The following is a 57,671-nucleotide window of genomic DNA, read 5'->3' on the forward strand; positions in this document are numbered from 1 at the left end:
CCGGAACCTTAATATAAGTATCTTTTCCCAGTTTATTGGTAATGGCCTCAGCCTCTTTCAGCATCTCTTCACAGGTACTTCCTGTCACCTGTACGTGAAGCTGTTTGTCGCCAATGATATTGCGGATCTCAAGCAGAAGGGGGAAAAACTCCGCCTTTTCCCTGGATAGGATCGTTGGGTTTGATGTTACACCTGTAATGTCATAAATTTCGTTGTACTTGCGTATGTCCTCTAAATTCGCAGTGTCTAATAAGATTTCCATAATAGTTTTCTCCTTTTCTTTTTAAATATTAAACTTTTGTCACATGAATACCATATCCCGCCAGTTCCTTTTCAATCCCCTCCGGAAGTCCGGAATCAGTAATCAGATATTGAACCTCATCCAGGGAAAACTCAGGAACGACGCCCTGCCTTGTAAACTTGCAGGATTCCGTGAGAATCACCACTTCTTCTGCATTTTGGGCAAGATTTCTCAAAGTCTCCACACGCAGATGATTATCTCCTGTAAAACCTATCTGTGGATGATAGCCGTCTGTACCCGCAAAAAAGCGCTTTACATGAAAGGACTGCGCTCCCAGCCGGGTAATAGGTCCCACAACAGCCTGAGAATCCGGCTGGTAATCCCCTCCCAGCAGAACCAGGTGGATATTAGAAGCCCTTCCAATATAATCGGCCATGAAAACAGAGTTGGTAACAATCGTCACATTTCGTTTTGTACGGCTGATCTCATCGGCCAGCAGGATACAGCAGGAGCCGGATTCAATCATAACCGTATCTCCATCCTCTATAAGGGATGCTGCCTCTCTTGCAAGCCGGACCTTCGTAGAATGATTGGCAGCGAGACGGCGCCTCATATCATTTTCTTCATTTAATATCGCATACCCTTGTTCCCGGCGGAGCAGTCCCCGGGTCTCCAGCTCAGTCAGATCCTTTCTGACTGTTACAAGAGATACACCGCACAGTCCCGCAAGCTCTGTAACCTCACTCTTTCCGCTGACACTTAATATCTCCAGAATTCTGGACTGTCTCTCCTCTACTTTTCCCATAAAAGCACTCCAGTCATGACGGATTCTTAATCCATCCTACTTTGTTTATACAGCTTTAAAAAACTATATTACCTCAAATATTACGAACGAAACAAATATAATTTACGTTTGCAAATTAATTATATTACGATATTTTAGATAAGTCAATCCTATATTCGTGTGCACCTTCTTGAACATTAGTAGTTCAAGAAGTATATCTTATTGAATATTAATAATTTAATAAGCATAAGTACATTTATTGGCTCTTAGTCGTTCAATAAGCATAAGCTTTTGCCCGAATAGTAAAAAATTATTTGGATATAATAACAAAAAATGTGTAAAGGAGAGTTATTTATGGGAGATATGTTTTGTTTCCAGTGCCAGCAAACCGCCCACAATACGGGCTGTGAAGGCCGTGCTGGTGTCTGCGGAAAAAAAGCTGATACAGCAAATTTTCAGGATGAGCTGACCAATGCACTTATCGGGCTTGCAAGGGCTGTTAAATCAGCCGGAGCAACAGACGCCTCAAATGAGCTGGTATTAAAAGGATTATTTACGACTATTACAAACGTGAACTTTTATAATGATACAATTATCAGTCTTATGGAGGATGTATATGCAGAAAAGGATAAAATTGATCCCGACGCTGAAGCTTATGATGTCTCAGAAATATGGTCGGCCAACGAGGATATCCGTTCCCTGAAATCTTTGATTTTATTCGGACTCAGAGGCATGGCCGCATATGCTTATCATGCATTTGTGCTGGGCTTTACCAATGATGAAGTGTTTGACTTCTTTTATGAAGGATTATGTGCAATCGGTGAAGATTACGGCATGGACGAGCTGCTTCCCCTGGTTCTCAAAACAGGTGAGGTAAACCTTACATGCATGGGGCTTTTAGATGAGGCCAACACCGAAAGCTACGGCACTCCGGAGCCGACAACAGTACCTCTCACCATTGAAAAGGGACCATTTATCGTAGTCAGCGGGCATGATCTGCACGATATGGAGCTTCTCCTGGAGCAAACAAAAGATAAAGGCATTAATATCTATACCCACAGTGAAATGCTTCCTGCCCACGGATACCCGGGGTTAAAAAAATACCCGCACTTAAAAGGAAACTTTGGAACCGGATGGCAGAGCCAGCAGTCTGAATTCCACAACATCCCCGGACCTATTTTGTTCACTACAAACTGCTTAATGCCGGTCAGAGAAAGCTATTGCGACAGAGTATTTACCACATCTATCGTATCCTACCCCGAACTTGTGCATATTGGTGAAGATAAAGATTTCACACCTGTCATTGAAAAAGCAATTGAATGCGGAGGATATCCGGAAGATCATCCTATGACCGGTATCAATGGAGGTTCTACGGTTACAACAGGATTTGCCCACGGGACTGTACTGTCTCAGGCAGGGAAGATTATCGATCTTGTTAAAAATGGTAAAATACGTCATTTCTTCTTAATCGGCGGATGCGATGGCGCAGCTCCCGGCAGAAGCTATTATACCGAATTTGCCAAAGCCCTCCCTATGGACACTTTCATTCTTACTCTGGCCTGCGGTAAATACCGTATTAACGACCTGGATTTGGGATCTATAGAAGGAATACCAAGAATACTGGACATGGGGCAGTGTAATGATGCATACAGTGCAATTCAGGTTGCCCTCGCCCTGGCTGATGCCTTTGAATGCAGTGTAAATGAATTGCCGCTCTCATTAGTCTTATCCTGGTATGAACAGAAAGCAGTATGTATTCTCCTCACGCTTCTCTCTCTGGGCATCCAGAATATGCTGCTGGGACCGACTCTCCCGGCGTTTATATCCCCGGCTGTGATGGATGTGCTTGCGGAAAATTATAATCTTGCAAAAATTAGTACTGTGGAAGAAGATATCCAAAGAATACTGGGATAGTCTGCAACCACTATCAAAGGTGATGGAAAAAGTGCGTCCCCAAGTCCTATATGACGGTAACATATCAGACTTGGAGACGCACTTTATAATTATATAATAAAACTAAAAGGAAAGCTCTGTAATTTATCTAAACTTGTATACCCAGGCATAATAATTTATGGCACTCCATCCATTTTTTGATACTGTCCCGGACTTATGTTGAATGCCCCTTTGAAATCACGCCCAAAGGATGCCGAGCTGGAAAACCCCAGCACCTCTGCTACTTCATTGGATGGAATTCCCTGGCGCAGCAACTTTTTCGCCTGATTGAATCTGGCCTGCAGTTGGTATTGCCTGGGAGACACCCCCAAGTATTCTCTAAACAAACGTACTAAATGACTCTTGCTATATCCTGCCTGTATTGCAAGCTCTTCGTTACTTAATATCCGGTCTAGATTTTCTTGCAGTAATTTGAGGATATCCTCCAGTCGTGCCGGAAGGACCGGCATAAGATTACAACTCTCACTCATCAAACTGATTACCGCCTCTGCTAACGGTAAAAGAAGTTTCAACTGCCTTTCCTGAATGGTACGTCTTAGCAAAAGCAGCATCTCCTCCATGACAGACCCTTCTTCCAGTTCAATTAATACCGGATGATAGCAAAGCGCCTGGGAAGACTCCAAATGCATCCATGTGACTGTAAACGGATTCTGTGGCTGGTGCCGCACCTGAAAACGGCGGTACATTGGCAATAAATAAAGATTACCAGATCTAAGAGTCAGCTCGCATTCACCGTCAGAATAAAATGCTTCTCCTCCTCTTACGTAATACAGCTTATGGAATAAACCTCCATCATCCACTGATATCCAGCTATCCGAACATACCTGGTCCCCATAGTCAATTACATCTGATATCATAAAAGGCGCTCTCATCTTATATTCTCCTATACGTTATTTTGAGAATGATTTTGCATCTATCTTAATTATATCAATTTTTCACTTTTTAATTTAGCTTCAAAAATCTCCACGATTGTTTTCTCAGTCCCAATCATACCGGGAGAAGCTATCAGTCCCATATTTTTCATTGTCATCTCCGGGGTTTTCCCATTGATGCCGTGGACATTGTCAATATAAATACCATTCATGGCAAATTCTACTGATTTATAAGCCGCATCAACTGCCGCAATGCCCTTCATGGTACATCCCTGATTTCCTCCGTCACAAATCATGCCTGTAATACTGCTGGCCATATTGTTTATGGTGTGGGCCATCATTTCTACATCACCGCCCCGCAAATATACAAGAGCACATGCCATTCCCGTTCCGGCGGCAATGGCACAGCCGCAAAATGCGGACAATTTCCCGGAATACTCTTTGATATACATACAAATCAGATAGCTCAGCGCGGTTGCGCGTAGTAAATTCTCTTCACTGTAACTGTTTACTTTACAGGCAGCATACAAGGGCATTGTAGCAATAATGCCATGTGCTCCTGAACCCGTAATACTCATTGCGGGTTTATCCAGTCCTATTACACGGGCCTCAATTGCAGCATTGCACAGTAATGATGCGGTTGTCTGCTCATTATCTGAAATGATTTTCCCATCGTTCATTTTCAGCAGAAAACGCGAAAAGGTTGTTCTTGGATGGTGCAGCCCCTCCTCAAACAACTCATAATTTACTTCATATGCCGCCCTGATAAATTCCAGTTCCTGAATATCTACTGTTGTGATGTAATCATACAATTGCTGAAGTGTATAATCATGAATCAAAGGCTGCACGTCTGCGTCCCCTTCTTCACTCTCATCAACATCTGCTATGTAAAGCGGAGATTCATAAATCACATTCCCATTCACCGCAATCCTGGTTATATTTGTATGAGAATCCCTGATTGTCACAACCGCTTCATCAGATTCTGCTTTTACTGTTGCTTCCATGAAAATACGGCTGTCTATTCCACTGAGGCGGACTGTTACCTTTCCTTTATTCACCAGGTCTTTTGCCATTTCATTATCCTGAGGTGTCACGTCTGCCAGCGACTCCAGGCCCTTTTGGGCATTACCCGCAACGGCTCCAAGGGCAGCAGCAAAAACAGTTCCCACCTCGCAGCTTCCTGGGATTCCACAGGTAAATGCATTCTTGTACATTCCGCTGTTCATAGATACATCAACACTTTCAATATCGCCTGACGTATAGGAACGGGCTTTTGCAGTAATAAAAGCAACGGCCCCTGGTTCTGTTACTCCTAAGGCCGGCTTCATATCCTTTTTGATTATCTCTGACAATACGTGCACAGTATCCCTCTTCTCCGCATCATTTTATATATCTGACCTATCTCTCATCATAATCATCCAGAAAACTATGTTCTATTTTATCCTTGTGATATCCTATAATTGTATTTAGATTTACATTATGCATACTTCTGAAAATGTTCATTTCGATTAAATCACTGGTTTTTCTAAGGTCTGCAATCAGTTCTTTCATTTCATCCCGCTTTGACCCCTGCTCTCCTCCGCAGATGGAACAGTTTTCTGTAAAACGGCAGGCACATTGTATAAAATGGAGCTGATTGTAGTCTCTCCATGCTTTTATATCACTTTCTTTTACCATATACAGAGGGCGAATCAGTTCCATTCCCTCAAAGTTCTTACTGTGGAGTTTAGGCATCATTGTTTCAAACTTCCCGCTATAGAACATTCCCATAAGAACGGTTTCTATCACATCGTCAAAATGATGGCCCAATGCTATTTTATTACATCCCAGTTCTTTTGCCCGGGAATATAAATACCCCCTGCGCATTCTGGCACAAAGGTAGCAGGGGCTTTTGTCTACTCCTGCTACAATGTCAAAAATATCAGACTCAAATACGGTCAGCGGAATTCCGAGAAGCTTCGCATTGTCTGTTATAATTTTCCAGTTGTCTTCATTGTAGCCCGGGTTCATAATCAGGAATATCACTTCAAATGGAACTTTCCCATGTTTCTTCAGCTCCTGCATGAGCTTTGCAAGCAGCATGGAATCTTTTCCTCCGGAGATACAGACCGCAATTTTATCTCCTTCTTTTATTAACTCATATTCCTGAACTGATTTTGTAAACTTCCTCCAGATACTCTTTCGGAACTTCTTAATGATGCTCCTCTCAATATCCAAGGTCTTCTGTTTTGCAAGGTCCTCCTCTGCTAAAGCCTGGCTGAGCTTATATCTTAAATAAGCTCTGTAGCCATCCTTCACATTAACTGCACAGAATCCCTCTTCTTCTAATGTATCCACTACATCTATGCTCTTATCCCCAGTGTGGCACAGGACATACACAGTAATATCCTTTTCAAGACATTTCATGTAATCCCGGACTTCCGGCAATGGTACATTGACAGCGGTCTCAATAGTACCCCTGCTGAATTCTTCCGGCTCACGAATATCAAGAATTACTGCTTTGTCCTTCTCTATTAGTTCCAGCTCTTCTACTGTAATTGATTTCATAAAAATTCTTTAATTTCCTCTGTTTCCTTATTTTCTACAAATGTATCTGTTCAGGACCATGAACAGATACGCCGCAAGCCCATGAAAATCGCCTTCGGCCATGGGGCTTGCTATCACATATTCAATGTTTTCACACGGACTGTGCAGTTATATACGAATACTTATATAAGACTTTACTGCCTCTATCAGTTTTTCATAGCTCATAGACGACGTGTTCAGACAAAGATCATAGTTCCTGGCATCATTCCAGTCCCGTCCTGTATAATATTTGTAATATTCGGACCGGCCCTTATCTGTCTTTTCAATTTTTTTGATGATTTCTTTCTCTGTCCCGCCGTTTTGTTTCATTACACGGGCAATACAATCTTCCTTTGGTGCATAGAAGAACAGGCGGATCGCAGCTTCATGATCTTTTAGTAAATAATCTGCACAGCGTCCGATAATAACACAGGACTCTGTATCTGCAAGCTCGCGGATTACCTTTGCCTGATAATTGAAAAGGTTATCATCCGATACAAATTCATCGCTGTCCGGGGGGAGTATTTCACCCTTATATTCTCTGCGCGCTATTTTAAACAGCGGCATGCTCTTTAGCGTCTCATCTACTTTTCCAAACAGTGCTTCATTAATCCCGCTCTCGTCAGAAGCCATCCTAAGCAGCTCTCTGTCATAACAGTTAATCCCGAGCTCTTTTGCCAGCAGCTTCCCTAAAGTCCTTCCGCCGCTGCCATAACCTCTTGCAATTGTAATTACAGTATGCTTCATAACTTTATTCCCCCAAATATGCCTTTTTAATAGACTCATTATTCATAAGTTCTTTTGCATCCCCGCTCAGCACAATATTCCCGGTCTCTAATACATATGCCCGGTCTGCAATAGAAAGTGCCTTTTTCGCATTTTGCTCAACTAAGAGTACCGTGGTTCCGGAAGCAGAGATTTCTTTGATAATGTTGAAAATTTCTTCTACAAAAATGGGCGATAATCCCATAGAAGGCTCATCCATCAAAATAATTCTCGGCTTACTCATCAAGGCCCTGCCCATAGCAAGCATCTGTTGTTCTCCACCGCTTAATGTTCCCGCAGCCTGCCTTTTCCGCTCTTCCAGACGTGGAAAACTTTTGTAAACGCGCTGAAGTGATTCTGTTATTTCTTCTTTATCTTTTCTTGTGTATGCCCCCAGCTTTAAATTCTCGTATACAGAAAGCTGTGCAAATACCCGCCTTCCTTCCGGAACATGGGCCATACCCATTGATACAATTTTATGCCCGGGAATCCTGGTAATATCTTGTCCCTCAAAAAGAATATTCCCCGCTTTTGCCGGAAGCATGCCGGTGATTGTCTGCAAGGTCGTTGTCTTTCCTGCACCATTGGCACCAATAAGCGCAATAACCTCACCTTCCTTTACTTCAAAGGAAATACCCTTGATTGCCTGGATTATGCCATAATATACCTCCAGGTCTTTAATTTCAAGCATTGCCATAAGTTATTTCCTCCTACTCTCCAAGGTATGCAGTGATGACTTTAGGGTCATTTAAAACATCGCCAGTCTTCCCTTTGGCCAGTACCTGTCCAAAGTTCAGCACCGTAAGTTCCTCACAGATACCGGATACCAGCTTCATATCATGTTCAATCAAAAGTACTGTCATGTCAAACTCATCCCGGACAAAACGGATTGTTTCCATCAGTTCCTTGGTTTCATTGGGATTCATGCCCGCCGCCGGCTCATCCAGAAGCAGTAACTTAGGATTTGTCGCAAGTGCACGCGCGATCTCCAGCTTCCTCTGGTCCCCATAGGGCAGGTTGGAAGCCAGGTAATCTCTCTTTTCCTCAAGTCCAAATACTTTTAACAGCTCCCTTGCTCTCTCATTCATCTCTGCTTCTACCCTGCGGTATTTAGGCAGGCGCAAAACAGCAGTAAGGGCAGAATATGGATGGTTATTGTGCAGCCCTACTTTTACATTATCCAACACGGACTGGTTTTTAAATAAGCGGATATTCTGGAACGTTCTTGCAATTCCCGCTTTATTAATATCAATTGTCCTCTGTCCTGTAATATCTTTTCCGTCCAGTTCAATTACTCCGTTATCCGGCTTATAAACACCAGTGAGCATATTAAATACCGTCGTCTTACCAGCGCCGTTGGGACCGATGAGACCATATAACTGCCCTTTTTGAATAGAAATCTGAAAATCATCTACGGCACGAAGTCCGCCAAAAGAGATACCCAGGTTCTTCACTTCCAGTAATGCCATATCACTGTACCCCCTTTGTTTTTTTGGTAAACATATCCTTCAAGGAATGTCTCTGCCGCCATTCAATTGCCTTTGGGGCCCAGTTAAAGAGCATCATTGCAATCAGTACGACAGCATAAATCAGCATACGGTAATCGGATAATCCCCGCAGTACTTCCGGCAGCATGGTCAGCAGTACGGCAGCAATTATGGAACCGCGGAAACTTCCCATTCCTCCAAGCACTACAAATACGAGGAGCATAATTGACATATTATATCCAAAGTTTGCAGGCAAAGCAGTCAGTGTAGAAAGATTATGTGCGTAGAGAACTCCACCCATTCCTGCAATTGCTGCTGAAAGAGTAAATGCCATCAATTTGAATTTTGTGATAGGAATCCCCACAGATTCCGCTGCAATCCGGTTATCTCTGATTGCCATGATTGCCCTTCCGCTTCTGGAATTCACAAGATTGTACACCACAAACAGGCTGACCAGGATTAAAATCACACCAATCGTAAAAGTGGACTGATGAGGCGTTCCTATAATTCCCTTAGGACCATTGATAAGAAACGTTCCCTCTTCTGCCATGTTCAAAGAAGCTGCATCTGACATGGAAAAGTGTAAACCATCTTTATCCTTTACAATATACAGTACATTCATTACATTTTTAATGATTTCACCGAATGCCAGTGTTACAATAGCTAAGTAATCCCCCCGCAGGCGCAGTACAGGAATTCCAATCAGAAGACCAAAAAGAGCCGCCATCAGAGTGCCAATTATAAGAGCTATAACGAAACGAAGGATTTCATTCATTCCCGTATCCGCCATATATTTTGTAAAGAAAGCACTGGAGAAGGCTCCCACGCACATAAAACCTGCATGTCCAAGACTCAATTCACCAAGATATCCTACACAAAGGTTCAGGCCAATGGCTGCAATGGAGTAGATACAGAGAGGAACAAGCAGTCCCTGAAGCAGGCTGGACATACTTCCTGTCCCAACCATAATCTGCACAACAAGAAAAACAAGTATAACCATTGCATATGTGATAAAGGAATCCTTTGTTGTTTTTTTCATATTTTTTGTACCAAATAGTTTTTTCATTGCAGTCACCTACACTTTCTCATGAATCGGCTTGCCGAGAATTCCGGTAGGTTTCACCAGCAATACAATAATCAAAACTGCGAAAACGATTGCATCAGATAATTGAGAAGAAATATAAGCTCTTCCCAAAACCTCAATAATACCAAGCAGAATACCACCGATAAATGCTCCCGGAACGGAACCGATACCACCGAATACAGCCGCTGTAAATGCCTTAATACCAGGCATAGAGCCGATATACGGAGTCAGGGTCGGATAGGCGGAGCAAAGCAGTACACCGGCAATTGCCGCAAGACCGGAACCAATTGCAAAGGTTAGCGAAATTGTACCATTTACATTAATACCCATAAGCTGCGCCGCATCCTTATCCTCTGATACGGCAAGCATAGCCCGCCCTGCTTTTGTCTTTTTAATAAACAGCATCAGTCCGGTCATAATTATAAGACAGGTTACAACTGTAACAACAGCAACACTGGAAATCACAAGCTTTCCGTCTGCAAGCTTCAATGCAGGCAGTGTAATGATGGAAGAAAATGATTTCGTGTCTGCCCCAAATACCAAAAGTGCAGCATTTTGAAGCAAGTAACTTACTCCAATGGCAGTAATTAATACTGCAAGGGGAGATGCCTTCCTCAAAGGTTTATATGCCACTTTTTCAATCGTAATACCGAGGACGGTACAAACTACAACTGATATAAGGACACTAAGCAGCGGGTTGAACTGCAATCCGCTCATTGCCGTAAATACTACATAACAGCCAATCATAATAACATCACCATGCGCAAAATTCAACATTTTTGCAATTCCATATACCATAGTATATCCAAGAGCGATAATAGCATAAACGCTCCCGAGGCTGATTCCATTAATCAAATAAGCTATGAAACTCATATCAATACCTCTTGCTTTCTCTTCTTTTTCTTATTTTCCCTTATCATCTGCTCCAAGCATTTAAAAACATGCATATCCGATATTACATACATACTTTTAAATGCCTGTGCTTTCGACAAATATTTTATCACAAAAAAATGTACTCTACAACTAAAAAGCGATTCATGGCACCGGAAATGCCTGGTATCCAAAAACCGTTCTAATACAATAGAGAATCTTGTCCGGAAGATTCTCCGTCTGCGGCGGATTGCGATAGCAACACTTTCTTTGCTGCCGCAGTGTGATCTCCCCAGAGGGTTTCAGTATAATAGAAAACCTGGTTATCTATTATACTGAAAATGGGGCCGCCTTCCGACAGCCCCATGTCCTTCGTATATGTTTCTTGAACAGATAATATTCAAAAACACATACTTACTATAAAAACATATTGGAATTTACATTCCCACATATGCTCCCTTTTCAATGATAACAGCTTTTGGCTGCTTTACTACCTCACCTGTTGGCTCCCAGTTCAGACCTTCTTCCCCACCGGTCAGTCCCTGGATGCTGATATTCGGCATTGCTTCCTTCAAAGCATCACACAAATCAGATACGCTCATATCCGGAGTGGCCCCAGCTTCTTCGATTGCTGCTTTAATGGTATAGATTGCATCATATGCATCTGCCGCAAACTGATTCGGTGTATCACCATAGGCGTCTTTATATTTTTTTACAAAATCCTGTGTAGCTTCATCTTCTGCGTCTGCTGCAAACGGAGTCAGAAGCATAACACCCTCTGCCAGAGAAGTATCAAAGTTTTCAACATCAAGAATTCCGTCTAATCCGTCACATCCAAAGAATTTCGGTGCATATCCCATTGTATCTGCCTGTTTCAGAATGACAGATGCTTCTGTATAGTAAATTGGAAGGAAAACCATTTCAGCCCCTGCATCCTGAGCCTTCTTTAACTGTGTAGAAAAATCTGTTTTAGAATCTTCGGTAAATGCTTCTGTCGCAACAACTTCAAAGTCCTGGCCTTTTGCTTCCTCTAAAAACTTATCTGTTATTCCTGATGAATATACGTCGGAACTGTTGTAAATAACAGCAACCTTTGATGCAAGCTTATTGTCACCAATATACTGTGCAGATGCAGTTCCCTGGTTCGGGTCTGTAAAGCATATCTGGAATACATTTCCATTCACAATTACATCTGTAGAAGACGCAGAAGGTGTAACCTGGAACATATTATCCTGTCCTGTCTTATCAACGACCGCCACACATGGACCTGAAGTTACTGTCCCCATAAGAACCTGCATCCCCCAGTCTTTCAGCGTGTTGTAAGCATTGACAGATTTTTCAGGGTCATGTTGGTCATCCTCAAATTTATATTCAATCTGATGTCCGTCAATTCCTCCAGCCTCGTTGATTTCATCCACAGCAATCTGTGCTGCATTTTTTACTGCTGTTCCATAAATAGCTGCGCCGCCTGTAGTAGGCCCGATTCCTCCGATATAGAACTTATCATCTGCTTTCTTTGAAGATGATCCACATGCCGTCAGACCGGAAACGACCATAGCTGCTATTAATAACATACTGACTGCTTTTTTCATAATATTTTCCTCCTCATTCTTAAATAATCCCACGGAATTTTACTTTGACGGAGCCGTCACAAGAGACTCACCTCTCTATATTGTTTTATGAAGAACACCGTTTTTCACGTTAATTCGGTGAAGCAATTCTCGAGGGTAATGAAAAAAGACGTTCTTTATCTATTCAGAACGCCCTTATTCATGTGTTTAATAATACTACACGAATCTATCAAAATCAATACTAAATTTAATATCTTATCGAACATTAGCAGTTAAATAAGCATATCTTGTTGAATATTAGCAGTTAAATAAGCGCCCCTTATTGAACAGTATACCCAAAAACTGCATAAAATCACCTTGCACTCTTCTTCTGCCTTAGTTTATATGCTCTTTTATATTCGTACATTTTTTCATCTGCGGCGCTTAACAGTTCACTCGCCTGTAACACAGGGCCGGACGCCGAAGGACCTACCGGAATAACGCCATAGCTTATGCTGCGCTCATATGAGATTCCAGGGCTGCCGTTCCAGCCAATCAATGCCCTCCGTAATACTTCCAGACGCTCCCTGGCTTCATCTACATTCCAGTTTTCTGCCAGCAGCATAAATTCATCTCCTCCTATGCGGCATACCACTGCATTAGGAGAGAATTCCCTCATTATGACAGATACACAGAGAATATACTGATCCCCTTCTGCATGTCCAAGTCTGTCATTCACATATTTTAAGTTATCAATATCAACAAAGCTCAAAATGAAACTCTTGCACTGGGCAATCCAATCCTCCAACACTTCCATACCATAGCGGCGATTGTACAGCTGAGTCAATGGGTCTAAATCAGTCATGTTCTGAAGCTTATTCAGCCGTTCTCTTTCATTGCTCACATCTGTGAGGACAAATGCAAGAGCATTGCGCCCATTCCAATTCAGAGGATGAATAGATACAGAATAATACCGGATAATGCCATTATTTTGCATTTCAAGCTCTGTCATAAAAATCTCATCTTTTCCCTCCATCATCTCCGTCTGCGCTTGCAGCCACTGGCTCAGTGCATCCCCGCTATCCTTCTCTTCCAGCACAGCCTCCATCTCACGGCTGACAAATAACCTTTCAGCCGTCTCAGCATCCGTCACGATGATCCACTGCTCTATCTGGCCTACAAGGGTCTCATACAGACTTTTGTTCTGCACAAGTGTATGTATTTCATCCAACAGCGCCAGACGCCGTTGGTTAAGCCGTTCTATCATAGTATTAAAAGCTTCGGAGTATTCTCCCATAAAATCCACACGCTGCTGGTAATCCCCCTTGGCAACCTGCTGGGTCTGCCATGTTAAATGCTTTAATGAGGCATGGAGGGCCTTGAGAGGCGCAGCCACTTTATTGCCCGGCGGCGGCAGATTCACATTCAGGTTCCCTTTTGCCAAGGCTTTCGCCAGTCCGGAGCTTTCCATAACACATTCTGAAAAGTGTATAAGTTCTTTTCCAAAGTTCTGAAATTCTGCCGGCAGTTTATGTAAATCCAAAACCGCATGTTCCGGCTCATGTATTACGTTTTTCAGATAGTCCTGCAAAAGCCCTGCAACAGAGTCCATAATGTTTCACCTCACTTTCCATTATATGATACAGGCTTTCCTTATTCTGCTGCTCCCTGAAACCGGCATACTCTATCTCCGTTTGCCCAGCAGTCAATCTCCCGCACATTGTACACCCTTCCGGTGTAAGCCTCGAGGATACCAGAAATAAAACCTTCATCATAATAACAGACCGTTTCATCTGTAACAGGAATCCCGCTGCAGTCCAAATCTTCTCCTACAGTCAGGATTATATCTCCGTTCAATTCATCAAAGCTCTCCATACGCAAAATGCCAATTTTTAATTCTTTCAATTTTTTCTGCAGATTTGCCACAAAAGTGTTGAACCCAACCTGCAGATCCATTACGTTCCTGGCAAACTCCACACCTGCCAGATATCCTGCCTGCCGGAAATATTCGTTAGCCTTTTCATCTCCATGCTCTTTACTTAGTATATCCAGCATAGTATACTGCATCAGCCGGTATACAAGCACCGGCATATCTTCGCCCAGATATGCGCGGCCTTTTTTAATGTCACCAAGATTCTCCCATGTAAAAATATTATGGCTTGTCCCCTGTTTCAATGTATCTTCCATTTTCGTAAAGCCCCTCCAGCTGGAATTCTTCTTAAAGCAAATAAATAGTTACCATATTTATCCTTATTGTTTTATTCTAACATGCAGTTTCGTATGTTTCAAGAAATACAAAACATATGGTCTGCAAGGATTATACTTTTTAACTATTCCCTTATAGCTTTTTTGATTTTTCAGTGGCTGCTTTTATACAATTCATAACGGAATACCGGAATCCGCCCTGCTCTAAGGCTTCTACACCTTCTATCGTAGTGCCGCCTGGTGAAGTAACCATGTCTTTCAAAGCTCCCGGATGGATTTTTGTATCCAAAATCATTTTTGAAGTTCCCAGACATGTCTGGGCTGCCAACTTATATGCAGTATCCCTCGGCAGACCCTGCTTAACCGCCCCGTCAGCCAGTGCTTCAATGAACATCGCCGCATAAGCCGGACCGCCCCCGCTTAAACCACATGCAACATCCATTAATTTCTCCGGAACCCATTCTACGATTCCAATGGATACAAATAACTTATCCGTAAGAGCAGCTTCTTCTTCATTTAAATTGTTGTCTGAGCAAAGAACAAATGCACCTTCTGAAACCAGCGCCGGTGTATTCGGCATCACTCTTAATACACGCACACCTTCATCAACCATAGCCATAATACGTTCTGTACTAAGACCGGCCACAATAGAAACCAGTGCTTTATTTTCCAAATGGCCTTTACAGCTTGCCAAAGCTTCTGCTGCATTCTGGGGCTTTACCGCTAAAATCATAATATCACATCCATCGCACAGATGAGCACAGCTGTCCACTGTAGGGACGTTCAATTCCTCCGCCCTTTCCATGGCCTCCCCACTAATGTCATAGACACAGAAGTCCTCTTTCTCAAATGCATCTGTTTCCACTGCTCCCCGAAGGATTGCACTTCCCATGTTCCCATATCCGATAACACCAATCTTTTTTCCCAACACAACTTCCTCCTTTTATATGTATGATTTTTCTAGTACTTCTAAATATTCATTCCCAAACTTGTCTGCAAATTCCCGTTTTGCTTTATCAATAGCATCCTGGGCGTTTTCTCCTAATTCCTCCAGTAATGTATTGGAAATACTATGTAACAGGTGTGCCGTATGATAGTTGAAGTCTTTCATACAAGTAGTACCCAGCTCTTTCTTCTTTTCATCCAGCTTCACTACTTCTTCCTCTGTAAGGGGTTCTCCCCAGTCAAAGTCACATCTGTCGCCTCCAAAACTCAGGCTTTCAGTCAGCGGTGTACAGACAAAATCAGAACGGAATCCCTGGAACACAGCATTATCAATATCAACGCAATAATACTTTCCATATTCCAAAAGGTCATGATCTTTCCATGCTTCACACCATGCACATTTACTGATAAAGGTTTGAAGCGTCGGTTCTGTTCTAATTCTTCCAAACACCATCTGTCCATCATAGTCCGGTTTCCATTCTCCATATGCCTGGTTTGCCATAACGGTAAGTTCATCCCCATTATCCAAAGCATTCTGTGCCATTCTGGCACCTCGTTCATTTCCATATTTTGTCACGGCCTTTAAAATGGCCTCTTTGCCGTCCCCGTTAAATTGTTCCATTATATTTTTTGACAGTAATGCAAACATTACGGCATGGTGCTCAATTTTACAAACAGCTTCATTATTAGGCATGTTTTATTTCCTCCTTAAATTTAGAAAAACTTCTATGGGTCTCTTTTATTGGGATTTTTGGGAAACCATCCTTTTTTCACACGTTCCTCTTGCTCAAAAATCTCATGTATGCTCCACAGGGAAGCAAATCCAGTAATACCAATAATCGCAGAAACTGTAATATGGTTAATGTATATGGATAACGCTATCAGCAATAATCCAGCCAGCAGAAAAGCCGGCCATATCTTTTTCCCAATATAATACTCTGCCTTTATGACAATCGGATGAAATACTCCGATAATTACAAAAGCCGCTATCCCTATTATCAATCCTTGAAAATTCATATCCATCCTCCCTGTGATGTTACTGCAATTGTCATTACCTAATTATACCCTCGGAAAACTCCCGGTGCAATAAGATATTAGACCTTTGCCTAACTTTATGCCTATTATACGCAATTATCTGTTTGTCGGATTTTGTCGAATTTTACCAAAATGTTATTGAATATCCTTCCAGTATTTGCTACAATATCCTAAAAATAGTATCTATGACAAGAAGGATGGTAAATCTATATGAAAATGAAACGTTTTCAGTCCATGAGGTTCAAACTAAGTTTTTTACTCGCATTTTTTGCAATCTTACCTTTGATGGGGGTCGGCATATTGTTTTTAAATCAAATGGAAAACACCCTGCTGACAGAACAAAAGCATTCGGTGAATACACAATTGTCTCTTGTAAACGACAATGTGGATTCCATATTTGACAGCATGCTCAGCAATGTAAGATACTATTCCGAAGGTGCACTGCTTAAAACATCTGACAATACAATTACTTCTTATGCTTCAACCACTTCTGACACTAAAATGACACCTGGGCAGAACGGACCGGTTGAACAGGCCATATTCGAAAGTTTTTCCGAATTCGGCAGCTCCCATCCCGACTACCAATACGTATATATGGGAACTGAAGACGGAGGCTACATACAATATCCTGACTCAAATATTTCCGCCGGTTTCGATCCCCGTACCCGTCCCTGGTATCCGAATGCCAAAGATCACCCGGACGGACCCGTTTTGGGGGAACCATATTATTTCGCCACTGATGATGTGACCATTGTGGGAGCGTCCCAGGCAATCAAAGATTCTAACGGCAAAGTTATCGGCGTTATGGCAATGGATATGAGTTTAAATTCCCTTACCACCCTTATGGAAAAAGCAACGGAGAATGCCAAGGGATACTACATGATAATCACCGGAGACGGAACTATTCTCGCCGATCCGAGTAATCCGGATAATAATTTCCTCAACCTTTCCGAGGCATACGGGGAAAAGTTCCTGAACGCAGTCAGCAGCGATGCAGACTTCCTGCAGATAAAACTTGACGGCAAGCCGTATTTTATCAAGAGCTTTTTATCTGAATCAACCAATTGGCGCTATGTTGCCGTTATTTCAGAAGCGGATCTGTTCCAAAGTGTCCGTGAGCTTAAGGCGCTGATCTATACAGTGCTTGCAGTGGTATTAGTCATTGTTCTTATTGCAGGAATTATTGTAAGTAACTCCATAGCAAAACCGATAAAAGCCGTTACCAAATCTGCCCAGGAGGTTTCGAGCGGAAACTTCAATGTAAATCTTCAAATTAAAGCCACGGGAGAGATTGGATTACTGGTAGATGCATTCCAGAAGATTGGTGTCACCTTAAACCTGTATAAAAATTACATAGAAGAAATTTCTTCTGTCCTGAACCAGATTGCACAGGGAAATATGGCTTTTAAACTACAATCCGATTATATCGGTGAATTCAGCGCAGTTAAGACCGCTTTACTCAATATCTCCCGCACACTGACCGAAACACTGGAACAGATAAAAATCTCTTCCAATCAGATTGCTTCCGGTTCCGACCAGGTGGCTGCCGGAGCACAATCCCTCAGCCAGGGTGCTACCGAGCAGGCTGCATCAATTCAAGAGATTTCTGCCACCATCGACGAAGTCACCGATCAGGTCACTTCCAATGCGGAGATGGCACGTAAAGCCAACGACCTTTCCAAGGTAGCAGTTACTGACGTATTATCCGGGAATGAGCAAATGAACACGATGATTGCCGCAATGAACGAAATCAGTGACAAGACCCGTGAAATTAACGGTATTATCAGGACCATTGATGACATTGCATTCCAGACCAATATCCTGGCATTAAATGCATCAATAGAGGCTGCCCGGGCGGGAAATGCAGGAAAAGGGTTTGCGGTTGTAGCGGACGAGGTCCGTAACCTTGCTCAAAAAACAGCAGAGGCTACATCTAATACAGCAAACTTGATTGAAGACTCTATCCGTTCCGTAAAGCGCGGAGCAGATATCGTAGAGAAAACTGCCGATTCACTGTCAGGCATTGTGGGAAATGTTCAGGATGTAGCCGACTTACTTGACCGGATTTCAGAGGCTTCTGTTGTTCAGTCTGACTCAATGCAGCAGATTGCAGAAGGAACCGGCCAGATTTCCTCCGTAGTACAGACTACTGCCGCCACATCAGAGCAGTCCGCTGCTGCCAGCGAGGAGCTCTCCAGCCAGGCCAGCATACTTAACAGCCTTGTAAATCAGTTTACCCTGACTACGGAACATCAGAAGTATCATGATGATCTCCCTAAGGAAAAATCAGAAGACTTTACACAAGGCAGCAATAAATATATGTAATAAGACTTTGATGGTATGATTTCCATACCGGAGTTATGCACCATATTCTTTGGTACAAGGCATTAAATAAAATACATATTAAAACACCTCATTCTCAAGTGGCTTTGGAAATGAGGTGTTTTCCGTATTCAGCCGGCCTTATGGGACAGGGCCACAACTTATCCTTGTGGCTTCCTGCTATCCAATCGTATCAGCCGCCAATTCTTAGGAAGACAGGGCTAGCGTTTCGAATAAGCCGAAAACTTTTGTGCTCTTACAGAGCATTTTCCTTCGCATCGGTGTTCTTTTTGCTTACGGCTGTTGAATCGGCACAGAGCGCATAGGGTTTCGACGCTGATGACATGTTCCATTGCACAGGCATCAGCAGTCGCAGTTTCTTCGCCTAATCCCAGCACATTATGCAAAAATCGATATATGACCGCAAACTTATCCAGCATCCGAACGGCAAAGGTTTCTCCTTCTGGTGTAAGCATCACCTGCCGGAACTCATTTCGGCACACCAATCCCATTTCATTCAGCCGGCTCATAGCGAGGCTGGCGCTGGCTTTGGATACGCCCAGTTCGTCTGCAACATCTATGATACGTACATAGTTGCTGCCCGCGCAGGAGAGTTCGTAAACGGCTTTTATATAGTGCTGCATTGATATTGTAAGATCAGACATATGATATCCCTCCCGTCCTCCTGCGGTAGTTTCAAGTTTCATATTGCTATAAACGGCCTGCCATCTTCAGCCCCGGCTATTGTTCGATTGTATTGGACAGAAATTGAAATTCAAAGCGAATGCCATCACCGGGTTTCTCACTTACAAACAGATGCAGGAAGTCATCGTCTCTCCTCAACTTGCTTCCATATATAAGGAAGCAAGGCCTCCCGCTAACCGCAGTCGGCAGGGCAGTCTTGCTCTCACTTTCATGCGCCCTTCCGGCTCCAGCCCCGGCTGTTTTCCCGGGCGCTGACAAAGCTTTTGTAGATGCCGCCCTGCTCCATCAGCGCTTCATGGGAGCCTTGCTGGGCAATACTGCCGTCCGCAATAACCAGAATCTTGTCTGCATGCCGTATGGTGTTCAGCCGGTGGGCAATGACCAGTAGTGTTTTCCCTTTGCACAGCTCGCTAATAGCCTGCTGGATGTAGATTTCATTGTCCGCATCTACGCTGGCAGTGGCTTCATCCAGAATGACAACGGGTGCATCCTTCAAAATGCAGCGGGCAATGGAAATACGCTGCTGCTCCCCACCTGAGAGGCTGGCGCCGCCCTCTCCCACCACGGTGTCAAAACCATCGGGCAGGGCCATAATAAAGTCATAGCAGCGAGCCTTTTTCGCCGCCTCCATCACTTCCTTACGGCTGGCGTCGGGCCTGCCCATGCTAATGTTGTTGTAGATGGTATCCCGGAACAGATAGACCCGTTGAAACACCATGCTGATTTGATCCATTAGCTCACTGAGGGGGACCTTTCGGATATCCTGACCCCGCACCAGAATCCGCCCGGACTTCACATCCCAAAAACGGGCGAGAAGGCTGGCGATGGTGGATTTCCCCCCACCCGAAGGGCCTATCAGAGCCAGCATCTGGTTTTTGTGGAGTTCAAAAGAGATATTCCGCAACACATCCTTTTCCCCATAGGCAAAGCTGACATTCTCAAACCGTACCTCAGGAGCGTCGCTGTGGGCGGGGATGGTATGCCTCCCTGTATCGGGCAGCTCCCGCTCAGAAAACACCTCGTCGATGCGGTCCATACAGCTGTTCATAACAGTGAGCCGCGCGCTTTGGCCATACAGTGCCTTGATTGGCCCGAACAGATCGAACACAAAGAGCATGATGCCCACCAGATAGGTCACATCCAGCATCCCCTTAAAATACAGGAATGCAGTCAGTCCGATTATAAGGGTGGTGCCAAGGCCGTAGATTAAATTCAGCCCCCGCTGCCAAGGCGTATGGTTTTCTTCAAACTCCAGGCTCGTTCGACAGGTTTCCTTAAAGCTGTCGGTGAGGATCTTGGACTTTTCCCCCAGCAGGTTATAGGTCTTGATGATGCCAATGCCCTCGGTGAAATCCAGAACCGATTCGGTGAGGTTTTCAAGTTGGGCCTGCCGGACGTCGGAGTCCTTCATGGCCTCTTTTTTTAGTCCCCGCCCCAATAGGGTAATGGCAAGAAGTATGCATAGCCCCGCAAGGCCAATCCACACATTGAAGAAAAAGAGAAATACCACCAGAATCCCCTGAGAGAAGAGATAGCTCATGAGGTCGGCCAGCACGTTCATACCGTTTTCCTCGATAAACACCATGTCGGTGGAGAGCACCGAGCTAATCTTGCCGATATTGCCCTCAGTGAAATAGCCCATTGGCATTTTGCGCAGATGCGCCCCCAGCTCCATCCGCTTGTCGGCATAGAGGAGGAACCCTGCTGCCGCTTGCAGCCGGTCGGCAATATGGTGGAACAGCATTTGCAGCAGCAACGCAGCCACCATAGCAAAGCCAATCTGCAGGCAGAACACAGGGGTGGCGGTGTCGTGATAAAAAGCTGCAAGGGCCAAAAATCCAAGCCCGATGGGTGCGTTATGCAGGATGCCCTTCAAAAAAGAGAATACAAAAGCCCACAAAATTCTGTGCTTGTATTTCCCCGAAGCGTTTACGATACGTCTGATTAAGCTGATCATACGGATTCTACCTCCTTTGCAGTGCTGACCTTCCATCCGGCGCTGCCCTGGGCAGCCTGCCAGAGTTTTTGATAGGCAGGGCAAGTTTTTAGTAATTCCTCATGGGTTCCCGCGGCAGCCAGATTGCCGGCATCTAACACGCATATCTGATCGGCATTGATAATCGACTGGAGCCGATGGGCGATGACAATGACCGTCTTGCCCCGGATTACCTCGGCAATAGCCTCATTCATCTTTTCTTCGTTCTCCGGGTCCATAAAGGCGGTGGCCTCGTCCAGCACCACGATAGGAGCATTTTTGAGGATTGCCCGGGCGATGGAGATGCGCTGGCGTTCTCCTCCCGAAAGCTGCTTGCCTCCGTCTCCCGCCATGGTGTGGACGCCCCGTTCCAGCCTGGCAAGGAACTCGCCGCACTGGGCCTTTTCGGCAGCAGCCAGCACCTCGGCATCGGTGGCGCCCGGCCGTCCAAGCCGGATATTTTCCAAGAGACTCATGTTAAATAGGAACTGTTCCTGGGCCACATAAGAGATTTGGTCGTTGAGAGCCTCAAGACTCATCTCCTGGATATCCTGCCCACCAACCTTAATCGCACCCGCCGTGACGTCATAGAAATGCACCAAAAGTTTGGCCAGCGTAGATTTTCCGCTGCCCGATTCCCCTACAAGAGCCGTCAGGCTCCCTTCGGGGATATCCAGCGTCACACCGTGAAGCACCTCGGTATCCTTGTAGGCAAAGCGTACGTCCTCAAAACACACGCCATGCCCCTTGCCATAAAATGGAGCAGCAGACTGGATAAGAGGCGCTTCGCTCATCATCTCTTCCAGATTGGACACAACATAGTTAATCCGCGCCATGCTGGGGAAAAAGCCCATGAGCCGCAGCAGCGGTGCCCCGATGCCGAAGGACATGCACAGCGCCAGGGCCAGATTTGGAAGAGCCGAATACCCTTGCAGAACAAAATACGACCCCACCGGCAGAACAAACAGCGCCACACAGGGGACAAGGCAGCCATAAATCGCCATCCACGGCCAACAAACCTTATACCATTTCAGGGTGAAGTCCCGGTAGCTCTTGATGCTGTTCTCGTAGCGGTGGTAGGATTCCCCATCCCGGTTGAACACCTTCACCACTTCCATGCCATTGATGTACTCCACGATGGTGCCGTTCATCTTCTGGGCTGAGGAATAGTAGTCGTTCATCGAGCTCATACCGCACCGGTACATAATTGCCATAGCGATGGCTCCCAGAGGCAGGGCCGCAAGCGCGAGCAGGGCCATCCTCCAGTCGGCGGCAAACATACCGAAGAAGACCAGCACGGGAATAGCCATATTGGCGATACCCTCCGGAATGGCGTGGGCCAGAGGGAGTTCGATGGTCTCGATGTCATCGATGAAGGTCTTTTTAAGGACTCCCACCCCTTTTTCCTGAATTACGCCAAGGGGCAGCTTTTCCAGCTTGCCTTGCAAGGAAATGCGAAGATTTTGAAGCGTATTGTAGGCCGCGTTGTGGGAGAGGGCAAGCCCCCTGATGTAAAATACCGCATACAGCACGGTACAGAGCGCAATGGCGGCCACCCGCCAGATGACATATTCCGCAGTAATCGGCTCCTGCAGGAGCAACGGCCGGATAATTTGGTAGATAAACCAAAATGGCAGCACCTGCATAACCATGCCAATCAGCATTACGGCGACGGCCTTATAGGTAGTTCTTCGATGCTCACCGGCATATCCAAGAATTTTTTTGAACAAAACGAAACCCTCCTTATGTAAATAAATTTCAGTTAGATTCCACTAACCTTGCGGCAGTTGAAAATCCCTTTGGAAAGGGATTGGTTTCATCTGATTAGCTGCCACTAACTTGTGGGGCAAATAAAACTCCCTTTATTGCAAGGGAATTTTGTTTTGCCGCATCGAATCCCAAAACATGATACCAATTGAACAGCCTGCATATCAGCTCACAAGGGGATTCGATTTGCTCCCAAGTGTAGCCATGGATAAAAGGCTCGCAGACTGTCGCCAAAAGATCGATAATTGTACTATCGATAATCTGATTATCATTTTAGCAAGCAGTGGACTTCTTGTCAAGAGATATGGAATATATGCTGAAAATTTTTACTTCCCTACGGCAAATTTAACTGATCACTCCCAAATGCGATTTTTAAATATGCAAAAGGGGGGGATTCTTTGGAATCTCACCCCTGCTTCAAGCCGAACGGCCACCTGGCTTCCAGCCAATGAATTTCTCCCGCATGAGGATAAAATCGGCATATAGTCCCCCTTCCCGCATCAGCTCCCGGTGCATCCCCTACTGAACACTCTTTCCCTGAACCAGCACGAAAATTTGGTCAGCACTCTGTACCGCTTCGAGCCGCTTAATTTAGGATAAATAGCTGGCCCTTGAGGTCATACCCGATGTTTTCAGGACAGTACCCTTTTTAAAGTATATTTGATTGTCAGGCTCCTTCAACCATATCCCGTCTGCGGTATCCAATATAGCCGAGTACCATGAAAAGAATGCTGATGGCTGTCATTATAATAAAGACTGTCCCATCAAACTTATCTACCGGCATCTTTGGAATCCAGCTTTGAACCGCTGTCTTTGAAAACCACTCCGGTAAATCTAAAATCCCCCCAAAGTAATTTAGGGCAAAAGAATACCCAAGATATCCATAGACAGCTTTACCTAGTTTTGGTGCCCATCCTAAAGCCAGCGCTGCAAGCCCTGTAAAGAACAATACAGAAGGAAGGAAATTATAGCCTGCAAGGATAAAATCTGCCATATTCATAGAGGAGCTGCCATCCATTACATACATTGCCGTACCTCCAAGACTTCCTGCAGACAGCAAGGTTCCCAATAATCCGGCAACGACTGCTAAAATAACATTCGTCCAATAGAGCTGGGCGCGGGTCACTTTTGTAGAATAAAGCTGGCTCAGATGCAGCCGCGTTTCTTCCGAAAAAAGTTTATTAACAATGACAACAGGCAAAATTGAAGCCAAACACATCGATACCATCAGAATGGTTCCTGTAAATGATTCTTCGATTGAAACGCCTGACAATGTAAACATTTGGCTCATCAGTTCATTGCTTTCAAGAAAGGTCTGCATATCTCCGTAAATCGAACCATAGGCTGCTCCCAGAATGACAAAAGAAATCAGCCAGCTAATGCTTACACCTTTGTTAATCTTAATAAGCAAGCCATGTACAGACAACAATGATTTTTTTGCTGCCGCCCGCCCTTCTCTTTCAGGTAAGTAGCCGGCCCCCATATCACGGCCGCCTTCAAGGATAAATGCAATAATCACTGCTATAACGCCAAAGACTGCGGCAAAAATTAAAGGTACCCAGTTATTTTCAGTAAACGGATAGGTCAAATAAACCCATCCCATAGGATTATACATTGAAAAATCAACATTTGACACATCTGTACCGGCACGGACGATATAGAGCAAACCTACAATCCCAAGAGACGACCCAGTTGCACCGGATGAGGTTGACATAATCTGTGCCATAACCAATGCAATCACAGCTCCCAGAATTCCTGCCATCCCGATAGATGCCCCAAACAAAAATGTTCCCTCTGCAGAAATCGTGTCTGCACCAAAACCAGCCATAATTCCGCCAATAATAAGTGCCATAAGTATATTAATAATCACTGTCTCCATAAGTACAGCAAGAGAATTAGCCTGACGTCCTACCTGATAGGAACGCACTAATTCAGTCAGCCCATGATCTTCCTCCTTGCGGGTATGGCTCACAACATGCAAAGCTGACATAATCATCGCGAACAAACCGCAGAACAGCAGCATTTCGTTTGCATACATGGCACCCAGAGTATAGTCGGCCGCCGTATTTACCGGAGTCGGGCCAACCATTGAAATCATCGCAGGATTCTGCATGGTTTCAAACATCCCCAGCAGCCCCTGCCCTTTGCCAATTTCTTCAAAAGCCGGAACAAAGCCCGCCGAAAACAAGCCCAGTCCTAAAATCCAGATTATAATTTTTTTCCAGTCACGTTTCAGATATTGTACAAACAGAACATCCCAACGTGCAAATTTTTCCCTCATGATGTTTTCCTCCGTTCCGACTCTTAGACTTCATAATGGCGCATGAATAAGTCTTCAAGCGTTGGGGGCACAGATTCGAACTTCTTAACACCTAATTTTGCCGCTTCCGACAAAATATTATTGATATGCTCATTATCTACAGAGAATGTAGCCTGGCTGCCTTTTTGTTTGAAATCGTAAATACCATCCACAGATGCCATCCTGGATACATCCCCTTCTGTTACCACAGTCACTGTAGAACGTGTTAAATGACGCAATTCATCTAATGTTCCGGTTTCAACAATTCTTCCCTGACGAATGATAACCACCTTATCAGCCAACCGTTCAACCTCACTTAAAATATGAGATGATAACAAGATTGCTTTCCCTGCATGCTTGATTTTTTCAACTTCATCCTGAAAAACAGCTTCCATCAAAGGATCAAGACCGGAAGTCGGTTCATCGAAAATATACAAGTCGGAGTCAACGGACAGTGCCGCAATCAGGCCAACTTTTTGGCGGTTTCCTTTTGAATAGCCTTTTGACTTTTTCTTAGGGTCCAGTTCAAAACGTTCAATCAAATAGTCACGTTTCGCCTTGTCTCCGCCCCCATGTAACTTAATAAATAAATCAATAATTTCTCCGCCCGTCAAACTGCCCCAAAGAGTAACATCTCCCGGAACATAAGAAACTCGCTTGTGAATCTCAAGACTGTCCTTCCAGACATCCTTGCCAAAGATTTTTACATCCCCGGCGTCACGGTTGATAATCCCCAGCAGTGTACGGATTGTAGTTGATTTACCTGCACCGTTCGGCCCGATAAAACCTACAACTTCCCCCGCATTTACCGTGAATGATACATCATGCAATGCTTTAAATTTACCAAATTTCTTTTGTAAGCCCTGTACTTTAACAATTTCTGACATAACACTTAAACTCCTTCTTAAAATAGTTTATAACGTGCTTTGCAGTTTAAAGCAAAGTTTGAATTTCAGAGAAATATATTGAACTCATAATAGTATTAAAGTTCATATTTCTGATTATTTTAGCTTGTTTTAAACCAAAGTTCATTTACGGATTCAATTATATATCTTTTTAGTAGGATAGTCAATAAAAAATCCATCATTTAAAACTATCATTTGCTTGATAATTCAAAACCATTACTATATAATAAGGTACAAGAAGGAATCTTGCTTGCAAGATTCTACGCCTGGGTTGGGTTGTGATAGCAACACCTTCTTTACTGCTGCAGTGCGATTCCCCGGAGGGTTTTTTATGTAATAGGAAAGGCACTTTCCTATTACATAAAAAATCTGAACAATACCACCTGAGAAATTCTTTTAGTTATGATAGATAGAAAGCAGGAATTATGAATGAATGGTTATGAAAAGCGGACACAGGAGAAAAAGAATCAAGTTTTAAAAGCAGCTTTTGAGTTGATGAATACAGACACCGGTACTGAAACCTTAACAATGGACGAGATTGCTAAAAAATCCAATGTTGGTAAGACCTCTATTTTTAAGTATTTTGGAAGTAAGGAAAACCTTATTTTTGAAGTTTTTAAGAATTTTCTAGGTAAAATGGAAAAAAGTGCCCTGGAAATCATGGCAGAAAATAAGCCCTTTGAGGAAACCATAATTGCCATAGCCCAGAACAAAATCCACTATTTGGATAAAATCAACAAACGGTTTTATTTGGATTTGATGGACTTTTTTACTCAGAAGGGGAATGACGGCCTATCTTTGATGATACAGCAATACAACAAGGAAAGCTTTCGTCTTATGCTGGATTTGTTCCACCGCGGACGTAAAGAAGGTAAGGTTGATCTGAAATATTCAGATGAATTTCTTTTAGTTTACTTTCAGGCCCTTGTTGAAGGTATCTCTGCCCCACACGTCTACCGCGAAATTCTCCCTTATACCGCTCAATGGACAGAATTACTGATTAAAGGTCTTGCACCAAGTAAATAAATTTGAAAGACTGATGTTTTTGAATAAAATGATGAAGCTGCTGCAAACACAGATAGATATTCTGTGGTGCAGCAGCTTCAAATATTATCCTATCAGGTTTGCTCTTTCAAGAACTTTTCATAGAATCCGATATGCTCTTCCACCGTAATTTTCTGACAGAGTTCGGCGATTAAATCGTAGGGAATATGCTTTGGGTTTTTAAAACGTATACAGCTTTTCCCCATATCCAGCTTAGTAGATACACATTTTGCGTATTCCTCCCTAAACCATTTCTCTACCTCTTCATTTCCATACAGCCCCATATGATACAGGGCAATATGATTCTTTTGAGATGCTATGGAAAGAAAAGGAAGAGGCTCGCCGGTTTTAACATGATACCCCTCCGGATATCTTGACAAAGGAACGATATAACTAATCATTCCATAAGCAATTTGTTCCTCAAATCCATCAGGCAGATTTTCCAAAACTATGTTTCGCAGCTTTTCTATCACAGGCCTTCTATCCTCAGGTAAGGCTGCAATATATTCCTGCACACTAGTAACATCGTATACCATACCCCTCTCCCCTTTCTTCCCAAAACATTTTTATCTCTTCAAAAGTAAACCCAGTGTTGAATTTAAACATTTCCAGCCCTACTTCTGAGAATCCAGAATAAATAAAGATGCATCCTGTCCCATAAATATTTTACTTCCAGTATAAAAAGTTTTAGATTGAATATTCCTGTACCCTATTTCTGTCATTCTGTCAGCTAACTCTATTTGATCAAATCCATTGTGAACCAGATCAGACATAATTTTTTCATTTTTATTAAAATCTACAATCAGTAAATGTCCGTTCTCATTGAGAATATCATATAACCTTGATAAAACCAGCTCAAAATCATTCACATGGAGTAAAACCTGTGCCATAAAAATGTAGTCTGCATGTAAGCCTAAATGACTATCCTTTTCAAAATCAAAGCATAGTGTAGATGCATTCTGTATGTTAGAACTTGAAATCTTTTGCTCTATTTGCTTAATCATGTTTTGAGATGCATCCAGAAAAAGTATAGAATTAAAATTATTTAATAAGTCCATTCCAACCAGGCCGGTCCCGCACCCAAAATCAATCCCATCCTTATTTGATGTATCATTTAAATATTCACGAATGGCATTTGCTGATACCTTTGCAATTTTGGCTCTTTCAGGAGTGTCATATACATCTGCCATCATTTCAAACTTATCTGTATTCCCCATAATTACCTCTCTGTTCTGCCTTAATAGATTTACGTTTCACCAATAGCATAATCCACTGCTGCCCTTGAATGAATCTCAGTTATATCAAATACTTTATCTTAGAAAAACCTTTCTTGCATTTATTTAGAATCCATTCTTTGGGCAGGCGGCATATAAAAACCGGCCGCACCCTATCTCTGATACATTTTTCATTAGTTCTCCGTTTAACCAGAGTGCAATATCAGCAAAAGCTCTGTCTGTAAACGGCCATTTTGAATGCTGCTTTGACTGATAATCTGTGTCTGACAACTTATTTAATTTTGAAACCCATTCATCGTGCAGCAACGAGATTCTTGCTTTTGCTTCTTCAACACTTCCCGGCCAGAGGATATCTTCTTTTTTCAGGGTACCATTTCCAAAATTGTAATCTAATGCGGTCGTCCACCAATATATAATATGCCACATAATCCAGGCAATGCTGGACGGTCCAATGTCATAACTTTCACTTTCAGGCCAGTCTGTGCACCATCCATCATCTTGTCTGCGCACCTGGAGTCCCCCGGGACTGAATGCCCAAAGTGCTTCTGTCTCTTCAAGATTGTCTATATGATAAAGATAAAGCTGCCAGCACATATCCAGCTGAAAAAGTATATTCTCTTTTACTTCAAAGTTTTTCATTGACTGTCTTTCTCCTAATACGTCCATAGTTTTTCTCTGTTACACTCGTGAATATTCTTCCTCAGACATTTCCTTTTGTATTCAAAATGTTATCTGGATATACCGACAAACCATGCTTCATACAATAAACATATAGTTTACCGCCAGTAGTTATTGGGATCCTGCAAGTTGGACTTTGCTCCGGATACAAACGATTCAAAAATACCCTGTCGCTTTTAACACAGGCAACAAAGGATATATAATGGTCTTTCATCATCGGATGATCAAAGGTGATAAAATACTCAGTATCTATTTCTTCTACTGTGATTTCCGGTACAATGGATGTGTCTGCGGGTAAAATATATTCTAATTTTCTTCCGCAGCAAAAGATAGATGCGCTCCCGGTACTAACCAGAATATTTCCACAGGAAGGGCAGACATAAAAACGTACTTTGTCAATGTTGCCGCTGTCCGGTTTGTTTGATGTAATTTCACCCTCCATCATCTGTTTCATATCAACACCCAAAATAGCAGACAGGTCAGGCCATAGCGACAGGTCAGGACATCCTAAACCACATTCCCATTTTGAAACTGTTTTATTTTGAATGCCTAACGCATCTGCAATATTTTTTTGAGTAAGTTTTTTTTCTTTTCGCAGTTTCGCAATCAATTTTCCTATTTTCGCGCAATCCATGTATCCATCTTCACCTCCGGTTTCACTCTTATTTTCACTTAGTATAACATACTTACAGAAACCTTGCGATTATTTGTACCAATCTTGCCGGAAGCTGTTTTAAATCGGTTATATCCAATGTGTTTTCAGCTCCATAAAGTTCACGGATGGCCTCTCTATCCTGCCCAATAGCTGCAGCAAGAAACCGGATGCCTTTACGCCCGTATTCCTGTAAAGTTTCTTTCATATCACGGGTTGCTTTCTCACCTGTGTAATCAGGCATAGCCTTAGGCTGCCCGTCACTGATGCTGATGATTAATTTGTTTCTTTGCGGCGCATGAATCAATCTGTCAGAAATAATACGTAATGCCATACCATCCCGGTTATTGCTGCGGGCCTGAATGTTCATAAGAGCATATTTTTCGTCTGCATCTCTACTTTCAAAGTCTACGTATGCATAAATAGACATTTGTTCCTGCCTGGAGCGGTCTGCTGTATCCCCATAAACCATAATCGGAACCCCGCATCCAGTACAAAATTCATATAAAGCGACGGCTGCCTGTTTTGCCGCATCCAGCCGGCCGAAAGCTGACATAGAGGCTGATTCGTCAATCCTAAGAGCAACCGCAAGAGAGGGTTCTTCCTCAGGCGGACGCTTGCGGGCAAATACACGGAAATCCAGAGAAGCAGCTTGATCCGCGCAAAATTTTGTGCCGTAAAGCTGGGATTTAGAAAATTCAGCAGAAACTTCATGTTCTAAAAGGGGGTTTGTTTTTTGAATTAGTTCCCGAATGACCGGCAGCAGACCAGCAGCCATGTTATTATATTCTTCCCTGTCTTTCGCAGCAGCTTCCGGGCGGTGTACAATAAGCTTAATTGCTTCATGACAGCTGGCTTTCACACTTTGCCGCGCTTCTTTATTTAATTGTTTGCGGAATTCCTTTTTTTGCTCATTTGTTGGCGGTTTATCAAGCTCATGGTAAAATGGGGTGCCATTTTCTCCATTATCCTTGCTTGGAATATCCGTATTTTTATCACTGCTTGTATCTGAATGCCCTTCACTGTCCGCTGATTTTCTCAAGCGGACTGCATTTTTGTCTGTTTTATCGGCTTTATCTGCTTCTGCAAGGAATTCTCCATTTTCGGAAATTTGAAGTTCTATGACTTCCGGATTATCTCCGTCCGGATGAGAATGACAAATACCATCCAATTCTTCAAGCTTATCTGTCAGGTCATGACTCTCCAGTGCCTGCTCTAAAATAGCAAGCTCCTGAGGGTCAGTAGTCATTTTGTAAAGCACCTTATGATACAGCGTGCTTTGTACCGATGCGCCACTTGCAACAGCATCCGCCCAAAAGATATAAGACCGCATCCCGGCCACGCCTTTAATTGCATTCGCCCGGGCTGTTTCATCCAGCAGGATGATTGCATCGGCCAAAAGAGAAAGGACATTTTCCGCCCGATATCCGGTTTTAGCCCGGGCCCGTTCCATCATAATCTCCCTGGGTGGCAAGTCCAGCTTTTCAGCATGCTGAACCCTGTCCCGCAAAGCCTCATTCAAAGGGCGGAATCCGTTGTAGCCTCGGTTTGTTGTAATAACAGCCATAAAATCAGGATGCCTGTGTACAATGCGGGTTGGTAAGTTCAGACTGCCGTCCGGCTCCAGTGCTGAATTCAGAGCCATTAAGACAGCAGCATCACGAATCACTGTAGGCTCCTGAATTTCCAAGAGCCATCCATTTTCATAGGCACGGACAATTTCTGAGGGATAATACCGGTATTCAACCGTGCCTGATTTATCGTTTTCAGATAATACCGGGAGAATAGAACCCAGCACATCAGATTTATCCATGTCAGCAAAGCAAGTCACTTTTGTGTAGGGAAGGTTAAAATCAGCAGAGAGAGCCTTGGCAAGCTGGGTTTTCCCCGAACCTGCATCGCCTTCCAATAAAATTGTACTGATTTTCATTTCACCGTGATTCCAATTCCTTGCTACTTCTTGATAGATACGTTTCTCTGCTTCACTTTCAATATGTGAAGGTGGTTTTTGCCAGACAAGGGACTGCTCCTCTTTAGTCAGCCGTCTGGCAGGCGACAAAACACAAGTCTTTTTCATATTAATAAAGCTCCAATTCTTTTAAAATGTGGTTGAGCGCCCTCTGGCGTTCCCCAATTAATTCCCCTAAATCATTCAGGCTCTGTGCAAATGCTTTGATGTCCTCATTAATGTTCCTATTATCTGTACAAACTTCTACCGGCAATACACCGCCTTGTACTCCAATTCGTTCCACTGTGGGCTTTTCCGGATCATATAGGAGGGGAAACCGGTAAGCTTCCTTGAAATAAAGTAATGTTTTGGATAAAAGGATCATCAGGTCAAATATCTGATGAATAGGCAGCTCCTCTGCCAAAATAAACTCACCATCTTTATCCTTTTTCCAAATCTGCGCGGCAATCTGCATTTTTTTATTTTCTTCCAGCACAGGCGCACCCAGCGTCAAACGTTGGATGCTTGATTGATACGCATTTCTCCCGTCTATACGGTCATAATCATTTGATACAATTACAATCTTTTCATTCATCGCCATATCTTCCTTGCATTTGGATTAGAAGCAAGACACTGCTCCCTTAAACTTTCTAATTTCGCTGTTTGATCCTCATGTGGGTCATCATATTTCAGCACCTTCAGAACTGACAGCTCAAAGCCTTCCTGACCATATTTGTTCCAAAGCCCCTGTAATTCTTTGTTGGGGTGCCAGTTAGCCCCCAGCTTCACATTTGTGCTGTTAAAATCTGCTCTTGTATCTTTAGAAATTCCTAAAAATACGTCTCCCGTGTCTTTACAGCAGTAAGAAATAACACCCATTTCCGGGTGTCTGTTTTTGTAGAGTTCCAAAAGTTCTTTTTTTCTTTTTATATCCATTTCATTCACCTCGGATTTATTGTAGTTTGAAATACTAAAAAAAATAATCCACGCTCCGTAGACCATGTAAAAAGCTGTTGCCTTTAAGTTTCTTCTCCCCTCCATTTTCAGAAGCAAAAAAGAAGCCAGCATAATCAGCTAACTCCTTTCAACGGACGATATTAAATTTTATATAAAAGCAGCTTCCCTTAATGGGCGGATTCCTGAATTACAGAAATCGTCTGACCTTCTTACAGTATTCCATATATTTCTCGCCGTATATCTTTTTTAGTGACTGCTCTTCAAGCAGGATTTGCCGGTTAAAAAGCCATATGCCGATAAAAACGTAAATTAATATTATCCAATTCGGAATAATCAAAAATATTCCTATTAGAACCAACCCAAACGCTGTATATATTGGATTACGGCTGATAGAAAATGCCCCCGTGGTCACAAGCTCTCCGGGGTGGTCTTCATCCAAACCGACACGAAAGCTTTTTCCAAATGAAATCAGAGCGTATATAAACAATAAAATACCTATTACACATGCAGCTGCGCCTATCCATCCAACAAAATCATTGTGAAACAATTCCGTTCCGATTTTAGGCAGGCCAAATGCACTTGCGAATACAATATAAAATAGCAGCAAGGCACCTGGCGGGATTAAAAAGTCCTTTTTATCCTTCTCGCCAAATTGAATGGCTTTTATTCCTAACTTTTTTAATTGAGTAGCTCGTATTAAAACAAGTATTATAAGTAAACATAATGTTGCTATCGCCACATATCTAGTCATATCGTTTCCCCCTCTGCCATCAGGCAAACCCCGGGTTACCGCAGCCGCCTTTCCGATTTTTCCTGATACATCAGCTTATCTGCCACATGCAGAAGCATGTCAAGGTCGTCACCGTCCTCCGGAAATATTGCATAGCCGATACTGGGCAGTACCTTGATAGGATATCCGGAAATATGAAAATCCTGTTCAAAGCGATTGAAAAGTTGTTCTTTGGCACGCAGAAGACTTTCAACACTCTCAATTTCCGGCAGTATCACCAGAAACTCATCTCCGCCCAAACGAAAAGCCGTCTCATTTTTTCTGGTGCTTTCTTTTAATATCCTCGCAGTTTCAACAATCACCATATCTCCCACACTATGGCCATAAGTATCATTAACACTCTTGAAATGGTCCAAGTCCAGCAGCAGAATTCCTAATTTGCATTTCTTTTGTTTCGCAGCTTCAAGAACAATCGTTTGATACCTGTTAAGAAAATTCCGGTTGAACAAGCCTGACAAGAAATCATGAGTGGACATCGCAACAATCTTATTGTTGGATTTTATATATTTATACACCAGTAGTCCCGCGGAAACACAAAGACAAACAGTGAAAGAAAACAGCAGCAGAAACAACCACAGGTTGTCCACCCAGCCATTTGACGAGCTGACTGTAATATTCCAGTTGATAAAATCCGGGTCCACGGCAAACTCCAGCTTAGAATTCGCATTGGAATCTATCGAGTCATAAAATGGAACGAGTTGATTCTCCTGATTGTAGATTTCAATATCTAGTCCAGAGCTTTTCGCATAGGACTCAATCTCCTCCAGCATTTGCTCACTCTTCAGCACAATGGCGATTTGTCCCCAGTATCCTGTATCTTCCATGACAATTGGAAGCCTGACAATAAAACCATGTCCGCTTTGCACCAGATCCACAGGACCCTGCAAAACAGGTTTCAGCTCCTGTTTTACTTTCAGCACAAGATCCTTCTGCTCCTTCACCTTGGACAAATCCACTCCGATTGCCTCAGCATTGGACTCCTGGGGATAATTCCATATGATGGTCGTATCCTTAAGAACGCCCACATTGCGGATGTATTCTGAGTTTGTAGAAAGAAGCTTGTCCATATAACGATAGGAAACCTCTGCGTCCAGATTAGGCTCCAGTTTGATATAAGCCTCATAACCCTGAAGCAGTGTGACGTTAGAATAAATCAATCGTTGAACCCTGCTTTCAAAAACCATATACCTGTCGGTTGTTTCCAAAACCTCTCTCTGCCTAATGCTATTGTGCACCATCAGTATAAAAGAAAGGCAAATGGAAAATAGAGCGGCAGCGGCAGCCAGGGAAATAAGCAGCGGGTTTGTTTTTTGGAGGAACTGTTCATTTTTTCTCATATTAGTTTCATAAATCCTTCTTATCCTATCCTTTGCAAACTAATGCAAAGGAAATATATTTTTGATATTATAGCAAAGCCAGCATGTTAATACAAGGCAATTGGAATAGCTGCTTCATTAAAAATTGAGGTTTGCTTTCCGGGCCTGGCTGCATAAATCCCGTACATTTAGAGTATAGGTCTTACCATCTTTCATAAAATGTGTTCCACATTGCCGAAACTCAAAATGAACATTATTGGAAATACACTGCTCTCTTATGTTTAACACCCAATTATAATCAAGAAGCCGTGCATTTTTATCAGACTCGCCTCCAACAACAACCAATTCTATATTGTCCAGATACGATTCCAGGTTTATACCTTCAATCATAGGCTGGCAGATAATATTTTTATGCTTAATCGGCAGCTCTCTAAAAATGGAAAGGCGGTAATCCGCTCTGTCTTGATTTTCTACAGTACACCCAACAGTAACATTGTCATATCCATCGTTCCAATCATCAGGCATGCAGTCCTTAAAGCGCTCAATCCGTTTTGTTAAGAAAATAAAATGTAAATCGGAACGTTCCCGTATCATTTCCCAACATTCAGAACGCCATTCGTCTGCTTCTTCGATTAAAAAATCGGTGGAAAAACATAAATACACAACCTGTCCAGGCTTTATTTTATACGCTCCAGATTTATTTTTCATAATGGGGGCATAAAAATTATCTGTTTTCACAATGTTCCAAGTATCAATTCCTCTTTTGGAATCGCCTTTGTGTATATAACAGTATTTACAGCCATCACTATACCGGCGGCACCCCCGCCATGGATTCCACATAGCCATATACAGCTACCTCCCCGCTTTTTAGGTTTGAAACGTCCATTAACGAACTTCTCTTTGCAGTTGTTATATTAATTATATATGACCACCCAAATAATATCTATTGTATTAACAACATAATTGAATTATATTCCAGTTATAAAAGCAAATGGAATAACAGATTTGCCTCTTGTAATTATAGAGAAAGTAATATATAATGCTCCATATAGAATCTATTTGGAATATATTCGGTTGTGAGAGGAGTATGAAAATGAAAAAGGAATTTAACTGCAACGAAAAGGTAAGCGTTAATTTTAGTGCAATGGAATTAGGCCAGATAGACGCGTTGGTGGAACAAGGCTTCTATTCAGACCGTTCTGACTTAATCAGAACAGCCGTAAGGGCTGAATTGGATAAACGCTCCAATGATTTAGAAATTATCTTGAAAGCAAAATCACCATACGAAATTTTATCATCGGACAATGATGGCTTAATTGTTATGACGGGTATCTTAAGGCTAGGCAGAAAAGAACTGGAAGCATACAAAGCGGGAGGCATAAAGCTGGTTATTAAAATGATTGGTGCGTTTATCATTGAAAAAGATGTATCTGCAGACTTGGTAAAAGAGACCATCCAAAGTGCAAAAGTATGGGGAAAGATAAATGCCACAGATGAGATAAAAAAGATACTTCAATAAATTTGACATTAAAGGGGATTTTCGATATAGTTACGTCAGAAAAACTTGGAGGCCTGTAATGAACACTGCAACTATTTTATACCTTTTTCCACTTCTGTTAGTTATTTTTTCTAATGTATTTTATCATATTATGAGTAAGCAAATACCCGTCTCACTAAATCCTTTTCTGGGATTAACCATTACATATGCAGTGGCATTTTGTATCAGCATAGTGTTATTTTTGCTTACCAAAAAAGAAAACTTTATGACCGAATTGCGTGAAATAAATCTGTCAAGCTTCTTAATCGGAATTACTGTTTTAGGATTAGAAGGCGGATATTTACTAATGTACCGTAACGGGTGGGAAATAAGTAAAAGTTCCCTGGCTGCGAATATATGTGTGGCCGTTATTCTGCTGTTTATAGGTTTGTTTTTCTATAAAGAAAGTATTTCTGTAAAAAAGCTGATTGGTGCCGCGCTCTGTATTTTAGGAGTTTTTATTATGAACGCAAAATAAGCAGTATTTCTTATACCTTTGCCGTCATCCGGCAAGGTAATCCTGTCATTTCTGCGTATTTGACGGGACATTCCATTGTAATGCCTAACTAAAAATAGTACAATATAGATATGGAAATTAAAATTATACGCTATATGGAAGGAGACACAATTATGAATGATAAAACTGTGGTATTGAATGCCAGTTTGGTAAATTATGATGGGAACATTGACTACTCCCAAATTGCATCTGAGGTAGTAATTTATGATGAGACGCCTGAAGATAAAATTTTAGAGCGGGTTGAGGGTTTTACAATTGTTGTAACGAAAGAAATGAAAGTCAGTGGTGACATTATTAGAAAGTTTCCTGATAGTGTAAAGATGATTTGTGAAGCCGGAACCGGATATAATAATATAGATTTGGATGCAGTACGTGAAAAGGGGATTATGTTATGCAACATCCCCGCATACAGCAGTGAAAGAGTTGCACATACAGCAATCCTCTTGATTTTAAATCTGGCAAGCTCAATGCAAAAACAGATTCGTATGCTTTCAGAAGGAAATCATGATAATTTCCATAAACACTTAATGGTAGACCATGTAGAATTAAACGGTAAAACACTGGGCGTTATCGGTTATGGAAATATCGCAAAAGAAATAATCAAAGTTGCACAAGCACTGGGAATGAAAATCTTAGTCTCTACCAGGACCCCCAGAGCGGATGAAGGGGAAATTCACTTTACAACAAATGAAGAAGTTTTAAAGCAAAGCGATTTTATTTCTCTTAATTGCCCTTTAAACGAATCTACAAGACATATGATTAACAAAGAAACATTGGCAATGATGAAACCAACAGCGTATTTAATCAATACTGCACGAGGAGCACTGATTGATGAAAAGGAGTTGATTAATGCATTACAGAATAATGTAATAGCAGGTGCAGGATTAGATGTGCAGGAAGTAGAACCGTTAGATAATGCAAGTCCATTGTATACAATGGATAATGTTATCATTACTCCACATATGGGTTGGCGGGGACTAGAGACAAGGCAGCGTTTAGTATCCATAATCCGGGATAATATCAGCGCTTTTTCTAAAGGACAGCCAGTTAACAGAGTGGATTAAGGATTGCTCTTGAATAACCTTTCACCTGATGCCGGGTAAAAATGTTACCATTAGGCCGGTATTGACAAAGTATATAGTATATTTTCTAGAATTTATTGGTATTATATGTTATTATGCGTTATATTTTAGATATCAATCAAATCAGGAGGTGAATTATGGGGATTATTGGTTGGATTATTATTGGTGCTTTAGCCGGTTGGCTTGCAAGCATTGTAACTAAGAACAATAAAAAGATGGGCGCATTCGCAAATATTGGTGTAGGTGTTGTTGGCGCTTTTATCGGTGGTTTCATTATGAATCTGCTGGGAGGAACAGGCATTACCGGCTTTAATATTTGGAGCCTTCTTGTTGCTTTTATTGGTTCATTGATCTTTTTGTGGATAGTTAATGCAGTGCGCAAATAAAATATACAATATTTTTTGATAAGTGAGAAAGGTTCAAGTTGGACCTGTTGACAAACTAATAAAATCAGCCTTAGATATGGTAAAACAGAGATATAAAACCATGTCAGGAGGCTGATTTTTAGTTTCTTTGGTTTGTACCGCTACTCTTTTTGAGCAACCAACATACTAACAAAGGGTGTTAAAGGATTTTCCAATATGTTTGCTGGTTCATCATATTGATGAATGATCCCTTGATCCATAACAATCATCTTAGTACCGAGTTTGACTGCCTCTGCTATATCGTGGGTAACAAAAACTACCGTGATATTTGTTTGTTTATAAATCCGCTGGATTTCCTCCTGAAGCTGCACCCTGGTTATTTCGTCGACTGCTCCAAATGGTTCATCCATGAGAAGAATGTCCGGGGAAGCTGCTAATGCTCTTGCAATACCGACTCTCTGCTGCTGACCTCCGGAAAGCTCACTTGGATATCGATTCAGCATATCATTATCAAGCCCCACAATATCCATCCATTTATTTACTGCTTTCTTAGTTTTCTGCTTATCTTTTTTGTTTAAAAGATTCGGAACATATGAAATATTTTCTTCAACCGTCATATGAGGAAATAAAACACTTCCCTGAATGGCATAGCCTATATTTCGCCGGAGCGTAATTAAATCTTCATTCCTGATATCTTTGCCACCTACCAGGACCGTACCTTCATCAGGTATTACCAGGCCATTTATCATTTTTAAAATGGTAGTTTTACCACAGCCTGATGAACCTATCATTGTAATAAATTCGCCTTTTCCAATGGTCAGGCTGAAGCGGTTAACAACAGTGGTGTCCCCATATGCTTTCCTAATATCCTTAAATTCTATCGCTGTATTCATTTTATCACCACTCCTATTCCAAAAGTCCGGCTGCTTTTAAGAACGCCGCCGCAACATCTCTTGGCTCCCTGCCGTCTGTTTCCACCTCATAATTCATCTCAGCCATATTCTCATCTGAAATAGCTCCCTCTAATTGTATAAAAATATGCTCAAGCTCAGGGTGTGTTTCAAGCACCTCATTTCGTATAACATTTCCACACATATAAGACGGATAGAAACTTTTATCGTCAATAAGAACCGTAACGTCTGAAACACTTAGCTGTCCGTCAGTTGTGAAAATATTCATAACATCTATCTTCTTTTGATTGATTGCCTGATATTTTAAGCCAATATCAAGGTCTACCGTATCTTTGAATTCAAACCCATATTCTGCACAAAGTGGATCGTAACCATCTTCACGTTCAAAAAAGTCGTATTCTGCACCAAACACAAGCTGGTCTGAAATGCGTGCAAGGTCTGAGTAAGTTTCAATATCATATTCATCCGCTATCTCGCTTCGGACAACCAATCCATATGTATTGTTAAAACCGTACATTCCAATCCAAGACATGTTGAAATCACTTTGATACTGGTCCTGCAGGCTGTTAAACATATTTTCGTCGTACAAGCCGCTCTCTTTCAATACCATGTTCCAACCCGTTCCCGTATATTCAGGATAAATATCAAATTCACCCTTTTCCATTGCAGGCTGTATATTTGAGGTGCCGCCGCCGACACCATGTGTAAGCTGTACATTTAAATCAGTTTCCTGTTCAATAAGCATATCCAGCATCTCACCGATAATATATTGCTCAGTCATTGGTTTTGTTGCGATGCTTACCGTATTTCGCATCCGGCTGCTCCAGAGTGTGCCTCCTATGATGCTAATGCAGAGGACTACAACCATCACCGCCGCAATAACTTTGCTTTTATTGCTGTATTTTCTGTGTGTCTTAATTCTCTTTTCTGCAATCCCAATGAGGGCATCAATAACAAGCGCCAGAATAGCAATGAGCAGGCTGCCAGCCAATGTCATGGCTGCATTATTTGTCGTTATACCCCTGTAGATAGCAACGCCAAGGCCGCCGGCACCAATAAAGGAAGCAATCCCTGCAAGTGCAATCGTCATCGTAACCATATTGCGGATGCCTGACATAATAATCGGCATTGCAAGGGGAAGTTTTATTTTAAAAAGGATCTGCATATTTGTACTTCCCATCCCTTTTGCGGCTTCCAGAATATTTTCATCAATATTGGTAATCCCTGTATAGGTGTTACGGACCATAGGCAGCAACGCATATATGGATAGAGCAATAACAGCGGTTACGTTACCGATTCCTGAAAAGGGGATTAAAAATCCAAGCAATGATATCGAGGGAATGGTGTAAATGAAGTTAATAGTTCCAAGGGTTAACCTTGAAGTTTTTTTATATTCGCTAATCAGTATACCTATGATTAATCCACAAACAATCGCTATCAATATTGAAATAGTTGATATTTTCAAATGTTCCAGCAATAAGTTGGTGAAAAATGTCCGGCGTTCGACCAATAGGTTTAAAATCTCATTTATCATCTATCCGTTATCCTCCTTCTGATTGGGTTACAGGATTTAGTTCGATATCTTTTCCTGATATCTAAAATTAAGCTGCTATTTTTATGAACTCCGGCCCTCCCTTTTTCGAACATATGTTTTCACTAGTATATAATTATTTTTCTTATTAATCAACCCTTATTTCTTTTTTATTAACTTTTTATAGAATAAAGAGTCTGGCAGGCCTGGCTCGCGCGCCGGAGCGCGGCCGCTTTAGCGGCCAGTTTCCTATTATGTAAAATAAAAATGCCCACTTTACGCAGGCATCCGGTTTTACAAACAATCTTGTTGAATTTTAAATCTATCACTCTCATTTTATTCATTTCTTTCACCATAAAGCAATCTCCTAACCTCTTTAAGATATACCGTTCAGTCCGCTGCTGCTAAATTCAGCCCAAAATGTTTCTTATTGCAATGTATCCAAGCGGCAGATACATAAACAGCAAATTCATTCTTTGCCATAAACCCTCTTTAGTTACTAATGTTCGCTGCAATTCCGGCTTATCTGCCTTAAATCCATTATATTAACTACGCTCCCTTTACATCACTATTATAAGTATTCGATAAATTCCTATTTAATTCTCTTTTATAACCGCTAACAGCGCCTCGATATCCTTTGAAATCAGGCTATGCATAGTATCTTTATAACGGTAATAATCAATTGCTAAAGCTCTCTCTTTTACAAGTTCATTCCATTCTTTTTTATATAGAACAAGCTCTTTTAATGCCGCTAATGCTTGTCGTACAGCCGTTGGCTTTTCGTCATTAAGTATATCCAAAGCGTCTTCCAGATTCTTATCAATTACGCCACCCACATCCCATTTAGCTTGTTTACAAAATAACCTGAATCCCCGTACCCGTATAACATATTTTTCACTATGAATCATTTCTATGAATTTATCAGTATAAGGGTATAAAATATTCACATCATCTGATATTTTCTCCAACTCTTTTAATACTTCAAATGCTTTTGATGTGTCTTTATCTTCAAGCATAGCCAGCATGAGTTCTAAATCCATATTATACCTCCTGATATGATTTTCGCTAATTTCAATTGTTCATCTAATATGTCTTTGGGTTTAAGACTGATGGTTGCATATTTTGTACTCCTTTTCACAATAATGCAGAAAATTGATTACGTCCAAATCTTAACGATACAGACATATTCCATTTATAGTTATTTACTCACCATACAAATGAATCTCCATAGTTTCAAATACCTGCCCCTCTATACTGATTATTTCATCAATGGGGATCACTGTGCCATCACTCATAACGACAACTCGTTTATATTCGTCTATCTTTTTAGCCGTACCGCCAGCAGTGACATAGGCTCCGCCATTCTTCTTCACGTCTGGCTGAAAGTAGGTAATTGCAATTTCAGGATGCTCTTTAAGATGGTCCGCTATGATTTGCAGCTTATCGTTCAAAGCATCCTTCATGTACTCGTCCAATTCTACTTTCTCATCAGTCAGTCTTGCAGTTTCTTTGATGGCAGCATCATAGCCGGTCAATGCCGCGAAAGGAGAAAACTGAGCTGCCCGGTCAATGACTGTCATATGAGGGCGCGTTGCAGAGACATGGTGTGGCAGATGGATGATGTCATCATATGCTTTCGTCATGCCTTGTGCCCTCCAATCTGCTTGTTCCGGTCTACTGTAGTAGCACCTTCCTCTAAATTCATACCCTTTAAAACAGCGTTCTTGCCGTATTTCTTTTTTATTTCCAGGACTGCTTGCTGCACCTTTTTTTCTCGTGCAAGTTCAGCTTCTTCTTCCTCTTTTTTCGCCTCCGCAGCTGTGTAATCCGTAAAGAGGTCAAGCTGTTCAAAGTTGTCCGTCTTTTGAACAGCTGCCTCATCAACAACATGATTCGCTGCGATGCTGACTCTCCTGACCAGGAGATTTTTGTCAACTATACGTACAAATAGCTCTGTCACGGCATCCAGAATCAGCTTTGCAGAAGAGGTCTGTTTGCCAAGATTCGCCGTACCATGGGCAGATTTCGGAAGGCTGCGTCCGTAACGGTCAGTGGTAACCGCCCCGTTATATGATTTCTTTATCTTCGGGTTTGTCAGATTTTCAATATCATATCCAACCGTCAAAACCAGCTGGTCAGTCACAAGCCTCTTATCCACCAGGTCAAGCACCAGCAGATCAGTCATTTCCCGCACAATCAGCTTCGCTTTGTCAAAGGTATAGGCGGATTGCAGTACCTGCCCCGAGCTAATACTGTTTGTGCTTGGCTTATAAGCTTTAATATCGGCAATCGTGCATGGTTCCCACCCCCACGCGTGGTCAATTAAAAGCTCCGCATTGATGCCGAACAGCTTGTAGAGTAAATCCTCGTTGTAGTAATCAGTGGGTTTACCGAGGGAACATTTTGCGATATCTCCCATCGTAAAGAGACCTTGTTCCTCCAGCTTCCTGGCATATCCCCTGCCAATGCGCCAAAAATCCGTTAGAGGCCGGTATGACCACAACAAGCGCCGGTAGCTCATTTCATCCAATTCCGCAATCTGCACACCGTTCTGATCCGCCGGAATACGCTTTGCCTGAATATCCATAGCAATCTTACAAAGATACAGATTTGTGCCGATTCCCGCTGATGCTGTAATGCCAGTTGTTTTAAGAACATCCAGAATCATTTTTGTGGCAAGCTCACGGGCTGTAAGATTATAAGCGTTCAGATAATCGGTAACATCAATGAATACCTCGTCAATGGAGTAGACATGAATGTCTTCAGGCGCAATGTACTTCAAGTAGATATTGTAAATCTGTGTACTGTATTTTATATAATACTCCATTCTCGGTGGAGCAATAATATAGTCCAGTGAGATATCCTGTGAAGATTTCAACTCCATATCACTGAAGGACGCACCGGAAAAGACTCGTCCTGGTGCTTTGCGCAGCCGTACCGCATTTACTTCCTTGACCTTCTGTACAACCTCAAAAAGCCTCGGCCTGCCGGGAATGCCGTATGCTTTGAGGGAAGGTGAAACGGCAAGACAGATGGTTTTTTCAGTGCGGCTCGCATCAGCAACAACAAGATTAGTAGTCAGCGGATCCAGCTCTCGTTCCATACACTCGACTGAAGCGTAGAAGGACTTTAAATCGATTGCGAGATAGACTCTGTTCTTCATATTTATTCTCAGGTGCCTCCTTAAAAATATATCTGTTTAAGATTATGTCTCTCTCATAGTATGCACCGCCACAGCTTCAAACCTTCCATATTAATATATTTTTTTACGAAAGTTTGGGTTGATTATAACATAACTCCTTTTACTTTTCGATATTCAATTGGAGATGTGTCCCATCACTTTCCTGAAAAGAATCGTAAATCCTTTTTATTTGTAGTGCCATATAATGCTCACCTTCCTGTCTTTCACTGGGAGCCACTGTGCTAAGGTCATTTTATTTGTAATAATTCCGATATCGCAACACCGCTAAATGGGAGATACATAAAGAGAAGTGTTAATCTTTGCCATAGCCCTTCCAGCGCAATTATGGTATTTTGAAACGGCTGCTTTTCTGCCATAATAAATAACCCAAAGAAAACGAATGCGGCAGCAAAACAAACCAAAGAAAATGCCCCTTCGAATCTATGGTTCTCCTTGAAGAAAAGAATTGCTAACAACAGAGGAGCAAACAATAGAAGTATAAATCCAACAGATGCCCCTATACCATGAATCTGTGATGCAATTGTAACAACATCCTTTCTCTCATTAACACTGAACAGCCCGGATATAACACCTGCGCCTATGGCAAAGGCTGCAACCAGCACAATAAGTGCAATGGACAGGCCTTTTGAAACGGATAAAAATCTAATATATATTAACTTACAAGAAACTAATAGCAGTACCCCCAATACAACCAGCCAAATATTATAAAGCATGCGCACAGGACTGCTTGGATTCCCCAGCGAACTCATAACAGACCTCGTGTGTGAGTAGCCCTTGTAAAACGGTGCAAGTATATATGGAACAGCAAAGTCTCCAACAATAGCTATCAGTATCATAATAGATAGTATCCTGTTATTCATGATCATCTCAATTCCTCCATATATTCCCTAATTACAAGCTAGAACTGTAGATTTAAAGATCTACTATTCGGCATGATACACGTACTGTATTTCCCGTAAACATTTACCACCAATATTATCCTCTAAATATGCACTGCTGGCCTTAAAGCCAAACCGTTCATAAAAACGTCGTGTCTTAGCATTGGCTTCCAATACATACAGAAAAATATCCTTGTAGCCCATCTGTATCAAGTCATCAATTGCTGCTTGTAATAACTGCTTTCCATAGCCTTTTCCCAAATACTCAGGCAAGAGATAAATGGAGATGATTTCACCCAATGACCTTTTGGAATACTATCAAGATACGTTTGGGGAATTATACCCTTATAGGCACTTTTCCAGCTCTCCTCACAGACATTACTTGGCAAAGCAATCATCTTGTTCATTTATCAATCTGATTTCCATCCGGTCATCTCCTCATAACTTCTCATTTATATTAGTCCTCGTGGTGCGTGGAAAGACAAACACCCCCGTGATAACAGATAATTTCTTTTGCTCCATATGTCAGGATTTTACGTAGTGATACCTTCGCCTCGTCTAAGTCTAATGCATATTGAGGATTTGCAATTACCAGCCTCCCGTTTCTCAGCGTGGCTGCATCCCCTGTAATCATAACTTTCTTCTGACTCACAAAGATTGAAATGTGACCTGGAGTATGACCTGGTGTTTCAATTATCGTACAACCCCCACACCAATCAAAAATATCTCCGTCACATACTTCCAAATCCACCTCAACAGGCTGTACATTTTTTAGGATATTACAAAACTCCACTCCAAAAGCTTTTTGTTCCTGAGGTAATTTCGCCTGCACAGCTTCTGCTTGTTCCAACCGCAGAGATTTTAATTGACCAGAAATATACGGCGATTCCTTTTTGCCTGCAACTACTTGTATGTGTGGATATTTCTGTTTTAAATCATATACTGAGCCCATATGATCATGATCTTGGTGTGTAATCAAAACATGAGTCAAATCTCCACAGTCAAGATTATGCTCTTCTATTGCCTTTTCAATGGCAGGGAGAAAACCTGTATATCCACAGTCAATTAAAACCATATTTTTATCATCTATTAATATAACTGGATGAATTGTATCCTCAACATCGCCAAATTTAAATCTTATATCTAAAACAATTATTCTATTCATTATTTGAATCCTCTTTAAGTTTTTATCATTTATTTCTTTATTCCACCGCAACATGTCAACAGATCAGGGTTTCTCACATGCAACAGCATGTTTATACCAAAGGGAGCCGTCAGATAATGTTACGTTTTCCATCGGTTATTTGTAATCTGTATACCGGTTTCTTTTCTCTTGCCATAATAAAAGGCCTCCTATGATTGATATTTTATCATAGAAAGCCTTTAAAATCATTATGAAACAGTAACTATTCTTTCTTACTCTTTATACTTAATCTTTGTCTCTCTATTTTTTCATAGAGCACTGAAGCTATCCATGTTATTATTGGACTTATTGCGATTCCAATAATAGAAAAAGTTAATATAAATAGCTTTGTTCTGGATTCCCCCGCATTTTTAGTATTCGTCAATGCTACTACCGCAAATGGCATAAATATTCCAAATAAAAGCACCGACCATACCAATGGAGTATATGACATGATCTGAATAGGAATCATTGTAAGACTGGCAATTATCCCAAGTACACCAAGCAGCACCGCACAGTTCCTCATAGGGCGTTTGACCGTATAAAGTGGTATCAAAAAACTTCTCCAAAGAGATCCCGTTTGTGCCCCTCCTAAGAAAGACCCTATAATATTTCTTATTGCAACAATCGAAAATGATTGAACAATATCAAGCTGCTCCTTTTTTTCCTCTTTTCTGTAACTGCCTTCTCTGATTGTTTGAATAGACAAGGTATCAATAGCCCATAACAATATAACAAAAGCCGCAAATGGTATCGTCTTTAAAATTGTAATTCCATTAAGACCAAATCCGATTCCCCACATATCATTCCACCAATAGAAAGGATTCAAATTTAGATTCAAACTTACCGGTGTTATTACATATCCTGTACCAGCTAGTTTGGGAATTAGAAATGCAGCTACAGATACCAATGGTATTACCAGCCCATTTTTTTTGGAACAAACCAATATAACATAGATAATAGTAAGAAAAGTTACCATTATCCAGAATATATGTTTCTCTTGATTGAAAAAAGTATATAATTTTTGAACTGACATCCATATACCGGAAATCCCGAAAGTGAGCGTAATGCTTGTCTTGCATGTAAACCCGGACAAATCTACCAGGTTCTTAAATAGTCCGCTTCTTACTGCCAAAATTCCCAAAACTCCAACTGTAATTCCCAATATAAGCGGATGTACCCCAAATGCAGACATTACTGGAATAAGTACAACCAGTGGTGCCAATGTCCCTGCGGGTGCCGCATTCGGGTACAACAAAGAGGCAATCAATGTAATAATACTTCCTATAAGAATCTCAATCCTAACATTCTCCAAAACAAAATTAGGATTAGTGATAGAAAGTTCCTGCGCCCATACCAAAGCAAATGAAGAAACAAGTGCAATTTTTCCGATAAGCCCTGACAGCGCCGGAATAAAATCTTTATAGCTGATGTGTAAATTCTTGATTATTTTAATCATAATACACCAACATTAATATTTCATTGGCATTAATTCCATATACTGCTCAACCGTTGCATTATTATAGAATAAATCAATAATCTGTCTGCCCAATGGGTTCAGTTGCTCTGTATTATATTTTTTAAGTTCCTCTGAAAAAAAGTCGTTCAATATCCTTGCCCCTGCATCATATCCTTCTAACCCAACTTCTTTCTGTCTTTCTGGCTGAAGAAATACTTTTCTTATATATTGACCATCAATTTTTAATGATTCAAGGCCAAAGCCTAAAAGTGGGCACCGAGCCTCAATTAAATGTTCCGGTTTAAATTTTGCACTGCCTCTGCGCGCAATATACTCTCTTGCGATCCACTGCGGCATAAAGCTTACTTCATGGGCACCAATATGCTGATTTGGTATCAATACATATCTTGTGTTGGTTGAATTCATAATTTGCTCAAGCATAAGATTTGCTTGATTTACCATCTTTCCTGTGGCAAACGGCCAATATGATCCTACCCCTTCGCTTGACATCTCTGCTTTATCAATAATACTTGGGTTATTAAATCCTCTTGGTGCTACCAAACGCCACAGCCATGCCAAGGCTGGCGGCAGCACATGAAAAATCCCCATAATTCCGTAGGAGGGTTGTTCTTTTGTGCATGATGGCGTACGCACACCAAAACTTCTCACATCTACCTCAACTGGCGCATCTATTGCTTTCGGAACTAATCTCCTTGGCAGAATAACCCGTGGGTTTGGACATGGTTCACCATTGCTGTCTAAAATATGTTCCCAGACAAGGCAAGTTGCATTTGGAACAGCTTCAATGTTTAAAAAAACAAGAGGTTCAGCAGGTTGTGTCAATATTTCTTCATAATGTGGTGAAGTTCCATACTTTGTTATATTATCTAATCTCAAAAACCACGCAGATTCTGCATCCTTTACAACCAGCTTTTTGCTTTCATTCTGCATTTTAGGATGGCACAATGCCATATCGTCTGTTACCGGCTGTAACTCACAGGTCTCGTTTAATACAATATACTCCTTCTCACCTGAAACCTTATTTTTTGATAATACGATTCTTCCATCCATCTCTTTATGAATATCTTCAATCATTTCGCTTTTCCCACCACCTGAAGCTCCCTCGTGCATGATAACAATTTCATTATCGTAAGGGGTAATTACTTTGACTGTAGATGCATGTGCAGTAATCCAGCCCTCTTCTTCTCCAATGTTAAGCAGAACTCCATATATTCCTTTTTTTGCACTTGGTCCAGGATAAAGATTATATGAAAATACTTCATGTATATCATCTAAACGATTATGAAGCACTATCTGTTTTCCTTCAAAATGTGTATGTCTAAAAGGCGGTGCTAAAAATATTACTGCACGTGGATTGAAATCATCTCCAATGTCATCAACACTTAAAAACCCCTGTAAATCTGCAAGTCCGGCAGCAAAAAAACCTGCATTTGATGGCGCAATCAATATTGAATCATATCCGTATTCAATTCCTCCTGATTTAAAAGGAAACAAAATAAGCTCCTGATTTTTCAACCATTCAAAGGTTTCCATTCTCACTGTCTTGAACTCTTTATTATAGGTATCTTCATATTTTGGCTTATCTGTATCTTTATTATCTGCTACCAGCAAGCAATCAGGGTCACGCCTTCTCATGTAGTCATCTACATAATTTACAACAGCACCATTTTTACATTTCGTAACCGTTGCCTCTAACACATTGCCTATACCATTAACCTCATACTCTACCTGAAAAATAGTATTTGATTCGTTCCCCATCGCAAGTTCGAATAACTCCGTTCTTGTTTTGGGAATAATAACACCTTTTGAAGATTTCAGTATTTCAAGTACATAATCCGGTAAATTCATTCTATTTAAACATTCCTGCATACATATATACCTCTCAATCGCATTTTATTGTTTGTATTAATGTCTTTTTTTACTACTGGCAAGTCACTATCACTTCCCACAATCACTGCTACTTTTTTTATTCATAAAAACCTCCTTTTAAAATATAAAAAGCCGATATCCATTAAAGCTTGGATATCGGCTTACTTACAACTTGAAAAAACTTTCACTTTGCATTGTCTTCCGTTACTTATTTTATATAGTCTTCCAGATTTTTGTCTACGGTAATAACTATTATTTTTTCACCTGTCTTAGTACTAATATCGGAGTGAGTGCTGACTATGGCTACATCAATAAAATCCATTATTAATGTTTCCAGATATCCTCTCCCACCCTCGAACAAAGAAGTACGAACTTTTTTAAACAGCTCAATTCCTTGCAGATTATCAGTTAATTTTTGTTCAGAAGGACTTAGGAAGCCCGTCAATCTAACAACTATCATATCATTAATAATGTATGTCTTAATTGTTTTAGGACCTCTTCCCATATATTCAATCTCAAACTTACTAACTATTTCACTAATTTTGGCCTCCAATTGACCTTTAGTCATCTTATCACCGCCTATACCTCTATAAGATATCACATCTGTCTATTAATGTCAAAATATATTTTATAGTTCGTTTTGTAGTTCACCACAGCAGCCGCACGTAAGCAACTTTCCCCAAAAATATTTCTTGACATGTATAGACTCTGTTGTTATAGTGTGCTTATACATTAAGTACACTAAGCACAAAAGGAGGAGTTCATTCTGGACATAATTATAAGCAGCAACACAGGCAAACCAATATATGAACAGATCACAATGCAAATAAAGGCTATGATAATGAGCGGTGAATTGCGAACCGGAGATCCCATTCCATCAATGCGTTCATTGGCAAAATCAATTCACGTAAGTGTCATAACCGTTCAAAAGCTTCCCATATCTCCTCTACTGATAGTGGTATATTTTTATGTTCCAAAACTTCTTTTGCTAAATCTAAAAAACTGTATCCCATCTACTACTCCTCTTTTATCTCTCTTATGGTATTATGAATATCCTTCTCCACCAAAGAACGCATACTATCTGGATAGATACTGACATTGGCCTTTAATAAAGCATTCAAAATAAGTTCTTTCAATTCTGGCTTATATTTAGCTACCAATGGTAACGCCTTTATAAACTGTCTTGCCGTAATTGGCTTTTCATCTACAATATGCCGTAAATAATCATCAATAATCTCATCAATTTTATTTTCTGTATCCCATTTTGCATTTGCTGCTATCAATAATAGCCCTCTGGTTCTGACATATGAGTTTTTTGCAGCCATCATATCAATGAAAACATCAAAAAACTTATAAACTTCACTGTTCTTCTGGCTTTGTTTCTCTAATAATTGAAAAACTTTATATGCTTCCTTGCTATCCTTATTATACAGACCTTGAATTAAGTTTTCCATAAGCAGATTTCCCTTCCATACATAAAAAATCAAAGTACCTTATGGCAAAAGAGCTTCTACTAACCACTGTACGATAAAGTCAAATTGATACGCTTTAATCGTCTTTATATTTTGTTTTCTCAATACTATATTTATCAATCTAACAAACGGGCTTAACTTTTCTGCTGTTATGAAACCGGCTTACGTGCAGCAACCTCTGCAAAGACCAGTCCGGCTATATGTTCCGCTGTTTCATTTGTCAGAAGGAAGAGCATTCCGTCATTACGGCATTTTTTATGTGTATCGCCATTCAAAGCGTAAACAAAACCTTTAACACAGGTGTCGCTACAAGCAGTAGGGTCAATAAGCCTTTTGCAGTCACGAGAAGTAGTCATTTTCTTTTGCATATCATCAGGCAGAGAAGCAATTGCATTTTCATACTTGCTAGCATTGTCACCGTAAATCCGTGCCCAAACACCAGACTTGCGAAACACCCAATTCATTACTGTTTTCTTCTCTAGTTGGTATGAAGCAGCGTAACCGCTTTTTGCTTCCTTGATTACAAGGGCACAGCCCTGTTCAATAAGCTTGTTATTAAGTTTCTCAACAAACGCTTGATGTTCTGACATAACTATCGATAAAAATTCTTTGAATGAAGCTTTCTCTTTTGCCATTATCTTTTTCCTCCCTCAAATTCAACTTTTCAGATTATATTCCTACTATTTTTCTCACCGTATTTGCGGTTCTAATTGTAATTTTATTGCTTACAATAGAGCTAGCAGTCTTTGACCACCAATTCGTTTTTTGATAATCTTTACGACTAAAAGACCAGAAAATAGCATTTTTATAATTATGCACTTTTTCATATTGTTCTTTAGGATTTCCAGCCTCATTATAAAACTCCTCATAAGACAAGGACGGAAACATAAAAATGAGGTTATCGTAAATTTCTTTGTTATTATCGCCCCACCAATCGGGAGCATTATTTAATATATCATCCAACTCTTTCTGCGAGACAATAAAGATTGGTATGTCCAATTCAAACCTGTTGTTTATCATCGCTTTTATTGTGCTTGAGAGAACAGTCATATCATCTGCGTCACTCGAAAAGATAACATTGCCACTATTAAGGTGTGTAGAAACTTCTTTATAGCCTAATTTTACAAAGCCTGCTTTTAATTCAGACATAGCAATCTTATTTTTGCCACTTACATTGATGCCTCTCAATAATGCAATATATCTTTTCATATAAGAATTTCACCTCTCCCAATTCGAATTTTACGCTTTCTTGATTAGGTACCTGATAATGGTTCTCACGTTTTATCAATCCAGCTATACTTCTCGCCCTTGTACTGACCGATAAATTCATCTCGGTCATCATAATGATGCCCTATTAAATTAGGGCGAATATAATCTCTTGCGGCAAGAATTATATCCTTGGGGGCATCGTTTTCTGCCAGAGCCATCATCGCAAGGACATATCCAGCATATAGTCCATCTAAATATCCCTCCTGATGGAAATTTGAAATCAGAAGATTATCCGGCAAGCTATTATATCCTTTTGGCACAAGACCTTCCTCAAAGAGACGTTCAGACCATAACTCAGCTATTTTCTGCTCTGTCTCTGGACTATTATGTAGTCGCTTAATTGTTTCTGGAAGGTCTTTTACTTCACCTTCGAGATAATCAAAAACAACATCTATAGCTATTTTTACCAATTCCTTTGCCCTGCTGTTGATGTCACCTTTTGCTTCATCAAGCACTCCATCGCCAAAATGCACATTATTATCCATAGGTTGTCCTCCTCAAATTCTGATCTACCTTGCTCTTTGCATTGTAGTCATAATCGTAAATTCAATTTCAGTAATATAAATTTACCCCCGGGGTAAAATCAGTTTCCGTGGACGAATCATCACTACAAAAAACACACGTCCATTCCTCTCCCAAAATCCCTGTATCCTTTGATTTATGGGGCTTTCCTCTCCAGCAACACAACCGTCTCCACATGCACCGTCATCGGAAATTGATCCACCGCCCTCACTCTCTCCACCTCATACCCTCCTTCATTCAAATACCTCAGATCCCGCGCCAATGTAGCCGAATCACAACTCACATACACAATCTTCCCCAGTCTCATCTCCACCATCGTTTCCAGCAGTGTTTCCTCGCACCCTTTCCGCGGCGGATCCACTACAATCACATCCGCCCATCCTCTCTCTCCCTTATTCTCCCTTTCATATTCCCTATAATACCCCGGCAGCACTTCCTCCGCCTTTCCTACATAAAACTCCGCATTCTCAATCCCATTTATCTTCGCATTATTCTTCGCATCCTCTATAGCCTGAGGCACTATCTCCACCCCATACACCTGCTTTGCCTTCTGTGCCAGAAACAGAGAAATGGTCCCAATCCCACAATACAAGTCCCATACCGTCTCATCCCCCTGCAAATCCGCATACTCCAAAGCCAGCCTATAAAGTTTTTCTGTCTGTATCGGATTCACCTGATAAAACGACAACGGAGATATCTGATACCTAATCTCCCCAATATAATCTGTTATAAATCCCTGCCCCCACAGAATTTCATAACTCTCTCCCATAATCACATTCGTCTGTTTGGTATTAACACTCATAGTAATACTGGTCATCCCCTCTATCTTCCGAAGTTCCCGTACCAACTCCTCACTATAAGGAATAGATTTCCCATTCACAACCAAACACACCATAACTTCCTTCGTTGTAAATCCATACCGAATCAAAACATGGCGCACTAAGCCTCTCCCGGTTTTCTCATCATAGGACAATACCCCATGCTTTTTCATAAACTCCAATATCAGTTCCAATATTTCCTTATTCATCGGAACTCCCAGTGCGCAATCCGTATTGGCAATAATATCATGGGTGCGCCCTGCATAAAAACCCGTAACCGGCTCCCCCGCTTTATCTGTCCCAAACGGAAACTGCGCCTTATTCCTATAATAAAATGGCTCATCCATCCCCACAATAGGTTCCATAACCCGTTCCAGCAGTTCCGGCGCAAAGCCCCCAATCCTCTCCAGATTCTCTTTCACTTTATGACTCTTAAACTCCAACTGCTTCTCATAAGACATCTCCTGAATCTGACACCCACCGCATTTCTGCGCAAATTGGCACTGCGGCTCCACACGATAAAGTGAAGGCTGGATAATGTTCATCAACCTTGCATACCCATAATTCTTTTTTGCCTTCATAATTTTAGCTTCTACTACATCCCCAATAACTGCATCCTTAATAAATAAGGTATAGCCATTTATTTTGCCTATACCTTCTCCATTTACTCCAATATCTTCTATTGTCACTGTCACAATATCATTTTTTTGCATAAATATCCCCTTTTAATAAGTGGTGCATCCCGCCGCTATTCTACGCAACTCTTCTACTCAATGGATGTTCTTCTTATATTTGATTCAAATAACCGATTATACCCCAGCCAGTCTGTCCCGCTCTTATCTTTAAATATTTCCGTCAGTGTCTGCATTTTAGCATCTGCATTATCTGCCAGATTAAGTGCAAACGCTTCCGCCAGCGCCGGCTTTTTCGGGGAACCGTATTCCAGTTCTCCATGATGGGCTATGACACAATGTTTCAGCTCGCTTGCCAGTTTTTCCGGAAAATCAGGAATCGTGCGGATTGCATCGTTTATCATCTCTACTCCAATGATAATATGTCCCAGCAGCTGTCCGTCATCCGTATAATCATTATCTGGAAAATCAGATAATTCCTTCGTTTTACCAATATCATGGCAAAGAGCCGCTGCATACAGCAAGTCTTTATTAAGGATAGGGTACGCTCCCGTAAAGTACTCACACAGTTTTAATATACTCAATGTATGTTCCAACAGTCCCCCGGCAAATCCGTGGTGCACTGTTTTGGCCGCTGAATGCCCCTTAAATGTCTCTATAAACTTTACATCATTTACAAAATAATACTCTACTGCCTGGCACAGATAAACATTAGATATCTGCCCGATATACCCCAGCAGCTCCTCATACATAGTATCTACATTTTTTTCCGATGTAGGCATATAGTCTGCAGGATTATACTCATCTTCACCTGCTTTTCTAATCTGCTTAATATTAAGCTGCAGGTTATTGTTATAACTAATCACATCACCAACCACTTCAATAAAGTCTTTTTCGTCATAATCGGCAATCCCCTGAGAGTTAGGGTCCCAGACTTTCCCATCCAAAACACCCGTTTTATCTTGAAGCATCAGGTTATCATAAGCTTTTCCGTTCCTTGTCTCCGCAGAACGTTTTCCCCTGCACAGGTAGATGCCGCGTATCGTCTCCCCTTCGTGTAATTCATTGATAAATTTCATAATTTCCTCCATTCTATATATGCCTCCGTCAAAGGCTCACTACTCACGTCTTCAGCTTTTGACAGTCCATTTCAAAATATCTGCCTTTTACATGATTCAGGCTGCCCTATAACCTGGGCAGCCATTATACCTTTTCCGGTCTTATGTTGTTCCTATATACTGCTCCTATTAAGCCTTTATTCCGCCTTCGGCCCAGGAATTCTATTCCTGGCTGCCTATGACCACATTAAATTCAATATCTACGTAGCCATTCGCACCGCGGCGTTTCCCTGTTATTTTTATGTTTTCTCCTACTTTACTGCTTATAACTGCTTTTTCATAGGATAATGTGTTGGATACCTTTGCCCCTGAAACTTCCTGCAGAATATCCCCATTTTGGATTCCTGCAGACATTGCTGGAGAATCTGGTTTTACTTCCACCACATAGACTCCTACGGGCATGTCTTGTTCTTCTGCAATTGTATCATTAATCGTTGTGCCGTAAACTCCCACATAAGGCACACTCTCGCCGTTTACCAAAAGCTCTATTGTAGATTTCAAGTCGGAAATAGCAAGTGCTTTTGCGGTATTTGTTTCAGTTCCTCCCCAAATACCGGGGTCAATCATACCAACGGCTTCGCCTTTTAAGTTAAACAAAACACCTGTCCCATGAGCTGACGCTGAAATATCTGTGGCAAGCACGCTGCGCTGGCCGTCTGCCAATGTTTCCTCATAAGCGTTAGAGCTTACAATCCCATACCCTACTCCGTCTGCATAGCCAAATGTATTTCCCATGGCTATTACTACATCTCCTTTTGTAGTGATATTGGAATTTCCCAGAGATGCGACCTGAATAGCACTCCAGGTATTACTTGGAATTTTCCCGCGCTGAATACTAAATACTGCAAATCCGCTGTTGTGGTCCTGTTTTTTCAAAGACACTTCATATTTGCTGCTGTCTGCAAGTACAACCGTCCACTTATCGGCATCTTTACATACAGAGTTATCACATAATATCAGAAGCTCCTGTCCATTGTCGGCGGCAATCAGCCCTGTAACACTATTTTCCGTTCCGCTGCCGTCTGAGGACAAAACCTCATCCTTGCCTGCGGGCTGCACGGTAGCTACACATTTGCCGGCTTCCTTTGCCACATCATACATACTGCGCATGATTTCCTTGAAACTATCTGAGTTTAATGCTGGAGAAACTGTTTCTACTGTATTCGGAGTTTCGGCCTGTGTAGTATCAGTTACCTCGTCCTCCGGGATTGTTACAGTCTTGGGACTTTCCCGAAACTTGTCCTGTGCCCATGGTTTGAGCGCAAAAAAACCAACACAGGCAAACGCGCCAAAAATCAGTCCATATATCCCTACCCTGGTAAGCTGGGTCAGGATTTTCTTCCTGGTGACTGGTTTTGGTTTTATCGTCTCCTGTAAAAATGAGAACTTTTCTTCTTTCTGTTCCGGGGGGCCTGCATCTGGCTCCAATTGGGGATTCTCATTATAGGACATAGGCTCTAATCTCCTTTAGCCTATAGTATAACCGATTCATGTCGATTGTTCAATATGAAGTACATCGTTTTTACCTGTAAGATATTTTTTAGTTACTGTTCAGACCGGGCCGTGCACTCCGCTGCACGGTATCGGAACCATTAAAGTATTGGTTTCAGGACATCCAGCCCCTCGCCGTAGGCGACTTAAATGGGCTGGATGTCGTTACAGTGCGCACCCGCAGGGTGTGAACTGTAACATTTTTTATTCTTATCCTTTTCAATATCCGTCAAATAAGGTAGAATGTATTTACGAGGTAACTGTTCTGAACAGATACTTTACGAGCTTAATTAAAAGGTGATAATAATGAATCAAAAAACTTTAAATAAACTAGAATTTTATAAAATTACAGCACTTTTAGAGGAGCAGGCTTCTTCCATGAGAGGAAAGCAGCTCTGCCGGAAGATAAAGCCAATGACTGACATGGAGCGTATCAATACCTGTCAGGAGCAGACGGCGGCAGCATTTACCAGAATTGTTAAAAAAGGAAGAATCTCCCTCAGCGATGCATTTCCTGTGGGGGAATCTTTAAAGCGCCTGGAAATAGGCGGTACTTTAGGAAGCGGAGAGCTGCTTCGTATCTGTAAGCTTCTTAAAACCACAGCCCGCACCAAGTCTTACGGACGGCACGATACCCAGGACGAGCTGGCTGACTGCCTGGATATTTATTTTGAACAACTGGAACCCCTGACTCCGCTGACAACTGAAATTGAGCGGTGTATTCAGGGAGAAGATGAAATCAGTGACGATGCAAGCAGCACCCTCAAGAGTATCCGCAGAAACATCGGTTCTCTCAATGATAAAGTACATGCCACCCTGACTAACCTGGTGAATGGTTCACTGCG

The 57,671-nt window shown here is 41.6% G+C and carries 59 protein-coding genes and 1 pseudogene (2 of these 60 cut by a window edge); 10 read left to right on the top strand and 50 right to left on the bottom strand.

Features of this window, described 5'->3' with window-relative positions; genetic code table 11:
• Positions 1-262: the 5' portion of a fructose-6-phosphate aldolase gene (locus A8805_RS08230; RefSeq protein ID WP_109709931.1), read on the bottom strand. 410 nt of this gene lie to the left of the window's left edge; only the first 262 of its 672 coding nucleotides appear in the window; it begins with the start codon at positions 260-262; its stop codon lies off the left edge, out of view.
• Positions 263-290: 28 nt separating this feature from the next.
• Entirely contained in the window at positions 291-1,046 is a 756-nt protein-coding gene (locus A8805_RS08235) for a DeoR/GlpR family DNA-binding transcription regulator (protein ID WP_109709933.1), read from the bottom strand.
• Between the two features lie 342 nt (positions 1,047-1,388).
• Between A8805_RS08235 and hcp the strand changes: the two genes are divergently transcribed.
• Positions 1,389-2,939: a hydroxylamine reductase gene (gene hcp, locus A8805_RS08240; protein ID WP_334294047.1), complete on the top strand. Its 1,551-nt coding sequence runs from the start codon at positions 1,389-1,391 to the stop codon at positions 2,937-2,939.
• Positions 2,940-3,094: 155 nt separating this feature from the next.
• On the opposite strand, the gene A8805_RS08245 is transcribed toward hcp, so the two are convergent.
• The 14 genes from A8805_RS08245 to A8805_RS08310 all read right to left on the bottom strand — a co-directional run bounded on the left by A8805_RS08245 (position 3,095) and on the right by A8805_RS08310 (position 16,338).
• On the bottom strand, positions 3,095-3,850 hold the full coding sequence (locus tag A8805_RS08245) for a helix-turn-helix domain-containing protein (RefSeq protein ID WP_109709936.1): 756 nt from the start codon (positions 3,848-3,850) through the stop codon (positions 3,095-3,097).
• A gap of 50 nt (positions 3,851-3,900) precedes the next feature.
• The gene (locus A8805_RS08250) at positions 3,901-5,211 is read right to left on the bottom strand and encodes a serine dehydratase subunit alpha family protein (RefSeq protein WP_109709938.1); all 1,311 of its coding nucleotides are present in this window, start codon (positions 5,209-5,211) and stop codon (positions 3,901-3,903) included.
• Positions 5,212-5,248: 37 nt separating this feature from the next.
• Entirely contained in the window at positions 5,249-6,397 is a 1,149-nt protein-coding gene (locus A8805_RS08255) for an ATP-binding protein (protein ID WP_109709941.1), read from the bottom strand.
• 147 nt (positions 6,398-6,544) lie between these two features.
• On the bottom strand, positions 6,545-7,162 hold the full coding sequence (locus A8805_RS08260; RefSeq protein ID WP_109709943.1) for an AAA family ATPase: 618 nt from the start codon (positions 7,160-7,162) through the stop codon (positions 6,545-6,547).
• Between the two features lie 4 nt (positions 7,163-7,166).
• The gene (locus A8805_RS08265; RefSeq protein ID WP_109709948.1) at positions 7,167-7,877 is read right to left on the bottom strand and encodes an ABC transporter ATP-binding protein; all 711 of its coding nucleotides are present in this window, start codon (positions 7,875-7,877) and stop codon (positions 7,167-7,169) included.
• A 13-nt stretch (positions 7,878-7,890) separates the two neighbouring features.
• On the bottom strand, positions 7,891-8,649 hold the full coding sequence (locus A8805_RS08270) for an ABC transporter ATP-binding protein (RefSeq protein ID WP_109709950.1): 759 nt from the start codon (positions 8,647-8,649) through the stop codon (positions 7,891-7,893).
• A 1-nt stretch (position 8,650) separates the two neighbouring features.
• Positions 8,651-9,733, bottom strand: a complete 1,083-nt coding sequence (locus tag A8805_RS08275; protein ID WP_109710515.1) for a branched-chain amino acid ABC transporter permease — start codon at positions 9,731-9,733, stop codon at positions 8,651-8,653.
• A gap of 9 nt (positions 9,734-9,742) precedes the next feature.
• Complete coding sequence (locus tag A8805_RS08280) at positions 9,743-10,624, bottom strand: branched-chain amino acid ABC transporter permease (protein WP_109709952.1); 882 nt, start codon at positions 10,622-10,624, stop codon at positions 9,743-9,745.
• A 434-nt stretch (positions 10,625-11,058) separates the two neighbouring features.
• Complete coding sequence (locus A8805_RS08285) at positions 11,059-12,213, bottom strand: ABC transporter substrate-binding protein (RefSeq protein ID WP_109709954.1); 1,155 nt, start codon at positions 12,211-12,213, stop codon at positions 11,059-11,061.
• Between the two features lie 331 nt (positions 12,214-12,544).
• Positions 12,545-13,783: a GGDEF domain-containing protein gene (locus tag A8805_RS08290; RefSeq protein ID WP_109709956.1), complete on the bottom strand. Its 1,239-nt coding sequence runs from the start codon at positions 13,781-13,783 to the stop codon at positions 12,545-12,547.
• Between the two features lie 41 nt (positions 13,784-13,824).
• Positions 13,825-14,358 (bottom strand): V4R domain-containing protein, encoded by a 534-nt coding sequence (locus A8805_RS08295; RefSeq protein ID WP_109709958.1) that lies wholly within the window; start codon positions 14,356-14,358, stop codon positions 13,825-13,827.
• A gap of 151 nt (positions 14,359-14,509) precedes the next feature.
• The gene (gene proC, locus A8805_RS08300; RefSeq protein ID WP_109709961.1) at positions 14,510-15,307 is read right to left on the bottom strand and encodes a pyrroline-5-carboxylate reductase; all 798 of its coding nucleotides are present in this window, start codon (positions 15,305-15,307) and stop codon (positions 14,510-14,512) included.
• Positions 15,308-15,319: 12 nt separating this feature from the next.
• Positions 15,320-16,015 (bottom strand): L-2-amino-thiazoline-4-carboxylic acid hydrolase, encoded by a 696-nt coding sequence (locus A8805_RS08305; RefSeq protein ID WP_109709963.1) that lies wholly within the window; start codon positions 16,013-16,015, stop codon positions 15,320-15,322.
• A gap of 32 nt (positions 16,016-16,047) precedes the next feature.
• Positions 16,048-16,338, bottom strand: coding sequence for a DUF4491 family protein (locus tag A8805_RS08310; protein WP_109709965.1), 291 nt, complete (start codon positions 16,336-16,338; stop codon positions 16,048-16,050).
• A gap of 228 nt (positions 16,339-16,566) precedes the next feature.
• On the opposite strand from A8805_RS08310, the gene A8805_RS08315 reads away from it, so the two are divergent.
• Entirely contained in the window at positions 16,567-18,681 is a 2,115-nt protein-coding gene (locus A8805_RS08315) for a methyl-accepting chemotaxis protein (RefSeq protein ID WP_109709968.1), read from the top strand.
• Between the two features lie 218 nt (positions 18,682-18,899).
• Here A8805_RS08315 and A8805_RS08320 read toward each other — a convergent pair whose 3' ends face one another.
• From A8805_RS08320 to A8805_RS08330, 3 genes are all read right to left on the bottom strand, one after another.
• Entirely contained in the window at positions 18,900-19,343 is a 444-nt protein-coding gene (locus tag A8805_RS08320; RefSeq protein WP_181392777.1) for a metal-dependent transcriptional regulator, read from the bottom strand.
• Between the two features lie 248 nt (positions 19,344-19,591).
• Positions 19,592-21,340 carry an ABC transporter ATP-binding protein gene (locus A8805_RS08325; RefSeq protein WP_109709972.1) on the bottom strand — a complete coding sequence of 583 codons (1,749 nt, stop codon included), beginning with the start codon at positions 21,338-21,340 and terminating at the stop codon, positions 19,592-19,594.
• A complete protein-coding gene (locus A8805_RS08330) occupies positions 21,337-23,088 on the bottom strand; it encodes an ABC transporter ATP-binding protein (RefSeq protein ID WP_109709975.1) in 1,752 nt (583 codons plus the stop codon). The genes A8805_RS08325 and A8805_RS08330 overlap by 4 nt, the downstream gene beginning before the upstream one ends.
• A gap of 175 nt (positions 23,089-23,263) precedes the next feature.
• Here A8805_RS08330 and A8805_RS22320 point away from each other — a divergent pair, with 175 nt between their 5' ends.
• The gene (locus A8805_RS22320) at positions 23,264-23,611 is read left to right on the top strand and encodes a hypothetical protein (RefSeq protein WP_207657682.1); all 348 of its coding nucleotides are present in this window, start codon (positions 23,264-23,266) and stop codon (positions 23,609-23,611) included.
• A gap of 181 nt (positions 23,612-23,792) precedes the next feature.
• Here the strand turns inward: A8805_RS22320 and A8805_RS08340 are convergent, their stop codons facing one another.
• Both A8805_RS08340 and A8805_RS08345 read right to left on the bottom strand, forming a co-directional pair.
• On the bottom strand, positions 23,793-25,406 hold the full coding sequence (locus A8805_RS08340; protein ID WP_109709977.1) for an ABC transporter permease: 1,614 nt from the start codon (positions 25,404-25,406) through the stop codon (positions 23,793-23,795).
• 23 nt (positions 25,407-25,429) lie between these two features.
• On the bottom strand, positions 25,430-26,311 hold the full coding sequence (locus A8805_RS08345) for an ABC transporter ATP-binding protein (protein WP_109709980.1): 882 nt from the start codon (positions 26,309-26,311) through the stop codon (positions 25,430-25,432).
• A 447-nt stretch (positions 26,312-26,758) separates the two neighbouring features.
• Here A8805_RS08345 and A8805_RS08350 point away from each other — a divergent pair, with 447 nt between their 5' ends.
• The gene (locus A8805_RS08350; protein WP_109709983.1) at positions 26,759-27,355 is read left to right on the top strand and encodes a TetR/AcrR family transcriptional regulator; all 597 of its coding nucleotides are present in this window, start codon (positions 26,759-26,761) and stop codon (positions 27,353-27,355) included.
• Positions 27,356-27,447: 92 nt separating this feature from the next.
• On the opposite strand, the gene A8805_RS08355 is transcribed toward A8805_RS08350, so the two are convergent.
• The 10 genes from A8805_RS08355 to A8805_RS08400 all read right to left on the bottom strand — a co-directional run bounded on the left by A8805_RS08355 (position 27,448) and on the right by A8805_RS08400 (position 35,795).
• The gene (locus A8805_RS08355; protein ID WP_109709985.1) at positions 27,448-27,909 is read right to left on the bottom strand and encodes a DUF1801 domain-containing protein; all 462 of its coding nucleotides are present in this window, start codon (positions 27,907-27,909) and stop codon (positions 27,448-27,450) included.
• Positions 27,910-27,987: 78 nt separating this feature from the next.
• Positions 27,988-28,590, bottom strand: a complete 603-nt coding sequence (locus A8805_RS08360) for a class I SAM-dependent methyltransferase (RefSeq protein WP_109709988.1) — start codon at positions 28,588-28,590, stop codon at positions 27,988-27,990.
• 123 nt (positions 28,591-28,713) lie between these two features.
• Entirely contained in the window at positions 28,714-29,247 is a 534-nt protein-coding gene (locus tag A8805_RS08365; protein ID WP_109709990.1) for a DinB family protein, read from the bottom strand.
• A 61-nt stretch (positions 29,248-29,308) separates the two neighbouring features.
• On the bottom strand, positions 29,309-29,920 hold the full coding sequence (locus tag A8805_RS08370) for a helix-turn-helix domain-containing protein (RefSeq protein ID WP_109709992.1): 612 nt from the start codon (positions 29,918-29,920) through the stop codon (positions 29,309-29,311).
• 52 nt (positions 29,921-29,972) lie between these two features.
• Entirely contained in the window at positions 29,973-32,015 is a 2,043-nt protein-coding gene (locus A8805_RS08375; RefSeq protein WP_109709994.1) for an AAA family ATPase, read from the bottom strand.
• Between the two features lies 1 nt (position 32,016).
• Positions 32,017-32,481 (bottom strand): DUF6530 family protein, encoded by a 465-nt coding sequence (locus A8805_RS08380; protein ID WP_181392778.1) that lies wholly within the window; start codon positions 32,479-32,481, stop codon positions 32,017-32,019.
• On the bottom strand, positions 32,478-32,954 hold the full coding sequence (locus A8805_RS08385) for a GIY-YIG nuclease family protein (RefSeq protein WP_330405887.1): 477 nt from the start codon (positions 32,952-32,954) through the stop codon (positions 32,478-32,480). The genes A8805_RS08380 and A8805_RS08385 overlap by 4 nt, the downstream gene beginning before the upstream one ends.
• 76 nt (positions 32,955-33,030) lie before the next feature.
• Positions 33,031-33,594, bottom strand: coding sequence for a methyltransferase family protein (locus tag A8805_RS08390; protein WP_109709998.1), 564 nt, complete (start codon positions 33,592-33,594; stop codon positions 33,031-33,033).
• Between the two features lie 35 nt (positions 33,595-33,629).
• Positions 33,630-34,970: a diguanylate cyclase domain-containing protein gene (locus A8805_RS08395; RefSeq protein ID WP_109710001.1), complete on the bottom strand. Its 1,341-nt coding sequence runs from the start codon at positions 34,968-34,970 to the stop codon at positions 33,630-33,632.
• A gap of 117 nt (positions 34,971-35,087) precedes the next feature.
• Positions 35,088-35,795, bottom strand: a complete 708-nt coding sequence (locus tag A8805_RS08400; protein WP_109710003.1) for a DUF5131 family protein — start codon at positions 35,793-35,795, stop codon at positions 35,088-35,090.
• A 247-nt stretch (positions 35,796-36,042) separates the two neighbouring features.
• On the opposite strand from A8805_RS08400, the gene A8805_RS08405 reads away from it, so the two are divergent.
• The 4 genes from A8805_RS08405 (at position 36,043) to A8805_RS08420 (ending at position 38,471) form a co-directional block, all read left to right on the top strand.
• Positions 36,043-36,468, top strand: coding sequence for a hypothetical protein (locus A8805_RS08405; RefSeq protein ID WP_109710005.1), 426 nt, complete (start codon positions 36,043-36,045; stop codon positions 36,466-36,468).
• Positions 36,469-36,526: 58 nt separating this feature from the next.
• Positions 36,527-36,964, top strand: coding sequence for an EamA family transporter (locus A8805_RS08410; protein ID WP_109710007.1), 438 nt, complete (start codon positions 36,527-36,529; stop codon positions 36,962-36,964).
• A gap of 152 nt (positions 36,965-37,116) precedes the next feature.
• Entirely contained in the window at positions 37,117-38,067 is a 951-nt protein-coding gene (locus A8805_RS08415) for a 2-hydroxyacid dehydrogenase (protein WP_109710009.1), read from the top strand.
• Positions 38,068-38,222: 155 nt separating this feature from the next.
• The gene (locus A8805_RS08420) at positions 38,223-38,471 is read left to right on the top strand and encodes a GlsB/YeaQ/YmgE family stress response membrane protein (RefSeq protein ID WP_109710012.1); all 249 of its coding nucleotides are present in this window, start codon (positions 38,223-38,225) and stop codon (positions 38,469-38,471) included.
• Between the two features lie 140 nt (positions 38,472-38,611).
• Here A8805_RS08420 and A8805_RS08425 read toward each other — a convergent pair whose 3' ends face one another.
• The 12 genes from A8805_RS08425 to A8805_RS08480 form a co-directional block, all read right to left on the bottom strand.
• On the bottom strand, positions 38,612-39,343 hold the full coding sequence (locus A8805_RS08425; protein WP_109710014.1) for an ABC transporter ATP-binding protein: 732 nt from the start codon (positions 39,341-39,343) through the stop codon (positions 38,612-38,614).
• Positions 39,344-39,356: 13 nt separating this feature from the next.
• Complete coding sequence (locus A8805_RS08430; RefSeq protein ID WP_109710016.1) at positions 39,357-40,895, bottom strand: glycine betaine ABC transporter substrate-binding protein; 1,539 nt, start codon at positions 40,893-40,895, stop codon at positions 39,357-39,359.
• Between the two features lie 170 nt (positions 40,896-41,065).
• The gene (locus tag A8805_RS08435) at positions 41,066-41,248 is read right to left on the bottom strand and encodes a hypothetical protein (RefSeq protein ID WP_109710018.1); all 183 of its coding nucleotides are present in this window, start codon (positions 41,246-41,248) and stop codon (positions 41,066-41,068) included.
• Between the two features lie 240 nt (positions 41,249-41,488).
• Positions 41,489-41,932, bottom strand: a complete 444-nt coding sequence (locus A8805_RS08440; RefSeq protein WP_109710020.1) for a hypothetical protein — start codon at positions 41,930-41,932, stop codon at positions 41,489-41,491.
• A gap of 162 nt (positions 41,933-42,094) precedes the next feature.
• Positions 42,095-42,535, bottom strand: a complete 441-nt coding sequence (locus tag A8805_RS08445; RefSeq protein ID WP_109710023.1) for a hypothetical protein — start codon at positions 42,533-42,535, stop codon at positions 42,095-42,097.
• Entirely contained in the window at positions 42,532-44,055 is a 1,524-nt protein-coding gene (locus tag A8805_RS08450; RefSeq protein WP_109710025.1) for a DNA methylase, read from the bottom strand. Before A8805_RS08450 ends, A8805_RS08445 begins: the two co-directional genes overlap by 4 nt.
• A 266-nt stretch (positions 44,056-44,321) precedes the next feature.
• Positions 44,322-44,960, bottom strand: coding sequence for a DUF998 domain-containing protein (locus A8805_RS08455; RefSeq protein WP_109710027.1), 639 nt, complete (start codon positions 44,958-44,960; stop codon positions 44,322-44,324).
• Between the two features lie 57 nt (positions 44,961-45,017).
• Positions 45,018-45,272: a GNAT family N-acetyltransferase gene (locus tag A8805_RS08460; RefSeq protein WP_330405892.1), complete on the bottom strand. Its 255-nt coding sequence runs from the start codon at positions 45,270-45,272 to the stop codon at positions 45,018-45,020.
• Between the two features lie 157 nt (positions 45,273-45,429).
• Entirely contained in the window at positions 45,430-46,137 is a 708-nt protein-coding gene (locus A8805_RS08465; protein WP_109710029.1) for an MBL fold metallo-hydrolase, read from the bottom strand.
• Positions 46,138-46,378: 241 nt separating this feature from the next.
• Positions 46,379-47,614, bottom strand: coding sequence for a DUF3360 family protein (locus A8805_RS08470; protein WP_109710031.1), 1,236 nt, complete (start codon positions 47,612-47,614; stop codon positions 46,379-46,381).
• A 12-nt stretch (positions 47,615-47,626) separates the two neighbouring features.
• Entirely contained in the window at positions 47,627-49,483 is a 1,857-nt protein-coding gene (locus A8805_RS08475) for a DUF4914 family protein (RefSeq protein WP_242992306.1), read from the bottom strand.
• Positions 49,484-49,712: 229 nt separating this feature from the next.
• Positions 49,713-50,072, bottom strand: a complete 360-nt coding sequence (locus tag A8805_RS08480) for a DUF2294 domain-containing protein (protein ID WP_109710035.1) — start codon at positions 50,070-50,072, stop codon at positions 49,713-49,715.
• 198 nt (positions 50,073-50,270) lie between these two features.
• Here A8805_RS08480 and A8805_RS22945 point away from each other — a divergent pair.
• Positions 50,271-50,435: pseudogene (locus A8805_RS22945) on the top strand (GntR family transcriptional regulator); the annotation flags it as partial.
• A gap of 85 nt (positions 50,436-50,520) precedes the next feature.
• On the opposite strand, the gene A8805_RS08490 reads toward A8805_RS22945, so the two are convergent.
• The 7 genes from A8805_RS08490 to A8805_RS08520 form a co-directional block, all read right to left on the bottom strand.
• Positions 50,521-50,958, bottom strand: coding sequence for a SufBD protein (locus A8805_RS08490; RefSeq protein WP_109710519.1), 438 nt, complete (start codon positions 50,956-50,958; stop codon positions 50,521-50,523).
• Between the two features lie 167 nt (positions 50,959-51,125).
• Positions 51,126-51,611 (bottom strand): hypothetical protein, encoded by a 486-nt coding sequence (locus tag A8805_RS08495; RefSeq protein ID WP_109710037.1) that lies wholly within the window; start codon positions 51,609-51,611, stop codon positions 51,126-51,128.
• 34 nt (positions 51,612-51,645) lie between these two features.
• Positions 51,646-52,185, bottom strand: coding sequence for a DUF1697 domain-containing protein (locus A8805_RS08500; RefSeq protein WP_109710040.1), 540 nt, complete (start codon positions 52,183-52,185; stop codon positions 51,646-51,648).
• Positions 52,186-52,250: 65 nt separating this feature from the next.
• Positions 52,251-52,730 (bottom strand): hypothetical protein, encoded by a 480-nt coding sequence (locus tag A8805_RS08505; RefSeq protein ID WP_109710042.1) that lies wholly within the window; start codon positions 52,728-52,730, stop codon positions 52,251-52,253.
• 173 nt (positions 52,731-52,903) lie between these two features.
• Positions 52,904-54,298: a 23S rRNA (uracil(1939)-C(5))-methyltransferase RlmD gene (gene rlmD, locus A8805_RS08510; protein ID WP_109710045.1), complete on the bottom strand. Its 1,395-nt coding sequence runs from the start codon at positions 54,296-54,298 to the stop codon at positions 52,904-52,906.
• Positions 54,299-54,351: 53 nt separating this feature from the next.
• Complete coding sequence (locus tag A8805_RS08515; RefSeq protein ID WP_109710522.1) at positions 54,352-55,296, bottom strand: 3'-5' exoribonuclease YhaM family protein; 945 nt, start codon at positions 55,294-55,296, stop codon at positions 54,352-54,354.
• Positions 55,297-55,497: 201 nt separating this feature from the next.
• Positions 55,498-56,787 carry a S1C family serine protease gene (locus A8805_RS08520; protein ID WP_109710047.1) on the bottom strand — a complete coding sequence of 430 codons (1,290 nt, stop codon included), beginning with the start codon at positions 56,785-56,787 and terminating at the stop codon, positions 55,498-55,500.
• A gap of 345 nt (positions 56,788-57,132) precedes the next feature.
• Here A8805_RS08520 and A8805_RS08525 point away from each other — a divergent pair, with 345 nt between their 5' ends.
• Positions 57,133-57,671, top strand: the 5' end (the start) of a protein-coding gene (locus tag A8805_RS08525; protein ID WP_109710049.1) for an endonuclease MutS2. 1,837 nt of this gene lie beyond the right edge of the window; the window shows 539 of its 2,376 coding nt (coding positions 1-539); its start codon is at positions 57,133-57,135; the stop codon falls past the right edge of the window.

This window comes from Faecalicatena contorta, from assembly GCF_003149105.1.
GTDB classification, from domain to species: domain Bacteria; phylum Bacillota; class Clostridia; order Lachnospirales; family Lachnospiraceae; genus Muricomes; species Muricomes contortus_C.

Excerpts from the sequence above, each read along its gene's own strand:
- A8805_RS08405 (WP_109710005.1), top strand. The coding sequence starts at position 36,043 with ATGAAAAAGGAATTTAACTGCAACGAAAAGGTAAGCGTTAATTTTAGT.
- A8805_RS08340 (WP_109709977.1), bottom strand. The coding sequence starts at position 25,406 with ATGAGGGAAAAATTTGCACGTTGGGATGTTCTGTTTGTACAATATCTG.
- A8805_RS08235 (WP_109709933.1), bottom strand. The coding sequence starts at position 1,046 with ATGGGAAAAGTAGAGGAGAGACAGTCCAGAATTCTGGAGATATTAAGT.
- A8805_RS08425 (WP_109710014.1), bottom strand. The coding sequence starts at position 39,343 with ATGAATACAGCGATAGAATTTAAGGATATTAGGAAAGCATATGGGGAC.
- A8805_RS08480 (WP_109710035.1), bottom strand. The coding sequence starts at position 50,072 with ATGACTAAAGGTCAATTGGAGGCCAAAATTAGTGAAATAGTTAGTAAG.
- A8805_RS08440 (WP_109710020.1), bottom strand. The coding sequence starts at position 41,932 with ATGGATTTAGAACTCATGCTGGCTATGCTTGAAGATAAAGACACATCA.
- A8805_RS08495 (WP_109710037.1), bottom strand. The coding sequence starts at position 51,611 with ATGGCAAAAGAGAAAGCTTCATTCAAAGAATTTTTATCGATAGTTATG.
- A8805_RS08270 (WP_109709950.1), bottom strand. The coding sequence starts at position 8,649 with ATGGCATTACTGGAAGTGAAGAACCTGGGTATCTCTTTTGGCGGACTT.
- A8805_RS08390 (WP_109709998.1), bottom strand. The coding sequence starts at position 33,594 with ATGACTAGATATGTGGCGATAGCAACATTATGTTTACTTATAATACTT.
- A8805_RS08475 (WP_242992306.1), bottom strand. The coding sequence starts at position 49,483 with ATGAATTTACCGGATTATGTACTTGAAATACTGAAATCTTCAAAAGGT.
- A8805_RS08280 (WP_109709952.1), bottom strand. The coding sequence starts at position 10,624 with ATGAGTTTCATAGCTTATTTGATTAATGGAATCAGCCTCGGGAGCGTT.
- A8805_RS08265 (WP_109709948.1), bottom strand. The coding sequence starts at position 7,877 with ATGGCAATGCTTGAAATTAAAGACCTGGAGGTATATTATGGCATAATC.
- hcp (WP_334294047.1), top strand. The coding sequence starts at position 1,389 with ATGTTTTGTTTCCAGTGCCAGCAAACCGCCCACAATACGGGCTGTGAA.
- A8805_RS08380 (WP_181392778.1), bottom strand. The coding sequence starts at position 32,481 with ATGAATGAAAAGATTGTAATTGTATCAAATGATTATGACCGTATAGAC.
- A8805_RS22320 (WP_207657682.1), top strand. The coding sequence starts at position 23,264 with ATGATACCAATTGAACAGCCTGCATATCAGCTCACAAGGGGATTCGAT.
- A8805_RS08430 (WP_109710016.1), bottom strand. The coding sequence starts at position 40,895 with ATGATAAATGAGATTTTAAACCTATTGGTCGAACGCCGGACATTTTTC.
- rlmD (WP_109710045.1), bottom strand. The coding sequence starts at position 54,298 with ATGCAAAAAAATGATATTGTGACAGTGACAATAGAAGATATTGGAGTA.
- A8805_RS08415 (WP_109710009.1), top strand. The coding sequence starts at position 37,117 with ATGAATGATAAAACTGTGGTATTGAATGCCAGTTTGGTAAATTATGAT.
- A8805_RS08465 (WP_109710029.1), bottom strand. The coding sequence starts at position 46,137 with ATGAATAGAATAATTGTTTTAGATATAAGATTTAAATTTGGCGATGTT.
- A8805_RS08400 (WP_109710003.1), bottom strand. The coding sequence starts at position 35,795 with ATGGCTATGTGGAATCCATGGCGGGGGTGCCGCCGGTATAGTGATGGC.
- A8805_RS08375 (WP_109709994.1), bottom strand. The coding sequence starts at position 32,015 with ATGAAAAAGACTTGTGTTTTGTCGCCTGCCAGACGGCTGACTAAAGAG.
- A8805_RS08410 (WP_109710007.1), top strand. The coding sequence starts at position 36,527 with ATGAACACTGCAACTATTTTATACCTTTTTCCACTTCTGTTAGTTATT.
- A8805_RS08255 (WP_109709941.1), bottom strand. The coding sequence starts at position 6,397 with ATGAAATCAATTACAGTAGAAGAGCTGGAACTAATAGAGAAGGACAAA.
- A8805_RS08505 (WP_109710042.1), bottom strand. The coding sequence starts at position 52,730 with ATGGATAATAATGTGCATTTTGGCGATGGAGTGCTTGATGAAGCAAAA.
- A8805_RS08345 (WP_109709980.1), bottom strand. The coding sequence starts at position 26,311 with ATGTCAGAAATTGTTAAAGTACAGGGCTTACAAAAGAAATTTGGTAAA.
- A8805_RS08515 (WP_109710522.1), bottom strand. The coding sequence starts at position 55,296 with ATGAAATTTATCAATGAATTACACGAAGGGGAGACGATACGCGGCATC.
- A8805_RS08395 (WP_109710001.1), bottom strand. The coding sequence starts at position 34,970 with ATGAGAAAAAATGAACAGTTCCTCCAAAAAACAAACCCGCTGCTTATT.
- A8805_RS08260 (WP_109709943.1), bottom strand. The coding sequence starts at position 7,162 with ATGAAGCATACTGTAATTACAATTGCAAGAGGTTATGGCAGCGGCGGA.
- A8805_RS08365 (WP_109709990.1), bottom strand. The coding sequence starts at position 29,247 with ATGAAAAACTTTGAAGTAAAAGAGAATATACTTTTTCAGCTGGATATG.
- A8805_RS08325 (WP_109709972.1), bottom strand. The coding sequence starts at position 21,340 with ATGATCAGCTTAATCAGACGTATCGTAAACGCTTCGGGGAAATACAAG.
- A8805_RS08320 (WP_181392777.1), bottom strand. The coding sequence starts at position 19,343 with ATGTCTGATCTTACAATATCAATGCAGCACTATATAAAAGCCGTTTAC.
- A8805_RS08500 (WP_109710040.1), bottom strand. The coding sequence starts at position 52,185 with ATGAAAAGATATATTGCATTATTGAGAGGCATCAATGTAAGTGGCAAA.
- A8805_RS08520 (WP_109710047.1), bottom strand. The coding sequence starts at position 56,787 with ATGTCCTATAATGAGAATCCCCAATTGGAGCCAGATGCAGGCCCCCCG.
- A8805_RS08355 (WP_109709985.1), bottom strand. The coding sequence starts at position 27,909 with ATGGTATACGATGTTACTAGTGTGCAGGAATATATTGCAGCCTTACCT.
- A8805_RS08295 (WP_109709958.1), bottom strand. The coding sequence starts at position 14,358 with ATGGAAGATACATTGAAACAGGGGACAAGCCATAATATTTTTACATGG.
- A8805_RS08450 (WP_109710025.1), bottom strand. The coding sequence starts at position 44,055 with ATGAAGAACAGAGTCTATCTCGCAATCGATTTAAAGTCCTTCTACGCT.
- A8805_RS08360 (WP_109709988.1), bottom strand. The coding sequence starts at position 28,590 with ATGGGGAATACAGATAAGTTTGAAATGATGGCAGATGTATATGACACT.
- A8805_RS08245 (WP_109709936.1), bottom strand. The coding sequence starts at position 3,850 with ATGAGAGCGCCTTTTATGATATCAGATGTAATTGACTATGGGGACCAG.
- A8805_RS08490 (WP_109710519.1), bottom strand. The coding sequence starts at position 50,958 with ATGGAAAACTTAATTCAAGGTCTGTATAATAAGGATAGCAAGGAAGCA.
- A8805_RS08315 (WP_109709968.1), top strand. The coding sequence starts at position 16,567 with ATGAAAATGAAACGTTTTCAGTCCATGAGGTTCAAACTAAGTTTTTTA.
- A8805_RS08420 (WP_109710012.1), top strand. The coding sequence starts at position 38,223 with ATGGGGATTATTGGTTGGATTATTATTGGTGCTTTAGCCGGTTGGCTT.
- A8805_RS08305 (WP_109709963.1), bottom strand. The coding sequence starts at position 16,015 with ATGCCTAATAATGAAGCTGTTTGTAAAATTGAGCACCATGCCGTAATG.
- A8805_RS08290 (WP_109709956.1), bottom strand. The coding sequence starts at position 13,783 with ATGGACTCTGTTGCAGGGCTTTTGCAGGACTATCTGAAAAACGTAATA.
- A8805_RS08455 (WP_109710027.1), bottom strand. The coding sequence starts at position 44,960 with ATGATCATGAATAACAGGATACTATCTATTATGATACTGATAGCTATT.
- A8805_RS08385 (WP_330405887.1), bottom strand. The coding sequence starts at position 32,954 with ATGCTGGCTTCTTTTTTGCTTCTGAAAATGGAGGGGAGAAGAAACTTA.
- A8805_RS08285 (WP_109709954.1), bottom strand. The coding sequence starts at position 12,213 with ATGAAAAAAGCAGTCAGTATGTTATTAATAGCAGCTATGGTCGTTTCC.
- A8805_RS08445 (WP_109710023.1), bottom strand. The coding sequence starts at position 42,535 with ATGACGAAAGCATATGATGACATCATCCATCTGCCACACCATGTCTCT.
- A8805_RS08370 (WP_109709992.1), bottom strand. The coding sequence starts at position 29,920 with ATGGATTGCGCGAAAATAGGAAAATTGATTGCGAAACTGCGAAAAGAA.
- A8805_RS08310 (WP_109709965.1), bottom strand. The coding sequence starts at position 16,338 with ATGAATTTTCAAGGATTGATAATAGGGATAGCGGCTTTTGTAATTATC.
- A8805_RS08470 (WP_109710031.1), bottom strand. The coding sequence starts at position 47,614 with ATGATTAAAATAATCAAGAATTTACACATCAGCTATAAAGATTTTATT.
- A8805_RS08435 (WP_109710018.1), bottom strand. The coding sequence starts at position 41,248 with ATGGTGAAAGAAATGAATAAAATGAGAGTGATAGATTTAAAATTCAAC.
- A8805_RS08275 (WP_109710515.1), bottom strand. The coding sequence starts at position 9,733 with ATGAAAAAACTATTTGGTACAAAAAATATGAAAAAAACAACAAAGGAT.
- A8805_RS08350 (WP_109709983.1), top strand. The coding sequence starts at position 26,759 with ATGAATGGTTATGAAAAGCGGACACAGGAGAAAAAGAATCAAGTTTTA.